The sequence below is a fragment of the Micromonospora sp. NPDC049359 genome, assembly GCF_044466585.1.
GTDB lineage: Bacteria > Actinomycetota > Actinomycetes > Mycobacteriales > Micromonosporaceae > Micromonospora.
Map to the genome: position 1 here is coordinate 111332 of NZ_JBITMW010000016.1, position 42451 is coordinate 153782.

Annotated in this window: 32 protein-coding genes, 1 tRNA gene and 1 pseudogene (1 of these 34 only partly in view); 29 read left to right on the plus strand and 5 right to left on the minus strand. The window is 71.8% G+C overall.

The window, feature by feature from the left end; genetic code table 11:
• Nucleotides 1-1040: the 5' portion of a beta-N-acetylhexosaminidase gene (locus ACIBTX_RS29705; protein WP_396833294.1), read on the minus strand. Its footprint begins 691 nt before the window's first position; the window shows 1040 of its 1731 coding nt (coding positions 1-1040); its start codon is at nucleotides 1038-1040; its stop codon lies off the left edge, out of view.
• A 259-nt stretch (nucleotides 1041-1299) separates the two neighbouring features.
• Between ACIBTX_RS29705 and ppdK the strand changes: the two genes are divergently transcribed.
• The 4 genes from ppdK to ACIBTX_RS29725 all read left to right on the plus strand — a co-directional run bounded on the left by ppdK (nucleotide 1300) and on the right by ACIBTX_RS29725 (nucleotide 6646).
• Nucleotides 1300-4008 carry a pyruvate, phosphate dikinase gene (gene ppdK, locus ACIBTX_RS29710; protein ID WP_396833295.1) on the plus strand — a complete coding sequence of 903 codons (2709 nt, stop codon included), beginning with the start codon at nucleotides 1300-1302 and terminating at the stop codon, nucleotides 4006-4008.
• A gap of 155 nt (nucleotides 4009-4163) precedes the next feature.
• On the plus strand, nucleotides 4164-4517 hold the full coding sequence (locus tag ACIBTX_RS29715; protein ID WP_357133311.1) for a VOC family protein: 354 nt from the start codon (nucleotides 4164-4166) through the stop codon (nucleotides 4515-4517).
• A gap of 42 nt (nucleotides 4518-4559) precedes the next feature.
• A complete protein-coding gene (locus ACIBTX_RS29720; protein WP_396833296.1) occupies nucleotides 4560-5801 on the plus strand; it encodes a deoxyguanosinetriphosphate triphosphohydrolase in 1242 nt (413 codons plus the stop codon).
• A 14-nt stretch (nucleotides 5802-5815) separates the two neighbouring features.
• Complete coding sequence (locus tag ACIBTX_RS29725; RefSeq protein WP_357133315.1) at nucleotides 5816-6646, plus strand: siderophore-interacting protein; 831 nt, start codon at nucleotides 5816-5818, stop codon at nucleotides 6644-6646.
• 12 nt (nucleotides 6647-6658) lie between these two features.
• Here the strand turns inward: ACIBTX_RS29725 and ACIBTX_RS29730 are convergent, their stop codons facing one another.
• Nucleotides 6659-7846 carry a low temperature requirement protein A gene (locus tag ACIBTX_RS29730; protein WP_357397166.1) on the minus strand — a complete coding sequence of 396 codons (1188 nt, stop codon included), beginning with the start codon at nucleotides 7844-7846 and terminating at the stop codon, nucleotides 6659-6661.
• A 114-nt stretch (nucleotides 7847-7960) separates the two neighbouring features.
• Between ACIBTX_RS29730 and dnaG the strand changes: the two are divergent.
• Nucleotides 7961-9863, plus strand: a pseudogene (gene dnaG / locus ACIBTX_RS29735) (DNA primase).
• Nucleotides 9864-10400, plus strand: coding sequence for a hypothetical protein (locus ACIBTX_RS29740; protein ID WP_357397168.1), 537 nt, complete (start codon nucleotides 9864-9866; stop codon nucleotides 10398-10400). It begins immediately after the preceding pseudogene.
• A 7-nt stretch (nucleotides 10401-10407) separates the two neighbouring features.
• Here ACIBTX_RS29740 and ACIBTX_RS29745 read toward each other — a convergent pair whose 3' ends face one another.
• Nucleotides 10408-11427, minus strand: coding sequence for a TAXI family TRAP transporter solute-binding subunit (locus ACIBTX_RS29745; protein WP_357133321.1), 1020 nt, complete (start codon nucleotides 11425-11427; stop codon nucleotides 10408-10410).
• On the minus strand, nucleotides 11424-13871 hold the full coding sequence (locus ACIBTX_RS29750) for a TRAP transporter permease (RefSeq protein WP_396833297.1): 2448 nt from the start codon (nucleotides 13869-13871) through the stop codon (nucleotides 11424-11426). The genes ACIBTX_RS29745 and ACIBTX_RS29750 overlap by 4 nt, the downstream gene beginning before the upstream one ends.
• Before the next feature lie 124 nt (nucleotides 13872-13995).
• Between ACIBTX_RS29750 and ACIBTX_RS29755 the strand changes: the two genes are divergently transcribed.
• The 22 genes from ACIBTX_RS29755 (at nucleotide 13996) to ACIBTX_RS29860 (ending at nucleotide 40843) form a co-directional block, all read left to right on the plus strand.
• Nucleotides 13996-14928 carry an ABC transporter ATP-binding protein gene (locus ACIBTX_RS29755; RefSeq protein WP_357133326.1) on the plus strand — a complete coding sequence of 311 codons (933 nt, stop codon included), beginning with the start codon at nucleotides 13996-13998 and terminating at the stop codon, nucleotides 14926-14928.
• A 128-nt stretch (nucleotides 14929-15056) separates the two neighbouring features.
• Nucleotides 15057-15161: a DUF397 domain-containing protein gene (locus tag ACIBTX_RS29760; RefSeq protein WP_357133381.1), complete on the plus strand. Its 105-nt coding sequence runs from the start codon at nucleotides 15057-15059 to the stop codon at nucleotides 15159-15161.
• A gap of 201 nt (nucleotides 15162-15362) precedes the next feature.
• Nucleotides 15363-16163: an ABC transporter permease gene (locus ACIBTX_RS29765; protein WP_357133328.1), complete on the plus strand. Its 801-nt coding sequence runs from the start codon at nucleotides 15363-15365 to the stop codon at nucleotides 16161-16163.
• A gap of 9 nt (nucleotides 16164-16172) precedes the next feature.
• On the plus strand, nucleotides 16173-16982 hold the full coding sequence (locus ACIBTX_RS29770; protein ID WP_396833298.1) for an ABC transporter permease: 810 nt from the start codon (nucleotides 16173-16175) through the stop codon (nucleotides 16980-16982).
• A gap of 65 nt (nucleotides 16983-17047) precedes the next feature.
• A complete protein-coding gene (locus tag ACIBTX_RS29775; RefSeq protein WP_396833299.1) occupies nucleotides 17048-18259 on the plus strand; it encodes a YihY/virulence factor BrkB family protein in 1212 nt (403 codons plus the stop codon).
• A 339-nt stretch (nucleotides 18260-18598) separates the two neighbouring features.
• Nucleotides 18599-19777 (plus strand): ROK family protein, encoded by a 1179-nt coding sequence (locus tag ACIBTX_RS29780; RefSeq protein WP_355051303.1) that lies wholly within the window; start codon nucleotides 18599-18601, stop codon nucleotides 19775-19777.
• Nucleotides 19774-21396 carry a sugar ABC transporter ATP-binding protein gene (locus tag ACIBTX_RS29785; RefSeq protein WP_357133335.1) on the plus strand — a complete coding sequence of 541 codons (1623 nt, stop codon included), beginning with the start codon at nucleotides 19774-19776 and terminating at the stop codon, nucleotides 21394-21396. The genes ACIBTX_RS29780 and ACIBTX_RS29785 overlap by 4 nt, the downstream gene beginning before the upstream one ends.
• Nucleotides 21393-22520, plus strand: coding sequence for an ABC transporter permease (locus ACIBTX_RS29790; protein ID WP_357175800.1), 1128 nt, complete (start codon nucleotides 21393-21395; stop codon nucleotides 22518-22520). The genes ACIBTX_RS29785 and ACIBTX_RS29790 overlap by 4 nt, the downstream gene beginning before the upstream one ends.
• A 98-nt stretch (nucleotides 22521-22618) precedes the next feature.
• Nucleotides 22619-23671, plus strand: a complete 1053-nt coding sequence (locus ACIBTX_RS29795) for a substrate-binding domain-containing protein (protein ID WP_357175797.1) — start codon at nucleotides 22619-22621, stop codon at nucleotides 23669-23671.
• Nucleotides 23672-23725: 54 nt separating this feature from the next.
• Nucleotides 23726-24916: a Gfo/Idh/MocA family oxidoreductase gene (locus ACIBTX_RS29800; RefSeq protein ID WP_357175794.1), complete on the plus strand. Its 1191-nt coding sequence runs from the start codon at nucleotides 23726-23728 to the stop codon at nucleotides 24914-24916.
• 646 nt (nucleotides 24917-25562) lie between these two features.
• On the plus strand, nucleotides 25563-26729 hold the full coding sequence (locus ACIBTX_RS29805) for an inositol-3-phosphate synthase (RefSeq protein ID WP_357133343.1): 1167 nt from the start codon (nucleotides 25563-25565) through the stop codon (nucleotides 26727-26729).
• The gene (locus ACIBTX_RS29810; protein WP_357175791.1) at nucleotides 26713-27576 is read left to right on the plus strand and encodes an SCO3242 family prenyltransferase; all 864 of its coding nucleotides are present in this window, start codon (nucleotides 26713-26715) and stop codon (nucleotides 27574-27576) included. The genes ACIBTX_RS29805 and ACIBTX_RS29810 overlap by 17 nt, the downstream gene beginning before the upstream one ends.
• Nucleotides 27573-28538: a sugar phosphate isomerase/epimerase family protein gene (locus ACIBTX_RS29815; protein ID WP_357175789.1), complete on the plus strand. Its 966-nt coding sequence runs from the start codon at nucleotides 27573-27575 to the stop codon at nucleotides 28536-28538. Before ACIBTX_RS29810 ends, ACIBTX_RS29815 begins: the two co-directional genes overlap by 4 nt.
• A gap of 20 nt (nucleotides 28539-28558) precedes the next feature.
• Nucleotides 28559-29167 carry an EboA domain-containing protein gene (locus ACIBTX_RS29820; protein ID WP_357133349.1) on the plus strand — a complete coding sequence of 203 codons (609 nt, stop codon included), beginning with the start codon at nucleotides 28559-28561 and terminating at the stop codon, nucleotides 29165-29167.
• Between the two features lies 1 nt (nucleotide 29168).
• Entirely contained in the window at nucleotides 29169-30026 is an 858-nt protein-coding gene (locus ACIBTX_RS29825) for a TatD family hydrolase (protein ID WP_357133351.1), read from the plus strand.
• Nucleotides 30026-31225, plus strand: a complete 1200-nt coding sequence (eboE, locus tag ACIBTX_RS29830; protein WP_357175787.1) for a metabolite traffic protein EboE — start codon at nucleotides 30026-30028, stop codon at nucleotides 31223-31225. The genes ACIBTX_RS29825 and eboE overlap by 1 nt, the downstream gene beginning before the upstream one ends.
• Nucleotides 31222-32637 (plus strand): nucleotide pyrophosphatase/phosphodiesterase family protein, encoded by a 1416-nt coding sequence (locus ACIBTX_RS29835; RefSeq protein ID WP_357133355.1) that lies wholly within the window; start codon nucleotides 31222-31224, stop codon nucleotides 32635-32637. The genes eboE and ACIBTX_RS29835 overlap by 4 nt, the downstream gene beginning before the upstream one ends.
• Nucleotides 32634-33701, plus strand: a complete 1068-nt coding sequence (locus ACIBTX_RS29840; protein WP_357133357.1) for a polyprenyl synthetase family protein — start codon at nucleotides 32634-32636, stop codon at nucleotides 33699-33701. The genes ACIBTX_RS29835 and ACIBTX_RS29840 overlap by 4 nt, the downstream gene beginning before the upstream one ends.
• Before the next feature lie 216 nt (nucleotides 33702-33917).
• On the plus strand, nucleotides 33918-36773 hold the full coding sequence (locus tag ACIBTX_RS29845) for a PQQ-dependent sugar dehydrogenase (protein ID WP_357175784.1): 2856 nt from the start codon (nucleotides 33918-33920) through the stop codon (nucleotides 36771-36773).
• A 75-nt stretch (nucleotides 36774-36848) separates the two neighbouring features.
• On the plus strand, nucleotides 36849-38963 hold the full coding sequence (locus ACIBTX_RS29850; RefSeq protein WP_357175781.1) for a ThuA domain-containing protein: 2115 nt from the start codon (nucleotides 36849-36851) through the stop codon (nucleotides 38961-38963).
• Nucleotides 38964-39128: 165 nt separating this feature from the next.
• Nucleotides 39129-39623: an ATP-binding protein gene (locus ACIBTX_RS29855; protein ID WP_357398852.1), complete on the plus strand. Its 495-nt coding sequence runs from the start codon at nucleotides 39129-39131 to the stop codon at nucleotides 39621-39623.
• A 212-nt stretch (nucleotides 39624-39835) separates the two neighbouring features.
• Entirely contained in the window at nucleotides 39836-40843 is a 1008-nt protein-coding gene (locus tag ACIBTX_RS29860) for a sugar phosphate isomerase/epimerase family protein (RefSeq protein WP_355051319.1), read from the plus strand.
• A gap of 257 nt (nucleotides 40844-41100) precedes the next feature.
• Here ACIBTX_RS29860 and ACIBTX_RS29865 read toward each other — a convergent pair whose 3' ends face one another.
• Entirely contained in the window at nucleotides 41101-41499 is a 399-nt protein-coding gene (locus ACIBTX_RS29865) for a hypothetical protein (protein ID WP_355051320.1), read from the minus strand.
• A gap of 329 nt (nucleotides 41500-41828) precedes the next feature.
• Here ACIBTX_RS29865 and ACIBTX_RS29870 point away from each other — a divergent pair.
• A tRNA-Asn gene (locus ACIBTX_RS29870) sits at nucleotides 41829-41901 on the plus strand.
• Nucleotides 41902-42451 lie beyond the last annotated feature (550 nt).

Below are 42451 nucleotides of genomic sequence, written 5' to 3' on the forward strand. Positions count from 1 at the left end.
ATGAAGTCGTACGTCTGCTCGTCGGCCGGGTCGACGTAGCTGAAACCGACCTCGGTGCCGGTGTACGGCGCGGGCGCGACCTTGTCCGGCGCGAGGCGCGGGTACGCGACGAGCGCCGCGTTGGTGTGGCCCGGAAGGTCGATCTCCGGGACGACGGTGACGTGCCGGGCGGACGCGTACGAGACGATCCGCCGGTAGTCGTCCTTGGTGTAGTGCCCGCCGGGGCCGCCGCCGACCTCGCTCGCCCCGCCGACGGTGGCGAGCCTCGGCCAGGAGTCGACGGCGATGCGCCAGCCCTGATCGTCGGTGAGGTGCAGGTGCAGGTGGTTGAGCTTGTAGCGGGCCAGGTGGTCGATCACCCGCAGGACGTCCTCGACGGCGAAGAAGTGTCGGGCTACGTCGAGCATCGCGCCCCGGTACGGGAAGCGGGGGCGGTCCAGGATCGTGCCGCCGGGCAACGCCCAGCGGGCAGCCACCGGCGTCGGGCTCTCCACGGCGGCCGGGAGGAGCTGCCGGAGCGTCTGGACGCCGTAGAAGAGACCGGTGGCGGTCGCGGCGATGACGCGTACCCCGGTGGTGGTCACGTCGAGCCGGTAGCCCTCCGCCCCGAGGTCGGCGCTCTCGCCGGGGGTGGGGGGCGTCGTCGGGGTCGTGCCGGCCAGGGTGAGCGTCAGCGTGCCGGCCGGGTCCGCCGCGAGGGTGTCGGCGACGGGCAGCGGGAAACCGGTCGCCGGGCGCAGCAGCTGGGCCAGGTGGTCGGCCACCTCCCGGGCGCCCGGGTGGGCGGTGACCCGGATGGCGGTGTCCCCGTCGAGCACGAACGTCACCCCCGGGTCCGCGTCGAGGAGTTCCGGTGCCGGCACGACGTTGTCGAGGCCGACCGGCGGGGCGAGCAGGTCGTCACCGGCCGCCCGAGCGGCGAGCGCCGCCAGGTCACCGGCCTCCGGCTGGTGCGCGGGCAGCGCGATCCCGTCGGCGGCGGCGAGGTGAGCGGCGGTGCTCGGGTCCGGGGTGGGGGAGGAGATCGGGAGGGAGGACACGACGACGGCTCCGGAAGGGGTTATTTCGCGTCGGATATGGCAAAAGCGAGCTTCGGCAGATCCAGTGGCGTCAACAATACGAGGACCGGGGATATTGCGTGATTGTGCGCGTGGAAGCGTTCCCAAAAACCGGTACGAACGCGGATAGTCGTGATAGCTGTGCCTATTGTCACCGAACGGTCCCAGGCCACCCGATCTTCGCTTAACCTTCGCCCTGAACCTTCGTTAAGTGTCAATCCGGCGCGCGTGGGAGGCTCTGGTGGCAGCGCAAGAGACCGACGAACACAAGTACGTCTACGACTTCTCCGAGGGCAACAAGGACCTGAAGGACCTGCTCGGAGGCAAGGGCGCCAACCTCGCCGAGATGACCAACCTCGGCCTGCCCGTGCCGCCCGGCTTCACCATCACCACCGAGGCGTGCCAGGCGTACCTCGCGACCGGCCGGGAGCCCGACGGCCTCGCCGGTCAGATCGAGGCGCACCTGCAGGCGCTGGAGCGCGAGATGGGCAAGCGTCTCGGCGACCCGGGCGACCCGCTGCTGGTGTCCGTCCGTTCCGGCGCGAAGTTCTCCATGCCCGGCATGATGGAGACCGTCCTCAACGTCGGCCTCAACGACCAGAGCGTGGTGGGACTCGCCGCGCAGGCGGGCCAGAACGACCGCTTCGCCTGGGACTCGTACCGCCGACTCATCCAGATGTTCGGCAAGACCGTCTGCGAGGTGCCGGGCGAGGAGTTCGAGCACGCCCTCGACGAGATCAAGAGCGCCAAGGGTACGCACAACGACCTGGACCTGGACGCGGACGATCTGCGAGGGCTCGTCGACGCGTACAAGAAGATCTTCGCAAAGCACACCGGCCGGGAGTTCCCACAGCAGCCGCGTGAGCAGCTCGACCTGGCCATCCGCGCCGTCTTCGAGTCGTGGAACGCCGAGCGCGCGGTGCTCTACCGCCGCCAGGAGCGCATCCCGGCCGACCTCGGCACCGCCGTCAACGTGGTGACCATGGTCTTCGGCAACCTCGGCCCGGACTCGGGCACCGGGGTCGCGTTCACCCGGGACCCGGGCAGCGGCGCGCAGGGCATCTACGGCGACTACCTGGCCAACGCCCAGGGCGAGGACGTGGTGGCCGGCATCCGCAACACGGTGCCGTTGCAGGAGTTGGAGCGACTCGACAAGTCCTCCTACGACGAGCTGTTGTCGATCATGGCCCGGTTGGAGGAGCACTACCGGGACCTGTGCGACATCGAGTTCACCATCGAGCGCGGCAAGCTGTGGATGTTGCAGACCCGGGTCGGCAAGCGGACGGCCGCCGCCGCGTTCGTCATCGCCGGGCAGCTCGTCGACGAGGGCCTGATCGACGAGGACGAGGCCCTGCACCGGGTCAACGGCGCGCAGCTCGCCCAGCTCATGTTCCCCCGCTTCCAGCTCGACCACGAGTTCGAGGCGGTCGCCACGGGCATCGGCGCGTCACCCGGCGCGGCGTCCGGCAAGGTGGTCTTCACCTCCGCGCGGGCCGTCGAGCTGGCCGCCGAGGGTGAGTCGGTGATCCTGGTCCGCCGGGAGACCAACCCCGACGACCTGAACGGCATGATCGCCGCGAAGGGCATCCTCACCTCGCGCGGCGGCAAGACCAGCCACGCCGCGGTGGTGGCCCGGGGCATGGGCAAGACCTGCGTCTCCGGCGCGGACGAGATCGACGTCAACGTGCCCGCGAAGCGGTTCACCGTGGCCGGGCAGACCGTCGACGAGGGCGACGTCGTCTCCATCGACGGCACCACCGGCAAGGTGTACCTGGGCGAGGTGCCGGTCATGCCGTCGGAGGTGGTGCAGTACTTCGAGGGCAGCCTCGACGACGAACACGTCGACAACCCGCTCGTCCGGGCCGTACACCGGATCATGACGCACGCCGACGGGAAGCGGCGGCTGGCGGTCCGCACGAACGCCGACACCGGCGCGGACGCGGCCCGCGCCCGGCGCTTCGGCGCCGAGGGCATCGGGCTGTGCCGCACCGAGCACATGTTCCTCGGTGACCGGCGCGAGCTGGTGGAGCGGCTGATCCTGGCCCGCGCCGAGGGTGAGCGCGACGAGGCGCTGGCCGCGCTGCTGCCGATGCAGCGGGCCGACTTCGAGGAGATCTTCCGCGAGATGGACGGCCTGCCGGTCACCGTCCGGCTGATCGACCCGCCGCTGCACGAGTTCCTACCGCCGCTGGAACAGCTCGCGGTCAACGTGGCGGTCGCCCAGGAGCGCGGCGAGGACGTGGCCAAGGAGGAGGCGCTGCTCGCGGCCGTCCGGCGGATGCACGAGGAGAACCCGATGCTCGGGCTGCGGGGCGTACGCCTCGGCCTGGTCATCCCCGGCCTGTTCGCGATGCAGGTCCGGGCCATCGCCGAGGCCGCCGTCGCGGTCGTCCGCGCCGGCGGCAAAGCCTGCCCCGAGATCATGGTGCCGCTGGTCGGGGCCGTGCAGGAGTTGGAGACGGTACGCGCCGAGGCCGAGAAGATCATCGCCGAGGTGGTCGGGGACAGCGGCGTCGAGGTGCTGATCGGCACCATGATCGAGGTGCCCCGGGCGGCGCTGACCGCCGGTCAGATCGCCGAGGCCGCCGAGTTCTTCTCGTTCGGCACCAACGACCTGACGCAGATGGGCTGGGGCTTCTCCCGGGACGACGTCGAGGGCGCGTTCTTCTGGCGGTACCTGGAGCTGGGCATCTTCGGCATCTCGCCGTTCGAGTCGATCGACCGTGACGGCGTCGGCCGGCTGGTGCGGATCGCCGCCGAGGAGGGGCGGGCCGCCCGCCCCGGGCTGAAGCTCGGCGTCTGTGGCGAGCACGGCGGCGACCCCGACTCGGTGCACTTCTTCCACGAGGTCGGCCTGGACTACGTGTCCTGCTCACCGTTCCGGGTGCCGGTCGCACGCCTGGAGGCTGGCCGCGCGGCCGTGCAGACCGACGGCTCGGACAGTCGCTGACGCGTGACGCCGTGGCGGACCCGGGCGACCGGGCCGCCACGGCGCCCCACCACCCGTCGCCGCGTCGGGGGCACGTCAAGGAGCCGTGACGGGCGTAACCTTGGCTCGCTCGCAACGGCCGATTGTCTACGCCGTCGAACGGGAAGGGTGACTGAATGACAAGCGTCTGGGAGAGCCTCACCGTCGATGCCCGTGATCCGGCACGGCTGGCCCGCTGGTGGGCCGAGGCGCTCGGCTATCAGATCATTTCCGACAAGCCGAGTGGCGTGGAGATCCGCCAGTCGCCGGATCGGTCCCCCGCGATCTTCTTCGGCCCGGTCGCCGAGGGCAAGGTACGAAAGAACCGGCTCCACCTGGACCTGCGTCCCGCCGACCGGGAGGCCGAGGTCGAGCGCCTGGTCGACATGGGCGCCCGGCACGTCGACATCGGCCAGGGCGACGTGGAGTGGACGGTGCTGGCCGACCCGGAGGGCAACGAGTTCTGCGTGCTGCCTGAGCGCGAGGAGTGAGCCGGTTTTGCGAGCCCCGCAGTCGCGAACAACAGCGGCTGAGTGAAAGTGAGCGTTGATCCGGCCGACCGGTTGGTGGCGGAGCCGCCCAAGGACACCGGCCACCGCCGGTCGCCGTACGAGCGTGATCGTGCCCGGGTGCTGCACTCCGCCGCGTTCCGCCGGTTGGCCACCAAGACGCAGGTGCACACCGCCGGCACCGACGACTTCCTGCGTACGCGGCTGACGCACTCGTTGGAGGTGGCCCAGATCGCCCGGGAGATGGGCGCCCGGCTGGGCTGTGACCCGGACGTCGTCGACGTCGCCGGGCTCGCCCACGACCTGGGGCACCCGCCGTTCGGGCACAACGGCGAGGCCGCGCTGGACCTGCTCGCGTCGCCCTGCGGCGGCTTCGAGGGCAACGCGCAGACGCTGCGGGTGCTGACCCGGTTGGAGGCGAAGGTGCTCGCCCCGGACGGGTCGTCCGCCGGACTGAACCTGACCCGGGCGTCGCTCGACGCGATCGGCAAGTACCCGTGGCCGCGCCGCCCGGGGCAGCGCAAATTCGGGGTGTACGCCGACGACACGGCGGTGTTCGAGTGGCTCCGGGCCGGTGCGCCGGGAGACCGGCGCTGCCTGGAGGCGCAGGTGATGGACTGGGCCGACGACGTCGCGTACTCGGTGCACGACGTCGAGGACGGCATCCACGGCGGGTACGTCACGCTGCGTCCGCTGCTCGCCGACGCCGACGAACGGGCCGCGCTCTGTGCCGACGTGGCCGCCACGTACTCGGGGGAGTCCTCGGCCGATCTGGCCGAGGTGCTGGTCGCGTTGCTGGCCGACCCGCTGCTCGCCCCCCTCGCCGCGTACGACGGCAGCCATCGTGCCCAGGTCGCGCTGAAGGCGACCACGAGCGGGCTGACCGGCCGGTTCGTGTCGGCGGCGGTGGAGGCCACCGAGCAGCGGTACGGCCCCGGCCCACACCGCCGGTACGCCGCCGACCTGGTGGTGCCGAGGCGGGTCCGGGCGCAGTGTGCGCTGCTCAAGGGCATCGCCCTGCGGTACGTGATGCGGCGCACCGGGTTCCGGGGTCGCTACGAGCGCCAGCGGACGATGTTGGCCGAACTGGTGGCCGCGCTGGTGCGGCGGGCGCCGGACGGGCTTGATCCGATCTTCGCCCCGCTGTGGCGGGCCGCGCCCGACGACGACGCCCGGCTGCGCGTCGTGATTGACCAGGTCGCCTCGCTCACCGATCCGGCGGCGGTGAGCTGGCACACCCGTCTGGTGGACAGCTCGACTACTTAGGTTAGCCTAACTGCATGACGGAACGCCCCAGGAACGTCACCTCGGTCCGGGTGCTGCGCACCGAACGACCCACCCCGCACCTGATCCGGCTCGTCCTCGGTGGGGACGAACTGGTCGGCCTGCCGGTGGGCGAGTTCACCGACCACTACATCAAGCTGGTCTTCCCGCAGCCCGGTGTCGCGTACCCCGAGCCGCTCGACCTCGTCGCGATCCGCCGGGACATGCCCCGCGAGCAGTGGCCCCGGCTGCGCGCGTACACCGTGCGCCGGTGGGACCCGCGCGCCGGCGAGCTGACCGTCGACGTGGTGCACCACGGCGACGAGGGCCTGGCCGGGCCGTGGGCCGCCGCGCTGCGCCCCGGTGACCCGGTGCACTTCGTCGGCCCCGGCGGGGCGTACGCGCCGGACCCGGACGCGGACTGGCACCTGCTGGTCGGCGACGAGAGCGCCCTGCCGGCGATCGCCGCCGCGCTGGAACGGCTGCCGGTGGGCGCCCCGGCACACGTCTTCGTGGAGATCGCCGACCCGGCGGACGAGCAGAAGTTGCTCAGCCCCGGAGCGGTCACGCTCAGCTGGCTGCACCGTGGCGAACGCCCGGTGGGCGAGGCGCTGGTCGACGCGGTGCGCTCACTGGAGTTCCCGGCCGGCCAGGTGCACGCCTTCGTGCACGGCGAGGCGGCCTTCGTCCGGGAGCTGCGCCGGCTGCTGCGCGGTGAGCGCGGTGTGCCGCTGGACCGGCTCTCCATCTCCGGCTACTGGCGGCGGGGCATGGACGACGAGGGCTGGCGCTCGTCGAAGCAGGAGTGGAACCGGCAGGTCGCCGCCGAGGAGCCGGCCACCGCCTGAGCGCCGGCCAGCTCAGTCCTCGGCCGTCGTGGTGAGTCGTCGGGTGAGCAGCACCGCGTACCCGACGACCGCCACCGAGAGCAGGGACAGCATCAGCTTCGGTCCGTGCACCGCCGCGGTGATCAGGATGGCCGAGCCCACGCCGTAGCCGGCGATGCCTAGCCGACCGATGCTCGGCCGGTTCCACACCCAGTGCAACGCCAGCCCGCAGAGCACCCAGACGGTGAGCGTGGCCGCCAGCAGGAGCCGCAGCTCCATCGGCAGCCGGACCACCTCGTCGTCGGCCAGCCGGACCATCTGCCCGAGTGCCCAGCCGAGCAGCAGTAGCGCGCCGCCGAGCGGAATATGCAGGTAGGCGTACGTCTGGCCGCCGCGCAGCCGGCGCTGTGACTCGCGGGTGGTGACGAAGGTGGTGTAGACCCACCAGACGGCCGCCGGCACCAGGAAGGCCAGTCCCGCCGTGACGATCATGTGTGGCCGCGGATGGTCGGGCACCGCGAAGAGGAGGCTGGCCAGCGCGCTGCCCAGCACGATGATGGTGAACTGCCCGATCCGTTCCGGCAGGTGCTGGTCGTCGACCGGAAACCGGTTCAGCCAGCGCTTGCCGACCCACGGGGTGGCCAGCTCGATGAGCATCGCGACGATCCACAACGTCGGGCGCGTGTCGGTGGGTACGGCCAGCGAGGCCAGCCAGATCAGCCAGCTCGACCCGAAGCCGCACAGGTAGATCGTGGTCACCGTACGGGCCATCGGGCTGGTCGGGCGGGCCCGCAGATACAGCAGGAGCAGCACACCCCGCACGATCAGGTAGCCGACCGGCAGGAGCACGCTCTCCGGCACCTCGTCCACCCCGAGCGTGATCGTTCCCGCGCCGACCAGCGCGACCAGCACCAGGATCCGGTGCGGTACGTCGTCCGGGTCGAAGCGGGTGTCGTAGAACACCTGGCCCAACCAGGCCCACTGGACCACGACGAAGAGCCCCAGCACGGCCAGCACGGCGCTCGGCGACGGTGTGGGGTCGTCGCCCAACCGGCGTGTCACCGCCGCCAGCGCGTACACGAAGATGAGGTCGAGGAACAGCTCCAGCCAGGTGGCGTGCCGTTCGCCGGTCTCACTCGCGCGCGGGCCGGACCCCCGTATCCGCAGCCGGCCGGCCACCCAATCCGGTGGCCGGGGCGTGTTGGCGCGTACCCTGCGCATCTGGTCATGGTCCCCGCGCGGACCCGCCGGCCGGGCCGGAACGGGCGAGTCCGATGGCGGCCCCCGCCACACCGGCGTCCCCCGGACGGCGTCTCGTCGGCCCGGCAGGGCAGGATGTACGGCGAGGGGGTGGCGCATGGCTGGGCGGATCCGGGACGAGGACATCGCGCTGGTCCGGGAACGCACCTCGATCGGGGATGTGATCTCCGAGACGGTCACCCTGAAGTCCGCCGGGGGCGGCAACCTCAAGGGCCTGTGCCCGTTCCACGACGAGAAGAGCCCGTCGTTCAACGTCTCGCCGGCCCGCAACGTCTGGTACTGCTTCGGCTGCGGGGCCGGCGGCGACGCGATCAAGTTCCTGATGGACGCGGAGCACCTGAGCTTCGTCGAGTCCGTCGAGCGGCTGGCCGGGCGCGCCGGCATCCAGCTCCGCTACGTCGAGGACGACCGGGGCGCCCCGCGTCCGCGCCCGCAGCAGGGCCAGCGCCAGCGACTGGTCGCCGCGCACGCCGCCGCCGTCGAGTTCTACCGGGCGCAGCTCAGCACCGCCGGGGCCCGGCCGGCGCGCGAGTTCCTGGCCCAACGTGGATTCGACCGGGCCGCCGCCGAGCGCTACGGGTGCGGGTTCGCGCCGGAGGGCTGGGACCTGCTCACCAAGCACCTGCGTCAGCAGGGCTTCACCCACCAGGAGCTGGTCACCGCCGGGCTGTCCCGGGAGTCCCGCTCGGGCACGCTGATCGACCGGTTCCGTCGTCGGCTGCTCTGGCCGATCCGCGACCTGGCCGGCGACGTGATCGGCTTCGGGGCGCGCAAGCTCTTCGACGACGACGACGGCCCGAAGTACCTGAACACCCCCGAGACGCCGATCTACAAGAAGTCGCACGTGCTCTACGGCCTCGACCAGGCCAAGCGGGAGATCGCCAAGCAGGGCCGGGTGGTCGTCGTCGAGGGCTACACCGACGTGATGGCCTGTCACCTGGCCGATGTGCCGACGGCGGTGGCGACCTGCGGCACGGCGTTCGGCGCGGACCACATCGGGGTGCTGCGCCGGCTCCTGCTGGACACCGACTCGGTGGCCGGCGAGATCATCTTCACCTTCGACGGGGACGCCGCCGGTCAGAAGGCGGCGCTGCGGGCGTTCGGCGACGACCAGCGCTTCGTCGGGCGGACGTTCATCGCGGTCAGCCCCGACAACATGGACCCGTGCGAGCTGCGCCTGGCCAAGGGTGACCTGGCCGTGCGGGACCTGGTCGCCCGCCGTGAACCGCTCGTCGACTTCGCGCTGCGGCACGAGATCAGCCGCTTCGACCTGGACACCGTCGATGGCCGGGTGGAGGCCATGCGCCGGGCCGCGCCGCTGGTCGCGCAACTCAAAGACCGGGAGAAACGCCCAGAGTACGTCCGCAAGCTCGCCATGGACCTCGGGATGGAGATCGAGCCGGTGCAGCGGGCCGTGCTGGCCGCCGCCAACACTCCGCCGTCCGGCGGCCGGGACGCCGCGCCCGCTGCACGGCCCGCCCCGGCCCACCCCGAGCCGGCGGTGGACAGCCCACAGTCGATGGTCGAGCGCGAGGCGTTGAAACTCGCCCTGCAACAGCCCGTGCTGGCCGGGCCCATGTTCGACGCGGTCGAGGCCAGCGAGTACCGCCACCCGTTGCACGTGGCCGTGCGCGCGGCCGTGGCGGCGGCCGGCGGGGCCGCGTCGGCGACCGGCGGCGCGGTCTGGATCGAGAAGGTCCGCGACGCCTGCGAGGATCTGGCCGCCGCGGCGCTGGTCGGCGAGCTGGCCGTGGAGCCGCTGCGGATCGACGGCGAGCCCGACCCGCGCTACGTGTCGATCACCATGGCCCGGGTGCAGTTCGGGTCGGTGACGGCCCGCATCCGGGACCTCAAGTCGCGGATCCAGCGGATCAACCCGGTCAACAACAAGGACGAGTACTTCGCCGCCTTCGGGGAGCTGCTGTCGCTGGAACAGCACGCCCGGGCGCTGCGCGAGCAGGCCGCGGGAGGGCTCTAGATGGGACTGTTCAGCCGCAAGCCGAAGCTGCCCCCGGCCGACCGGCCGCCGTTGGCCGCCGACGAGCGGGTACTCGCCTGGGCGGCGGTGGGCAACGGCGAGGGCGACGGCGTGATCGTGGCCAGCAACCTCGGGCTGTGGCTGCCCGGTCGGGGGCACCGCATCGGCTGGCACGACCTGATCAAGGCGGTCTGGTCCGGTCGGGAGCTGACCGTCACGCCCGCCGAGACCGTCGTCGAGCGTGACGGCTACCTCGTGGTCGCCGACGGGCCGGCGGAGACGTACCTGCTGCTCGACCCCGGTGAGCTGCCACACCAGGTGCGCGCCCGGGTGACCCGCTCCGTCGCGTACACCGAACACCACCCGGTGCCCGGCGGCGCGGCGCGCGTCGCGGCCCGTCGCGCGGCCGGGGCCGACGGTCTGACCTGGACGGTCCGACTCGACCCCGGCACACCGGCGGACGACGAGGCGCTGCTCGCCGAGACCGACCGCCTGGTCGGCGTGGCCCGAGCCGCCACCGCGCCGACCGACCTCTGACCGACGGTCACCTCGCTCCCAGGTCGTTCAGCGCCTTCTCGGCGCCCCGGTGCAGCGGCACCGGCAGGGTCCGGCGGGCCTTCTCCAGCGTGATCCCCTTGGCCGCCGGGTTGGCCTGGGCCAGGGCGTCGCGCTTGTCGAACACCGTCCGGGTGATCACGCAGGCGACGTTGGCGTCCAGGTCCTCGCGAACCAGCAGCACGTTCGGCACGACGATGGTCGGGGTGTCGCTCGCCGTCCGGTACACGTCCCGACCGATCGTGCCGGCCTGATAGCCGGGGCCAAGCGCGGTCAGCTTCGGCAGCAGCGTCGAGATGTCGACGAACGTCACCGTGTCACCGGCGGTGGTGAACAGGTCCGTCAGGCCACTGGTGGGCAGGCCACCGGACCAGAAGAAGCCGTCGATGCTGCCGTCCTTGACGCCGTCGACCGTCTTGGCGAGGTCGAGTCGCTGCGCCCGGACGTCCTTGGCCGGGTCGAGTCCGGCGGCCTCCAGCAGCCGGTTCGCGATCACCTCCGTGCCGGACTTCGGGGAGCCCGTGGAGATCCGCTTACCGCGCATGCCGGCGACCGAGGTGATCCCGGCGTCCTTGCGGACCACCACCTGCGTGTAGTTGTCGTAGAGACGGGCCAAGGCCCGCACCGGCTGTGGGGCGGTGAAGCTGCCCTTGCCCTCGACCGCGTTGACCGCCGTGTCGAACAGCGAGAACGCCACGTCGTACTGGCCGCCGACCAACTGCTCCACGTTCTGCACCGACGCGCCGGTCTCGGCGGCGGTGCCGGTGAGCTTGCCGCCGGTCGCCCCGGACAACTGCCCGGCCAGGGCGTTGCCGACCGAGTAGTAGACGCCCGTCGAGTTGCCGGTGGCGATGCCCACGCGGGTCTCCCGGGTCACCTCGCAGGTGACCGCACTGGCCGTGTCGTCCGTGGCCGCGCCGCCCTGCTGGCCTCCGCAGCCGGTGACGCCCGCCAGGACGAGGGCGAGCGCGCCCACGCCCGCCGCGAGCCGTACGTCGGTTCGTCTCACAGTCTCTCCTCTGTTGGTGTTCGCGGTCGGCCCGCTGTTGGTGTGCGCGGTCGGCTCGTGGATCCGCGTCGGACGAGCACTCCCGCTGCCGCGATGGCGGCCAGCGCCACGCCCACCGCGACCGGCACGGGTTCGAGCCAGAGCAGGGTGACTCCGGCGACGGCGCCGAGCACCCGTTCCGGTACGCCGGCGGGACCCACCCCGGGCAGCCAGCCACCGGCGGCGACAGCCAGCACGGACACGCTGAGCGCCGTCACCACGGCCGCGACGGCGATCCGCGGTACGCCGCCGATGCCGAGCAGGCCCAGCCCGGTCGGGGTGATGACGAAAGCGATCGGGGTGAGGTACGCCGGCAGCGCGTACCGCAGGGTCTGCCACATGGTCGGCACCAGCCGGCCCCCGGTGACAGCGGCCGCGGCCACGGCGGCGAGCGCGGTCGGCGGGGACACCTCGGACAGCACGGCGAAGTAGAAGACGAACATCGCCGCGGCGGGCGCGGTCACGCCCAGGTCGAGCAGGGCCGGGCCGACGATCACCCACCCGATCACGAACGAGGCGGTGACCGGCACGGCCAGGCCCAGCAGGCTGAGCGCGACGGCCGCGAGCAGCGCCGTGAGCACCAGGACCAGCGTCGGGTCGGCGGTGACCGCCTTCGCCCCGCCGATCAGCAGCGCCGCCGTCTGCGGCCCGAGCCCGGTCTTCGTGGTGGTCGCCGTGATGATGCCGGCGGCGGCACACACGGCGGTGACGGCGAGCACCCCGCGTACGCCGGTGACCAGGGCGGTCACCAGCCGGGCCGGGGTGAGCCGGTGGGCGCGGTCCAGCCACGACAGCACGGCGGTGAGGACGATGGCGAACACCACGGCCCTCGTCGCGGAGACGCCGACCGCGAGGAACACGATGATCGCGATCAGCGAGGCGAAGTGGTAGCCGAAGCGGCCCAGCAGCCGCCACGGTGAGCCGACATGGAGCGCGACCGGACGTACGCCGGAGCGGCGGGCGTCGATCTCCACGGAGAGCAGGATGCCCAGGTAGTAGAGCACCGTCGGCACCGTCGCCCAACCCAGCACCTGAAGGTACGAAACGCCCAGGTACTCGGCGATGATGAACGCCGCCGCCCCGAGGGTGGGCGGGGACAGGATCGCGCCCACCCCGGCCGCCGCCAGCATGCCGCCGGCCCGCTCCGGTGGATAGCCGGCGCGACGCAGCAGCGGCCAGGTGACCGCGCCGATGCTCACCGTCGTCGCCGCACCCGAGCCGGAGACGGTGCCGAGCAGGAAGCCCGAGGCCACCGCCGTCCGACCGGCGGCGGTCCGGGAGCGGCGGAACGCGGCGGTCGACAGGTCGACGAAGAACCGCCCGGCCCCGGACAGCTCCAGCACCGCGCCGTAGATGGTGAACAACACGATGTACGAGGCGGCCACGTCCAACGGGGTGCCGTAGAAACCGCTGTCGGAGTTGTAGAACGCGTCGATGAGTTGACGGAAGTCGAGCCCGGCGTGCGCGACCGGCCACGACTGCGGCAGCAACCCGCCGTAGTAGCCGTACCCGAGGAACAGCAGGCCGACCGCCGGCAGGATCCAACCGGTCGTACGCCGGCACGCCTCCAGCAGCAGGAGCAGCAGCACGGTGCCGAGCACCAGGTCCGTCGGCGCGAGCAGGCCCTGCCGGTCAAGGAACGCGTTGTAGCCGCCGCCACCCGTACCGATCCTGATCGGCAGGACGGGATAGAGGCAGGCCGCCACGGTCAGCGTGGCCAGCAGCCAGTCGACGAGGGTGGGCCGGGTGCTGGCGGTGTGGTCGGCGCGTGCCGTGCCGTCGGTGGGCCGGGTGCTGTCGGTGTGGTCGGGCCGTGCCGTGCTGTCTGCGGGCCGGGTGCTGGCGGTGGCTTGTCGCCGCCGGCGCGGGCGGGTCCAGCGCGGCAGGTCGGCCGGGTAGGCGAGGAAGACCAGCGGGAGCACACCGGCCAAGAAGATGATCAGGTAGTACTTGCTGCCCTGTGCGAGCGGGCGGAACACCTGCCAGAGAGCGAGCGTGCCGACCGCCAGCGCGACCGTGCCGAGCAGGAGGGCCGCCGGACCGGCCAACACCCGGCCGGGCCTCTCGTCCTCGAACTGGGCCGCCATGTCCCTTGTGGCCCGCTCGGCGGCGCCGCCCGGCCCGGTCGGTGCTGAGGTCTCGGTCGGTTTGGCGGTGTCGGTCGGTTCTGGGGTCTCGGCGGTCGGCTCTGCCGTGTCGGCTGGTTCCGCGGCCTCGGCCGCTGGGCGCGGTCGAGGCGGCCTGTCGGCCGCAGTCGTGACGGGCTCGTCGGCAGGGCGCGTGTCGGGCCGGTCGGCGGGGCGCGTGTCGGGCCGGTCGGCGGGGCTCGTGTCGGGCCCGTCGGCGGGCGAGTTGGCTGGTCGGGCGGGTGACGGCGGACCATCGGGCGAGCTGGCGGGCGACACAGGGGGACGATACCTGTCGATCGGCCGACGGCGTGGGGCATTGATCGGCGTTTCGCTTCCGGCGGGTCAGGGCGCGCGGGTATTTGCCTGCAGGGATGTCGGACCCGGCGGTTAGGGTCGGGCGGTGACTACCGGGCGACCACTGATTCAGGCTCGTGGGCTGGTGAAGCGGTTCGGTGACTTCACCGCCGTGGACGGCATCGACGTCGAGGTGCAGTCGGGTGAGGCGTTCGGCTTTCTGGGACCGAACGGCGCGGGCAAGTCCTCCACCATGCGCATGGTCGGTTGCACCTCGCCGCCGAGCGCCGGTGAGCTGCGCATCCTCGGCCTGGATCCGGTGGCCGACGGGCCGGCGATCCGCGCCCGCCTCGGGGTGTGCCCGCAGCTCGACAATCTCGATCCGGAGCTGACCGTCCGGGAGAACCTGACCGTCTACGCCCGCTACTTCGGCATCTCGCGCCGGGCGGCACGGGCGCGGGCCGCCGAGTTGCTCGACTTCGTCCAGCTCACCGAGCGGGCCGACAGCAAGGTCGATCCGCTCTCCGGCGGGATGAAACGACGCCTGACCATCGCCCGTGCTCTGGTCAACGACCCGGACATCGTGCTGCTCGACGAGCCGACCACCGGGCTCGACCCGCAGGCGCGGCACCTGGTGTGGGAGCGCCTGTTCCGGCTGAAGCAGCAGGGCGTCACGCTGGTGCTCACCACTCACTACATGGACGAGGCCGAGCAGCTCTGCGACCGGCTGGTGGTGATGGACGGCGGTCGGATCGTCGCCGAGGGTTCGCCCCGGGCGCTGATCGAGCGATACTCCACCCGCGAGGTGGTCGAGCTGCGCTTCGCGGCCGAGTCGCAGGCGCCGTTCGCCGACAAGCTGGCCGGGGTGGGGGAGCGGGTCGAGGTGCTGCCCGACCGCGTTCTGCTCTATGTGCCCGACGGCGACGCGGCGGTCGCCGAGGTGACCGCGTCGGGTTTGCAGCCGGCGAATGTGCTGGTGCGCCGCAGCAGCCTGGAGGACGTCTTCCTGCACCTGACCGGCCGCACCCTCGTCGACTGACCCTGGTGCCGGTTGCCGCCGCCGGCCGATCGGTGGCGGTGCGGGGTGGGCCCGGGGGCGATCGGTGGCTGCTCAGCAACAAACCTGCCGGCGTGTCGTGCTGCTGAGCAGCCAACGACCATCGGGCTCTGGCCCAGGTGCGTGACTCGAAGGACCCGGACGGCCCGGTGCTCGTCTTCGAGCCCGACAGGTGGCGCGCCTTCATCGCGTCCGCCGCTGCCCGTCGAGCATGATCCATCACGCGAGCGGCCCCCGCTGGGGGTGATCCCCTCGATTTCCCGGATGTCGGGGCTTTCCGTGGCCGCCGACACCGCGACTTCCAGGAAGTCGAGTCGATCACGCAATCGCGGCGACGGGCACGGCGTAAGCGGCTCGCGGTATGTCGTACCCCTTGGGTAGACAAGGTCGTGGTCGACGCGGGTGGAGGTGGCGCGGTGAGCGTGGCGGAACGGACGCGGGCGAGACCGGGACCGCCGTGGGCGCCGGCGTCCGCGGTGTTCGGCTACTACCTGGTCGGGCTGCGGCGCACCTGGCGGGCCGGGGTGTTCTCGTCGTTCCTGCTGCCGCTGCTGACCGTGCTCGGGTTCGGCGTGGGCGTCGGGGGCTACATCGACCAGGGTGTCGGCGGGGTGCCCTACCTGGAGTGGCTGGTTCCCGGGCTGATCGCCTCGACCGCGCTCCAGGTGACCGTGGGTGACTCGACGTGGCCGGTGTTCAGCAACTTCCAGTGGGTCAAGAGCTACCAGGCGCAGAGCGCGTCGCCGCTGCGCGTGGGCGACATCCTGGCCGGGCACCTGGCCTTCGTGCTGTTCCGGGTGGTCACCACGATCGCGGTGTTCCTGCTGGTCACCGGGTTGTTCGGGGCGCTGCGGTCGCCGTGGGCGGTGGTTACCCTGCCGGTGGTGGCGTTGCTCGGTCTGGCCGTGGCCGCGCCCACCTTCGCGTACGCCGCGGCGGTGTCCAGCGACAACTGGTTGGCCATGCTGTTTCGGTTCGCGGTCATCCCGATGAGCCTGTTCGCCGGGGTGTTCTTCCCGGTCGAGTCGCTGCCCGAGGCGCTGCGCTGGCTGGCGTACGCCACGCCGCTGTGGCACGCCGTCGATCTGTGCCGGGCCGCCACGCTCGGTGTCGCTCCACAGTGGTCGATCGTCGGGCACCTGCTCTACCTGGCCGCCTGGGCGGTCGCCGGGTGGCTGCTCGCGCTGCGCGCCTTCCGCCGCAAGCTCGTCGTCTAGGGGGAACCCGTGGTCACGCTGGTCCTGCCCCGGCTGGTCGACGTCTCCGGCGCGTCCCGCCGGTCGGCGTCGGTGATCGGGCGCAACGTCACGGCCCTGAAGGCGGTCTACTGGCTGCTGTTGCTCTCCGGCTTCGTGGAGCCGCTGCTCTACCTGCTCTCCATCGGCCTGGGGGTGGGGACGCTGGTCGGGGACCTGCCGTTGCCCGACGGACGGCTGGTGTCGTACCCCGAGTTCGTGGCCCCGGCGATGCTGGCCTCCTCCGCGATGACCGGGGCGATCTCGGAGACCACATTCAATCTCTTCGGCAAGATGAAGTACATGAAGCTGTACGACGGGATGATCGCCACCCCGATCCGCCCGTTCGAGATCGCCCTCGGTGAGCTGGGCTGGGCGATGCTGCGCGGCAGTGCGTACTCGGCGGCGTTCCTCGGGGTCATGGTCGCGCTCGACCTGACCACCGTGACCCGGGCCGTCACCGCGCTGCCGGCGGCGGTGCTGGTCGGATTCGCGTTCGGTGGGCTCGGCATGGCGGTCGCCACCGTCATGCGCAGTTGGCAGGATTTCGACCTGGTGGGGTCGGTCCAGTTCACCCTGTTCTTCTTCTCGGGCACGTTCGTGCCGGCGCAGGCCTACCCGACCCTGCTGCGCTGGCTGGTCGAGGTCACTCCGCTGTACCGGGCGGTGCACCTGCTCCGCGGGCTCACGGTGGGCACCGGTGGCTGGCTCTGGCTGCTCGACGTGCTCTACCTGCTGGGAATGATGGCGGTCGGTCTGCTGGTGGCCTCGCGCCGGATGGGCAGGATGCTCTACAAGTAGGGGGTTATCCAAGGCCGTCGACGGGGCATGTCCGCAGGTGACACCGCCGACGACGAGGAGGGGCGATGGCCTCGGACGAGTCTTCCGCCCAGCGTGAGCGCCAGCACAGCGCCCGTGACGACACCGCCCACGACAGCCCCGTCCACGACAGCCCCGCCCACGACAGCCCCGCCCACGACAGCCCCGCCCACGACAGCCCCGCCCACGACAGCACCCCGGGCGGCCGCACGGCGCGCGATCGCAAGCACGGCCGGAGCGAGCATGACCCCCGCACGCGCGCCCGCACCGAGCGGGACCGGGCCAGCGCGCCGGTCGGGGCGGTCGGGCCGGACGCGGGCCCGGACAGCCCCACCGACCTGCCCGGCAGCGGCTGGAAGGCGGCGCTGCGTCGTACGGTCCGCGAATTTCAGGACGACAGCCTGACCGACTGGGCGGCGGCGCTGACCTACTACGGCGTGCTGTCGATCTTCCCCGGGCTGCTGGTGCTGATCTCGATCCTCGGCCTGCTGGGCGCCAGCGCCACCGAGGGTGTCAAGGACACGGTCAACCAGGCGGTGCCGAACGACAGCATCCAGAAGATCATCGAGGAGGCCATCAAGCAGGCGCAGGGCAACGGCGGGCTGGCCAGCGTCGCGGCGATCATCGGTCTGCTGGCGGCCTTCTGGTCGGCGTCGGGCTACATCGCCGCGTTCATGCGCGCCTCGAACACCATCTACGACGTGCCGGAGGGCCGGCCGATCTGGAAGACCCTGCCGATCCGGGTCGGCGTGACGGCGGTGATCGGCGTACTCCTGCTGGTCAGCGCGGTGATCGTGGTCTTCACGGGCCGCCTCGCGGAGGTGGTCGGCGACGCCATCGGCGTGGGCTCCGAGGCGGTCGCGGTGTGGAACGTGGCCAAGTGGCCGGTGCTGCTGCTCCTGGTCAGCCTGATGTTCGCCATCCTCTACTGGGCCTCGCCGAACGCCCGCCACGGCGGGTTCCGCTGGATCAGCCCAGGTGGCGTGCTGGCCGTGGTGATCTGGCTGGTGATCTCGGGCCTGTTCGCCTTCTACGTGGGCAACTTCGGCTCGTACAACAAGACGTACGGGGCGTTGGCCGGCGTGATCATCTTCCTGGTCTGGCTGTGGCTGAGCAACATCGCGATCCTGCTGGGCGCCGAGTTCGACGCGGAGTTGGAGCGCGGTCGGGCGATCTCGGCCGGGCATCCCGTCGACGAAGAGCCGTACGTCGAGCTGCGCGACGACCGCAAGCTCCGCAAGAAGGACCGCACCGCCTGATCGGCACCACATCGCCGACCTGGCGGCATCCCCCGCACCGGATGGCACCACATCGCCGACCTGGAGTGGATCGAGCGCGCACCGACACGAACCCGCCCCGCCAGCACAGACCCGCTGGCGGGGCGGGTTCGTGTCGGTCGATGAAACTGCACGCGAGCGCCTGCGGGCACGCCGTTATCCTTTTCTTGATCCACTTTTAGCTTTTGTTCCTTCGGACAAAAGTTGGGAACGGAACGGCTGAAGCTCTGGACACGCGGCGCGGAGCGCTCCTACTGTGTCGGACACAACACATCGACATTGCGTCGATGTGAACGAGTCCGATGAAGAGGTGAACCGCGCGTGCGGACCGTCGACCCCCTGCACGTCCGGCTGTTGCGGTTACTCCGCGACGAGGGGGCCGTGTCCCGGGCCGAGCTGGGCGACCGGCTCCAGATGCCGCGCCCGCGACTGCTGGCCGAGCTGGACCGGCTGGTCGCGCTCGGGTACGTCGCCGAGGCCGGTTTCGCCGCCTCCCGGGGCGGGCGTCGCTCGACGCTCGTCGAGCTGAACCCGAAGCTGCGCTTCGCCGCCGTCGACCTGGGCGCCAGCTCGATGGACGTCGAGGTGGTCAACGGTCGCCTCGAACCGGTGGCCCACTACGCCGAGCCGGCCGACATCCGCAGCGGCCCGAAGGTCACCCTGCAACGGGTCAACGAGCTGCTGCACAAGGCCCGGGTCGACGGGGCGTACGAGCGGCTGGACGCGGTGGGCATCGGCGTACCCGGGCCGGTCAGCTTCCGCGACGGCGTGCCGGTGTCGCCGCCGATCATGCCGGGCTGGGACCGGTTCCCCGTCCGCGAGCTGCTCAGCCGGGAGCACGCCTGCCCGGCGGTGGTCGACAACGACGTCAACATCATGGCCATCGGGGAACGTCACGGCGGAGTCGCCCACTCGGTGGACGACTTCCTCTTCGTGAAGATCGGCACCGGTGTCGGCTGCGGCATCTACCTCTCCGGCGAGGTCTACCGGGGCACCGACGGCTGCGCCGGGGACATCGGCCACATCCAGGTCGACGCGCACGGTCCGATGTGCTCCTGCGGCAACGCGGGCTGCCTGGAGGCCCTGTTCAGCGGCGCGGCGCTGGCCAAGGACGCGTTCGTCGCGGCCCGCAGCGGAGCGTCGCCGGCCCTGGCCGAGCGGTTGAGCACGCGGGGCACGGTGACCGCGCTGGACGTCGCCGAGGGCGCCGTCGAGGGCGACGTGACCTGCATCCAGTTGATCCGCGACGGCGGACGCCGGGTCGGCGGCGTGCTCGCCGGCCTGGTCAGCTTCACCAACCCGTCGATGATCGTGATCGGCGGCGGGTTGGCCCAGCTCGGGCACATCCTGCTCGCCGAGATCCGCAGTGTGGTCTACCGCCGGTCACTGCCCCTGGCTACCGGCAACCTGCCCGTCGTGCTGTCCGAGTTGGGTGGCCGGGCCGGTGTCGCCGGCGCGGCCGTGCTCGCCAGCGACGTCGCCTTCGGGGAAGCATCATGAGCGAGGAGGAGACCGTGGCCCTGTCCGACGAGACCGCCACCACCGGGTCGGCCGACGCCGACGCCGCCGCGCCGCTGGTCGAAGCTCCGCCCGACACCGTCGCGGGCGAGGTGGTCCTGCGCCTCACCGACGTGGTCAAGACCTTCCCCGGCGTACGCGCCCTGGACGGGGTCCAGCTCGAGGTACGCGCCGGAGAGGTGCACTGCCTGCTGGGGCAGAACGGCGCTGGCAAGTCCACGCTCATCAAGGTGCTGGCCGGCGTGCACCAGCCGGATTCCGGGCTGGTGGAGTGGCGCGGCGAACCGGTCACCTTCGCCAACCCGCAGGCCGCCATGAAGTCCGGCATCGCCACCATCTACCAGGAACTCGACCTCGTCGAAGACCTCTCGGTCGCGGAGAACGCGTTCCTCGGGCACGAGTACCGCAGTTTCGGCTTCGTCCGGCGCGGCCGGATGGCCCGGCACACCCGGCAGATCCTCAGCCGGCTCGGGCACGGCGAGATCCCGCCCGGTCGGATGGTCCGCTCCCTGCCGGCGGCCGGCAAGCAGATCGTCAGCATGGCGCGGGCGCTGTCGCACGAGGCGCGACTGATCATCATGGACGAGCCGAGCGCGGTGCTGGCCCACGACGAGGTCGGCAACCTGTTCCGGATCATCCGCGAGCTGACCGCGCAGGGCATCGCCGTCATCTATATCTCCCACCGCATGGAGGAGATCCGCGAGATCGGCGACCGGGTCACCGTACTCAAGGACGGCCGGACCACGGCGGCGAACCTGCCGGCGCGCGACACCCCGACCCGCGACCTGGTCAGCCGGATGACCGGCCGGACCATCGAGTACGTCTTCCCGGACCGGCCGACCGACGACACCGCCGGCAACGAGCTGCTCCAGGTCGAGGGGTTGACCCGCACCGGCGAGTTCGCCGACGTGTCGCTGAACGTGCGGGCCGGAGAGATCGTCGGCATCGCCGGTCTGGTCGGCTCCGGCCGCTCCGAGCTGCTGGAGACGATCTACGGCGCCCGGCTGGCGGAGGCCGGCACGGTGCGGATGGACGGCAAGGCGCTGCGCCCCGGCGTCGGGGCGGCGGTACGGGCCGGCATGGGCATGGCCCCGGAGGAGCGCAAGAGTCAGGCGCTGCTGTTGGGCGAGCCGATCTACCGCAACGTCACGCTGGCCACCTTCGGCCGGTACGCGCGGCTCGGCTTCACCAACGCGGCGGCGGAACGCGCCGAGGCGGACCGGATCGCCGAGACCCTGGAGCTGCGTCCCCGGGACGTCGACCGGCCGGTACGCACCCTGTCCGGCGGCAACCAGCAGAAGGTCGTGGTCGGCCGGTGGTTGCTCGGCGGCACCAAGCTGCTGCTGCTCGACGAGCCCACCCGGGGTGTGGACGTGGGCGCTCGGGCCGAGCTGTACCAGGTCATCCGCTCACTGGCCGCGCAGGGCGTCGGCGTGCTGCTGGTCTCCAGCGAGGTACCCGAGGTGCTGGGCCTGGCCGACCGGGTGCTGGTGATGCGCGAAGGCCGGGTCGTCCGCGAGGCCGCGGCCGGCGAACTTGACGAGAACACTGTGCTTGACCTCGTGATGGCGGGGTCCTTGATGGAAGGCGCACCGGCATGAGCGACGCGACTCCCACACCCACCGCGACACCGGAGCGCCCGCAGCTTCCGGCCCAGTCGCCGCCGGTGGACCCGGCGGAGACGGCGGTGGCCAGCGAAAAGACGGCCTCCACCGGCAAGCTCTCCTGGTGGCGGGGCGACGGCGGCGACGGTGCGAAGCGCAACCTCGGCCTGATCGGCGTGCTGGCCGCGCTCGTCGTGGTCGGCGCGATCACCAAGCCGGACCTGTACGGCGACCCGACCTGGGTCTGGAACAACGTCCTGGCGATCCTCCAACTCGCCTCGGTCGTCGGCGTGGTCACGGTCGGCATGACCTTCGTGATCATCGGCGGTGGCATCGACCTGTCGGTGGGAGCGATCGTCGCGCTGGCCGGGGTCTGGTGCACCACGGTGGCCACCCAGAGCTATGGCGCCGGCGGCATGATCTTCACCGCCCTCGTGGTGGGCATCTGCGTCGGCCTGGTCAACGGCGTCCTCATCTCGTACGGCCGGTTGGTGCCCTTCATCGCGACCCTCGCGATGCTGGTGGCCGCGCGCGGCCTGGCGGCCTCGATCTCCAACAAGCAGACGCAGGTGTCGAGCAGCACGTTCATCAACGACATCGCCGCCCGCAAGATCATCGGTGTCCCGATCCTGGTCTACATCCTCGGCGCGGTCGTGCTGGCCGGATGGGTCCTGCTCAACCGGACGACCTTCGGCCGGCGGACCATCGCCGTCGGCGGTAACCCGGAGGCGGCCCGACTGGCCGGCATCAACGTCCGCCGGCACACGATGCTGCTCTACGCGCTCTCCGGTCTGTGCTGCGGCATCGCGGCCATCATGCTCACCTCGCAGGCCACCTCGGCGCAGGCGGCGATGGCCAACCTGTACGAGTTGGACGCGATCGCCGCCGCGATCATCGGCGGGACGCTGCTCAGCGGTGGTCGGGGCACGATCGTCGGCTCGCTGCTCGGCGTCATCATCTTCGCCACGATCACGAACCTCTTCGCCATCAACGGCCTCTCCATCGAGGCGCAGAACATGGTCAAGGGCGGCATTATCGTCGCCGCCGTCCTGATCCAGCAGTTCAAGTTCAAGTCAGTCACCCGGCTCCTCGCGCGGAACAGGGTCACCACCACAACCTGACGCACCGCACCGTTGTCCTGGCGACGTCGAGATCTTCGACGGTGGCCGGACCTCGCACACCCTCACCCAGATGAAAACCCGCTCCCAGGAGGTCGTTCATGACCCAGAACAGTCGCGACCTGTCGCGCCGCCGGTTGCTCTTCGGTGGTGCCGCGGTTGGCGCCGCCACCCTGCTGACCGCCTGCACCAGTAACGAGACCCCGGCCGCCAGCACGCAGACCAAGGCCGCCGGCAACGCCGAGGGCAACAACGCTCCGGGCAAGAAGGTCGTCATCGGCTTCTCGGCCCCGGCCGCCGACCACGGCTGGATGGGCGCGATCCACGCCAACGCCAAGGCGCAGGCCGCGGCGTACTCGGACGTGGAGTTCAAGGAGGTCGACGGCGGGTCGAACTCGGAGGCCCAGCGCTCCACGCTCGGCACCCTGATCGCCCAGAAGCCGGACATCATCGTCGTGCTGCCGCACGACGGCAAGGAGGTCAACGCCGTTGCCCTCCAGGCCATGCAGGCCGGCATCCCGATCGTCAACCTCGACCGGGCGTTCCCCGACGCGCTGGCCTCGCGGCTGGTGATCAAGGGTGACAACTACGGCATGGGCGTCTCCGCCGGCCACTTCATCGGCAAGATGCTCAAGGACAAGGGCGTCGCCAACCCGGTCATCGGTGAGATCGCCGGCCTGGAGATCCCGCTGACGGTCGAGCGCAGCGAGGGCTTCAAGGCCGCCCTGGCGACCTACGGGTTCAAGGTGAGCAACCGGCGTTCGGCCGAGTTCACCTCGGACAGCGGCCAGCGCGAGGCGGCCCAGCTCCTCCAGGCGCTGCCGAAGATCGACGCGATCTGGAACCACGACGACGACCAGGGCATCGGTGTGCTCGCGGCCGTCAAGCAGGCCAACCGGTCGGAGTTCTTCATGGTCGGCGGCGCGGGCTCCAAGCTCGCGATCGACGCGATCAAGGCCGACAACTCGGTGCTCAAGGCGACGGTCACCTACAACCCGTCGATGGCGTCCTCGGCGATCTCGCTCGCGCGGCTCATCGCGCAGGGCCGGGGCCTGGGCGACCTGACGGAGCTGCAGGTGCCCAAGGAAGTGACCCTCGCCTCCGAGACGATCACCAAGGAGAACGCGAGCAGCTACGACAAGCTCGGGTTCTGACATACCGGGGGGAGACCCACCTTGTCCACGACAGACAGAGAACTGCGGATCGGCATGGTCGGTTACGCGTTCATGGGCGCCGCGCACTCACAGGCGTGGCGCACCGTGAACCGCGTGTACGACCTGCCGGCGCGGGCCCGGATGGCGCTGGTCTGCGGCCGGGACACCACAGCGGTGTCCGAGGCCGCCGACCGGCTCGGCTGGGACGCGTACACGACCGACTGGCGTGACCTCGTCAACCGGGACGACATCGACGTTGTCGATGTCTGCACCCCGGGCGACAGTCACGCCGAGATCGCCCTCGCCGCGTTGGCCGCCGGCAAGCACGTGCTGTGCGAGAAGCCGCTGGCCAACACGGTGGCCGAGGCACGGGCGATGACCGCCGCGGCGGACACCGCACGCGCCGCCGGAGTGCGGTCGATGTGCGGGTTCAACTACCGCCGGGTCCCCGCGGTCACGATGATGCGCCAGATGGTCGCCGAGGGACGACTCGGGGTGATCCGTCACGTCCGAGCGTCGTACCTGCAGGACTGGATCGTGGATCCGCAGTTCCCGCTGGTCTGGCGGTTGCAGAAGGACAGGGCGGGCTCCGGCGCGCTCGGTGACATCGGTGCGCACATCATCGACCTGACGCAGTTCGTCGTCGGCCAGCAGATCACCGGCGTCAGCGCGATCACCGAGACGTTCGTCAAGGAGCGGCCGTTGCCGGCCGAGTCGAGCGGGCTGGCGGCCACCGTCGACGGCGAGTCGGTCGACGGCAGCGGTCCGGCCACCGGTCCGGTCACCGTCGACGACGCCGCGGTCTTCGTGGCCCGGCTCGACGGCGGCGCCCTGGCCACGTACGAGGCGAGCCGGTTCGCCACGGGCCGCAAGAACGCCCTGCGTGTCGAGATCAACGGCTCGCTGGGCAGCGTGGTCTTCGACCTGGAGCGGCTCAACGAGTTGGAGTTCTACGACGCCACCCGGCCGACGCTGGAGCAGGGCTTCAGCCGGATCCTGGTGACCGAGGGCGACCACCCGTACATGTCGGCGTGGTGGCCTCCGGGTCACATCATCGGCTACGAGCACTCCTTCACCCACCAGATGCGCGATCTCATCGAGGCGATCGCCACCGGCACCGACCCGGCGCCCTCGTTCGCCGACGCGTTGCAGGTCCAGCTCGTGCTGGACGCGGTGACCCGTTCGGCGGAGACCGGTTCCTCGTGGACCGACGTGGAACCGGCGCTGACCGTGGTCGCCGTCTGACCCCTGACCATCCGCGACGGCGGTGCTCGCGCCGCCGTCGCCCGACCGGCTTTCCGGAGCCGACCGGCGAGGGACCGGCCGCGGTTTGCGCCCCGCGGCCGGGACGAGGTCGGCTCCGGAGAGTGTGCAGCCGGGCCCTAACGGCCCGGTGGCGCACGGATAGGACGGTCGTCCGGTGCGACCGGACCGGGATTCCCCGGCCGCACCGGAGGACCGCCACCACCACCCCCGGCGATCCGGAGGACCCGATGACATCGCCCGCCGCTGCCCCCACCCGTACCACTTCCGCCTGCCACCGCACGGCGGACCGCACCCCGGTCGAGGATCCGGTGGGCGCGGCAACCTGAGACGTCCGGTCGGGGCATGCCAACGCCCCGGCCGGCGGATGCGGGGGAGGCAGGGTCGAGACGCCGACCGACCCTGCCTGCCAGCCCCGTCTGCCCGTACCCGTGCCGAGATCCGGTCCGTCGTCGTCGCCGCCGACGCCGACGCCGGGCCGGCGTCGTACCGGTACGGGTCGGGCGGGCGGGGCCCATCCATCCGGCCCGAAACTTTTCCGAAACCGGGCCGTATCTTTCCGAAACATATTCTGATATTCCTATATTTAGCGGTACCGACGGTTCCTCGGAAATGGGGAAGGAGCACCATGCGAACAGGTGTCTGGCTGGTAGGGGCGCGCGGTTCCGTCGCGACCACCAGCATCGTCGGGGGGCTCGCGCTGCGAGCCGGCCTGGCCGGGCCCACCGGCTGTGTGACCGAGCTGCCCGACCTGCGCGGTCCCGCCCTGCCGTCCTTCGCGGACCTGGTCTTCGGCGGGCACGACGTGGCCACCACCCCGCTGTGCAAGCGCGCCGAAGCGCTCGCCGACGCCGGTGTCATTCCCGGGCGGCTGGTCGCCGCGCTCCGCGACGAGTTGGGCGTGGTCGAGCAGGAGTTGCGCCCCGCGCCGGTCGGCGACACCCAGGCCGACCGGGCCGCGGCCGTGGTCCGCGACCTGACCAGCTTCCGGGAGCGCCACGAGCTGGACCGGGTGGTCGTGGTCAACGTCTCCGCCACCGAGGCCGTGCCCCGACCGCACCCCGGGCACGCCGACCCGGCCGCGTTGCGCGCCGCCCTCGACGGTCCCGACGAGGTGCTCCCGCCCAGCTCGCTGTACGCGTACGCGGCGCTGCTGGCCGGCTGCCCCTACGTCGACTTCACGCCGTCCACCGGCCTGCGGCTGCCGGCGCTGGCCGCGCTGGCGCAGGAGCGCCGGCTGCCGTACGCCGGGCACGACGGCAAGACCGGCGAGACCCTGGTCAAGTCGGTACTCGCGCCGATGTTCGCGATGCGCAACCTCGCCGTCCGCTCCTGGTCGGGGATGAACCTGCTCGGCGGCGGCGACGGCGCCACCCTCGCCGACCCGGCCGCCAACGCGGCCAAGGTGCAGAGCAAGCAACGCGTGCTCGGCGAGACGCTCGGCTACGTGCCGCAGGGCAACACCCGCATCGAGTACGTCGAGGAGCTGGGCGACTTCAAGACCGCCTGGGATCTGATCACGTTCGCCGGCTTCCTCGGCACCGGCATGCGGATGGAGTTCACCTGGCACGGCTGCGACTCGGCGCTGGCCGCGCCGCTGGTGCTCGACCTGGCCCGCCTCACCGCCGCCGCGCACGCCGCCGGGCACGTCGGGCCGCTGGCCGACCTCGGCTTCTTCTTCAAGGACCCGCTCGGCACGCCGACCCACTCGCTGGCCGAGCAGTGGGCCCGGCTGACCGGCTTCGCCCAGCGACTGCACGCCGGCCCGGACGGTGGCCATGACCACGCTGGCTGACCTGGCCGAGCTGGTCCGCGCGCCGGCCGCGCTCTCGGTCCCCGGGGACGTCGTGGCCGGCGCGGCGGCGGCCGGTGCGCTGAGCCCACGTACTCCCGCCCTGGCGGGCGCGTCGGTGCTGCTCTACTGGGCCGGCATGGCCGCCAACGACTGGTCCGACCGGCGGCTCGACGCCGTCGAACGCCCCGAGCGGCCGATCCCCAGCGGCCGGGTCACCCCGAACGCCGCGCTGGGTCTCGCCGCCGGCCTCACCGCCGCCGGCGTGGGCCTGGCCGCCGCCGTGGGCGGTCGCCGCGCCGCCGCGCTCGCGGTGCCGCTGGCCGCCAGCATCTGGGGGTACGACCTGCTGGCCAAGAACACCGCCGCCGGCCCCGCCGTGATGGCCGCCTGCCGAGGGCTGGACGTGCTGCTGGGCGCATCCGGCGGCCGGCTGGCGCGGGCGCTGCCCTCGGCGGCCACCGTGGCGGCGCACACCTGGACGGTCACCGCGCTGTCCCGTCGCGAGGTCAGCGGCGCGGACGCCGCCCTGCCGATGCGTACCCTGGCCGGCACCGCCGTGGTCGCCGCGAGCGCCGCCGTCGCCGTACCCCGGCGCGCTGGGATCGCCGCCGCGCTGCCCGCCGTGCTGGCCGGGTGGTACGCCGCCCGCTACGGCGCGGCCCAGGTGCAGGTGGTCCGGGATCCGTCGGCCGGGAAGGTCCGCGCGGCGGTGGGCGCCGGGATCACCGGCCTGCCCGCCCTCCAGGGAGCGCTCACCGCCCGTGGCGGCGCGGGCCTGCTCGGGCTGGCCGTCGCGGCGGCCGCGCCACTGGGCCGCCGGCTGGCCCGGAAGGTCTCCCCGACATGACCGTGCCCCAGTCGCGCCGGGCCCGGCTCGACACCGCCCAGCCGGACATCGCGCAGGCCGATGCGGTCCGGGCCGACGCGACGACGGTGCGCCTCGGGTACGGCACGAACGGCTTCGCCAACCACCGGCTCGACGACGCGCTCGCCGTCATCGCCGATCTCGGCTACGAGGGGGTGGCGCTCACCCTGGACCACGATCATCTGGACCCGTTCGCGCCCGGCCTCACCCGCCGGATCGCCGCGGTGGGCCGCCGGCTGTCCGAGCTGGGTCTCGCAGTGGTGATCGAGACCGGGGCCCGCTACCTGTTGGACCCGTGGCACAAGCACGCCCCGACGCTGCTGCACGACGACCCCACCCGGCGGATCGAGTTCCTGCGCCGGGCGGTACGGATCGGCGCCGACCTGGGCGCGGAGGCCGTCTCGTTCTGGGCCGGCGTACGGCCGGAGGCGGTGTCGCCGCAGTGCGCCTGGGACCGGCTCGTGTCCGGCTGCGCCACCGTGGTCGACGCCGCCGACAGCGCGGGCGTGACCCTCGGCTTCGAACCGGAACCGGGGATGCTGGTGCAGGACATCGCCGACTGGCGTCGTCTGCACGCGGCGCTCGGCGCCCCGGCCCGCCTCGGCATCACCCTCGACATCGGCCACTGCCGCTGCCTGGAGCCTCAGCCGGTGCCGCAGTGCGTCGCCGAGGTCGCCGAGCACCTGGTCAACGTGCAGATCGACGACATGCGCCGGGGCGTGCACGAGCACCTGGAGTTCGGCGCCGGCGAGATCGACTTCCCGCCGGTGCTGGCCGCCCTGGCCGCTGCCGGCTACCGCGGCCTGGTCGCGGTGGAGCTACCCCGCGACTCGCACGCCGCACCCGCCGTGGCCGCCCGGTCGATCGAGTTCCTACGCGCCGCCGCACCGGCCGGCCGTACGGGAGACGAGGTGCCCACAGGCACACCTGGGGTGCCGGCGTAGCAGCAAGGGGAGGAGACGGAATGACACCGGATTCACTGCGGGCCGCGCTGCGGGGCGTACCCGATCCCGACTGGCTGGACACGGCGCTGCGCCGGGTCGCGGCCGAGCCCACCGCGATCGCCCGGCTGTTTCCGGCCGCCGGCCGGCGCTGCGGTCGGGCCGCGCTGCCGGACGCACCCGGCTGGACCGCCGACGACGCGGCCCGGGTGCTGCTGCTCACCAGCCTGCCCGGCGAGCACGCCGCGTACGCCGAGAGCCTCTACCGGCACGGCGACGCCGCCGAACGGCGGGCCGTGCTGCGGGCTCTGCCGCTGCTGCCGATCGGCGCCGAGGCGGTGCCGCTGCTGCACGACGCGATCCGGACCAACGACACCCGGCTGGTCGCCGCCGCGCTCGGCCCGTACGCCCGGCACCTCGACGCGGCCGCCTGGCGGCAGGCGGTGCTCAAGTGCGTGTTCAGCGGAGTGCCCCTCGTCGCGGTGGCCGACCTGGACGGCCGGGCCGACGGCGAGCTGGCCGCAATGCTCGCCGCGCTCGCCGCCGAACGGCACGCCGCCGGCCGGGACCTGCCCGCCGACGCCACCGACCTGCTCCACCGGCTCACCGCCGCACTGCCCCGGGAGGCGTGACATGCGCATCTTCGACCCGCACATCCACATGACCTCGCGCACCACCGACGACTACGAACGGATGGCCGGCGCTGGCGTCCTCGCGGTGGTCGAGCCGGCGTTCTGGCTGGGCCAGCCGCGCACCAGCGCCGCGTCGTTCGTCGACTACTTCGACTCGCTGATCGGCTGGGAGCCGTTCCGGGCCGGGCAGTTCGGGGTGCGCCACTTCGCCACCATCGCGCTCAACCCGAAGGAGGCCAACGACCCGCGCTGCCGCCCGGTGCTCGACCTGTTGCCCCGCTACCTGGACAAGGACGCGGTCGTGGCGGTCGGCGAGATCGGGTACGACTCGATGACCCCCGAGGAGGACGAGGCGTTCGCCGCGCAACTCGCCCTCGCCGTGGCGTACGACCTGCCGGCGCTGGTGCACACCCCGCACCGGGACAAGGCCCGGGGCTGCGAACGCACCCTCGCCGTGGTCGCCGAGTCCGGCATCGACGCGGGTCGCGTGGTGGTCGACCACCTCAACGAGGTGACCGTCAAGCTCGTCAAGGACAGCGGCTGCTGGCTGGGCTTCTCCATCTACCCGGACACCAAGATGACCCCGTCGCGGATGGTCGAGTTGCTGCGTGAGTACGGCACCGAGCGGATGCTGGTCAACTCGGCCGCCGACTGGGGACGATCCGATCCGCTGCTGACCCGGGCCACCGGCGAGGCGATGCGTGCGGCCGGCTTCAGCGACGACGACGTCGACAAGGTGCTGTGGCGCAACCCGGTGGAGTTCTACGGGCAGTCGGGTCGGCTCGACCTCGGCGACGTGGAGGCGCCCGCCGCCGTGGACCCGCAGACCGGCAACTCGATCCTGCGCGGTGGTAGCTGATGCGGCTGCGACATTCCGGCGGCGAGACGGTCCACCTCGGCTACTGCACCAACGTGCACCCCGCCGAGGACCTGGCCGGCATCCTCGCCCAACTGGACACCTACGCCGTGCCGGTGCGTCAGGCGCTCGGCAGCGACCTGCTCGGGCTCGGCCTGTGGCTGGCCGCCCCGGTCGCCGCCGAACTGGCCGCCGACCCGGCGCCGCGCCGCCGGCTCCGCGCCGAACTGGACGCGCGCGGTCTGGAGGTGGTCACCCTCAACGGCTTCCCGTACGCGGCCTTCCAGGCCCCCGTCGTGAAGCAGGACGTGTACCACCCGGACTGGACCACCGAGCAACGACTGACGTACACCCTGGATCTGGCCCGGGTGCTCGCCGACCTGCTGCCCGACGACGCGGCCCGGGGCTCGATCTCCACCCTGCCGTTGGCCTGGCGGCGGCCGTGGAGCACCGACCTGGCCGACGCCGCCCGGCGGCGGCTCGATGCGCTCGCGGCCGGCCTGGCCGACGTGCAGCGGGACACCGGCCGTGAGGTGCGGGTGGCGTTCGAGCCGGAGCCCGGTTGCGTGGTGGAGAGCACCGGGCAGGCCGCCGCGCTGCTGTCCGGCATGGACACCGACCGGATGGGGGTCTGCCTCGATCTCGCGCACCTGGCCTGCGCGTGGGAGGAGCCGGCGGCGGCGCTGGACCGGCTGCGGGCGGCCGGACTGCCCGTGGTGAAGGTGCAGGTCTCCGCCGCCGTCGAGGCGGCTGACCCGGCCGGTGGGGCCGACGCGCTGCGCCGCTGGGTGGAGCCGCGCTTCCTGCACCAGACCCGCAGCGCCGGCTGCGCGGGCGTGGCCGACCCGGCCGACGAGGCGTACGCCGCCGACGATCTCGACGAGGCCCTGGACCGGGAGCTTCCCGGCCCGTGGCGGGTGCACTACCACGTGCCCCTGCACGCCCCGCCCGAGGAACCGCTCGGCTCGACCCTGCCGGTTCTCCGCGCGGCCCTGAGAGCGCTCTTCGAGGGGCCGGTCGCCGGCTGCGACCACCTCGACGTCGAGACGTACACCTGGGGTGTCCTGCCGGCCGCACGGCGGCCCGGCACCGACGCGGAGCTGGCCGCCGGCATCGCCGCCGAGTTGGCCTTCGCCCGCGACGAACTGGTCGGCCTCGGGCTGACCGCAGACCGAACCGTGAGCATGGAGGTGACGCGATGAGCCGGCGACTGGTGGTCCTCGACGTGGTGGGGTTGACCCCGCGACTGCTGAAGCACATGCCCCGACTGCGCGGCGTCGCCGACGGTGGCTTCCGGGCCGAGCTGGGCACGGTACTGCCGGCGGTGACCTGCTCGGTGCAGTCCACGTTCCTCACCGGCGAGCAGCCCAGCGGGCACGGCATCGTCGGCAACGGGTGGTACTTCCGGGAGCTGGGCGAGGTGCTGCTGTGGCGGCAGCACAACGCGCTGGTCGGTGGGGACAAGCTCTGGCACGCGGCCCGCCGGGCCGAGCCGGGCTACACCGTCGCAAACGTCTGCTGGTGGTACGCCATGGGCGCCGACGTGAACTGGACCGTCACGCCCCGCCCGGTCTACTACGCCGACGGCCGCAAGGAGCCGGACTGCTACACCGACCCGCCGGAGCTGCACGACGCGCTGACCGGGCGGCTCGGCACCTTCCCGCTGTTCACCTACTGGGGGCCGACGGCCGCGCTGCCGTCGTCGAAGTGGATCTGCCAGGCGGCCGAGCAGATCCTGGCCGACGTGTCACCCGATCTGACCCTGGTCTACGTGCCCCACCTGGACTACGACCTGCAACGGTACGGCCCCTCGTCGCCGCAGGCCGCCACGGCGGCGGCCGAGCTGGACGCCGTTCTCGGGCCGCTGCTGGACGCCGCCCGCGCCCGGGACGCCACCGTCGTGGTGCTGTCGGAGTACGGCATCACCGACGTGTCCCGGCCGGTCGACGTCAACCGGCTGCTGCGCAGTGAGGGTTTGCTGCGGGTGCACACCCAGGCCGGTATGGAGTACCTCGACCCCTGGACGTCGAAGGCGTTCGCCGTCGCCGACCACCAGATCGCGCACGTCTACGTCAAGGACCCGGCCGACGTGCCGGCGGTGGCGAAGCTCTGCGCCGGACTGCCCGGGGTGGCCGAGGTGCTCGACGCCGACGGCAAGGCCGCGCACGGGCTGGACCACCCGCGCGCCGGGGAACTGGTGCTGGTGGCCGAGCCGGACTCCTGGTTCACCTACTACTACTGGCTCGACGACGCCAACGCGCCCGATTTCGCCCGGCTGGTCGAGATCCACCGCAAGCCCGGGTACGACCCCGCCGAGCTGTTCTTCGACCCGGCCAATCCCGGTGCCGCCAAGGCCCGCGCCGGCGTGGCGCTGGCCCGCAAGAAGCTCGGCATGCGCTACCTGATGAGCGCCGTCGGCCTGGACGCCGGCGCGCGGGCGATCCGCGGCTCGCACGGGCGGCTTCCCACCGACCCGGCGGACGCCCCGGTGCTGCTCTGCTCCGACGCGTCCGCGGCCCGGGACCGGATCGCCGCCACCGAGGTCAAGGGCTTGTTACTGGAGCTGGCCGGGTTAAGCGCCGCTGGTGCGCAGGGTCCGGGAGATCGGACGTGACCGTCACCGTCGCGCCCACCGACACCAGCGGTCTGCGGGCGCGCTTCGACGCGGAGCTGGCCGCCTTCCTCGACCGGCAGGGGCCGGACTGGCCCGACGGCGCGCCCCGGGGGGTGTTCACCGCGCTGCAACGGTTCGTGCTGGCCGGGGGGAAGCGGCTGCGCCCCCTGTTCTGCTACTGGGGCTGGCGCGGCGCCGGGGCGGCCGACGCCACCCCGATCGTGGTGGCCGCGGCGGCGTTGGAGCTGTTCCACGCGTTCGCGCTGATCCACGACGACATCCTGGACGGCAGCGACCGCCGCCGGGGTGAGCCGTCGGTGCACCGGCTCTTCGCCGACCTGCACGCCCGGTCGTCGTGGCGCGGCGACCCGGAGGCGTACGGGCGCAACACCGCCCTGCTCTGCGGCGACCTCTGCGCGGCCTGGTCGGATCAGATGTTCCACGAGTGTGGGCTCGGGACCGAGCAGGTGCACCGGGGGTACGCGGTGTTCGCGCTGATGCGTACCGAGGTGATCGCGGGGGAGTACCTGGACCTGGTGTCCGGCGTGGGCGACGGCTCGGTCGCCAGCGCGCTCACCGTGATACGGATGAAGGCGGCCCGGTACACGGTCACCCGGCCGTTGCAGATCGGCGCGGCGCTCGCCGGTGGGGGACCGGAGCTGATCGCCGCTCTCGGCGAGTTCGGCGACCCGTTGGGGGACGCGTTCCAGCTCCGCGACGACGTGTTGGGCGTCTTCGGTGATCCGGCGGTCACCGGCAAGTCGATCCTGGACGACCTGCGCGAGGGCAAGCCGACGGTGATGATGGCGCTGGCCCGCAGCTCTGCGGACCGGTCGCAGACCGCGCGGCTGAAGGAGCTGTTCGGCAACCCCACGCTGGACGCCGACGGCGCGGCGGAGCTGCGCGAGATCATCCAGGCCACCGGCGCGCGGGACCGGATCGAGCAGATGATCCGCGTCCGCACCGAGGCCGCGCTGACCGCGTTGCGGAGCGCGGCGGTGAACGAGGAGGCCCGGGCCGCGCTTGTCGCGTTGGCCGCGCAGGCCATCGACCGCCGCGCCTGACCGGCCGACTTTCGATCAAATCGACGAAAGTTCATGCCGGTTCACCGGAAGGTATGGACACATCGACACTTGCGACTTAGTGTCGGGGCCAACACGACAATGTTTCGTCGAGGTGAACCGGCGGCGCGGTAACCCATCGACCCCACCACCCGCTACGGCATCCGGCGCGACGGCGCGCGCCCCGCCCTGGCCTCTCGTCAGGAAGGGACAGCACAGATGTCCATGAAGGACAGACCCAACCAACGGTCCCGACGATGGTTCTCCGCCGGATCGGCCCTGCTCCTCGTGGCCGCGGCCGGCACGGTCACCCTCACGGCCAGCGCGACACCGGCCCAGGCGCACACCATCAACGCCAGCGACTTCCAGCAGGTCGAACTCGCCCGCGGCGTAACCGACATGGGCGAGCCGATGTCGCTGGCCGTCCTGCCGGACCGTTCGGTCCTGCACACCGCCCGCAACGGCACCCTGCGCCGCACCGACGCGAACGGCACCACCTCGGTGATCGGCACCCTGTCGGTCTACAACCACGACGAGGAGGGCCTACAGGGCGTCGGCGTCGACCCGAACTTCGCCAGCAACCGGCAGATCTTCCTCTACTACGCGCCGCCGCTGTCCACCCCCGCCGGCGACGCCCCGGCGACCGGCACCGACTTCTCGGCCTGGCAGGGAGTGAACCGCCTCTCCCGGTTCACCCTCAACAGCGACTTCACCGTCAACCAGGCCAGCAAGGTCGACGTCCTCGACGTACCGGCCGATCGCGGCCTGTGCTGCCACGTCGGTGGTGACATCGACTTCGACGCCGCCGGCAACCTCTACCTGTCCACCGGCGACGACACCAACCCGTTCGAGTCCGCCGGCTACTCGCCGCTGGACGAGCGGACCAACCGCAACCCGGCGTACGACGCGCAGCGCAGCGCCGGCAACACCAACGACCTGCGGGGCAAGATCCTGCGGATCAAGGTGAACACCAACGGGACCTACTCCATCCCGTCGGGCAACCTGTTCGCGCCCGGCACCGCCAAGACGCGGCCGGAGATCTACGCGATGGGGTTCCGCAACCCGTTCCGGATCAGCGTCGACAAGGGAACCGGGGTCGTCTACGTCGGCGACTACGGGCCGGACGCGGGCTCCACCAGCTCCACCCGTGGCCCGTCCGGCCAGGTGGAGTTCAACCGGGTCGCGGCTCCGGGCAACTACGGCTGGCCGTACTGCACCGGCACCAACACCAGCACCGAGACGTACAACGAGTGGGACTTCGCCACCAACGCCAGCGGCGCGAAGTACAACTGCACCGGCGGGCCGACCAACAACTCGTTCCGCAACACCGGCCTGACCACCCTGCCGCCGGCCCAGCCGGCCTGGATCCGGTACGCCGGTGACGCCGGCACCCCGACCGAGTTCGGCGGCGGCTCCGAGTCGCCGATGGGCGGCCCGGTCTACCGGTACAACGCCTCGTCGACCTCCACCACGAAGTTCCCGCAGTCCTTCGACGGGCAGTTCTTCGCCACCGAGTTCGGCCGCGGCTGGATCAAGCCCATCCACGTCAACTCCGACGGCTCCCGGGGCACCATCGACACGTTCCCGTGGGTCGGCAAGCAGGTGATGGACTCGGCCTTCGGCCCGGATGGCTCGTACTACGTGCTCGACTACGGCACCGGCTACTTCAACGGTGACGCCAACTCGGCGCTGTACCGCTTCGACTACGTCGCCGGTGGCAACCGCGCGCCCAGCGCCGCGGCGAGCGCCAACAAGACGTCCGGCGCTGCCCCGCTGGCCGTGACGTTCTCCTCGGCCGGCTCGTCCGACCCCGAGGGCGGGACGCTCACCTACTCGTGGAGCTTCGGCGACGGCACCACCTCCACGGCGGCGAACCCGACGAAGACCTACAGCACCAACGGCACGTACACGGCGACGCTGACCGTACGGGACCCGCAGGGCGCCACCGGCAGCGCCAGCGTGCAGATCAACGTCGGCAACACCGCGCCCACGGTGACCATCAACAACCCCGGCAACGGGCAGCTTTTCAGCTTCGGTGACACCGTGCCGTACAGCATCACGGTGACCGACCCCGAGGACGGCACGATCGACTGCACCAAGGTCAAGATGACCTATGTGCTCGGTCACGACCAGCACGGGCACCAGATCACCTCGAAGAACGGCTGCTCCGGCTCGATCACCATCCCGGTCGACGGCGAGCACGACGACGCGGCGAACATCTTCGCCATCTTCGACGCCGAGTACACCGACGCCGGTGGCCTGACCACGCACACCCAGCACACCCTGCCGCCGCGGCACCGCCAGGCCGAGTTCTTCGGCAGCTCCTCCGGGATCAACGTGTTCAGCAAGACCCCGGCCGAGGGCGGCAAGACCGTCGGTGACATCAACAACGGCGACTGGATCGCGTTCCAGCCGTACCGGCTCGGCAACGTCACCTCGTTCACCGCCCGGGTCTCCTCGGCGGGCAGCGGCGGCACCCTCCAGGTGCGGGCCGGCTCGGCCACCGGCACGGTCCTCGGCTCCGCGACCGTACCGGTGACCGGCGGCTGGGAGACGTTCACCACCGTCACGGGGGCGATCACCAACCCGCCGACCGGCACCACCACGCTCTACCTGACCTTCGCGGGTACGGGCACCGGCGCGCTCTACGACCTGGACGCGTTCACCTTCGTCACCGGCTCGGCCCCGACCGGTGGGACCGGCCCGATCACGGGCCTGGGCGGCAAGTGCCTGGACGTACGCAGCGCCGCCACCGCCGACGGCACGCAGATCCAGATCTACACCTGCAACGGCAGCGCGGCCCAGACCTGGGCGGTCACGCCGAACTCCACCATCAAGTCGTTGGGCAAGTGTCTCGACGTCTCCGGTGCCGGAACCGCCGACGGCACCAAGATCCAGCTCTACACCTGCAACGGCACCGGGGCGCAGAACTGGGCCGCGCAGGCCGACGGCACGCTGCGCAACGTGGCGTCCGGCAAGTGCCTGAACGTCTCCGGAAGCAGCTCCGCGGACAGCACCGTGGTGAACCTCTGGACCTGCACCGCCGCCGCGAACCAAAAGTGGACCCTGCCCTGAGTTGAAAGGAAGGGCCCCTTGTTACCGCCTAGTGTTGTACAAGGGGCCCCTCCTAACAGGTTTTAGGAGAGCGACATGCGCAGACTCCTGCGATCCGCGGTCGGCCTGAGCGCCGCCGTCCTCGCCGTCATCGCCTGCACCACCCCGGCCACCCCGGCCAGCGCCGCCGACGCCCCGTACGACGTGCTGGTCTTCTCCAAGACCGCCGGCTTCCGGCACGACGCGATCCCGGTCGGCATCCAGACCATCCGTGACCTGGGCGCGGCCAACAACTTCACGGTCACCGCCACCGAGGACGCCGCCGCGTTCACCACCAGCAACCTCGCCCAGTACGAGGCGGTCGTCTTTCTCAACACCACCGGCGACGTGCTCAACGCCACCCAGCAGACCGCCTTCGAGTCGTACATCGGCTCGGGCCGCGGGTACGTGGGTGTGCACGCCGCCGCCGACACCGAGTACGACTGGCCGTTCTACGGCAACCTGGTCGGCGCGTGGTTCGCCTCGCACCCGGCCATCCAACAGGCCAACGTCAAGGTGGAGGACCGGGGGCACGCCGCGACCGGGCACCTGCCGCAGACCTGGACCCGCACCGACGAGTGGTACAACTACCGCACCAACGCCCGGTCCACCGCGCACGTGCTCGCCACGCTGGACGAGTCGTCGTACTCCGGCGGCGGGATGGGCGCCGATCACCCGCACTCCTGGTGCAAGAGCTACAGCGGGGGCCGCTCCTTCTACACCGGAAGCGGGCACACCCAGGCGTCGTACGCCGAGCCGGCGTTCCGCAACCACCTGCTCGGCGGCATCCGGTACGCGGCCGGCCGGAGCAAGGCCGACTGCCGGCCCGAGACCGGCTACACCCCGCTCTACAACGGCTCCACCACCGGCTGGTCGCAGGCCGGGCCGGGCAACTTCACCAACTCCGACGCCACCCTCACCTCGGTCGGCGGCATGGGCCTGTACTGGTACAGCGCGAAGCAGTTCACCAACTACTCGCTGAAGCTGGACTGGAAGCTGGCCGGCGACGACAACTCCGGCATCTTCATCGGCTTCCCGCCGTCGAGTAGCCCGCAGTCGGCGATCGACAACGGCTACGAGGTCCAGATCGACGCCACCGACGCGGTCGACCGCACCACCGGCGCGGTCTACACGTACAAGGCCGCCGACATCGCCGCCCGGGACGCGGCGCTGAACGCGCCGGGGGAGTGGAACACCTACGAGCTGCTGGTCGAGGGGGAGCGGTTGCAGGTCTTCCTCAACGGAGTGAAGATCAACGACTTCACCAACACCGATCCGGTACGGTCGCTGGCCGGCCACATCGGCATCCAGAACCACGGTACGGGCGACGACGCCTACTTCCGCAACATCCGGATCAAGGAGCTGGGCGGCAGCAACCCGCCGACCGGCAACACCACGGTCCAGGCGGAGGCGTTCAGCTCGGCCAACGGCGTCAGCGCGTTCACCAAGGCCGGCGCCAACGGCGGGCAGACGCTCGGCTACATCGAACCGGGCGACTGGGCCGCGTACAACGGCGTGGACCTGACCGGCGTCACCTCGTTCACCTCCCGGGTCGTCTCGGGTGGCACGGGCGGCACCATCGGAGTCCGTACCGGCTCGGCCACCGGGCCGCTGCTGGGCACGGTCACGGTGCCGAACACCGGTAGCTGGAGCACGTACGCCAACGTCACCACGACGCTGTCGAACGTCCCGTCCGGCGCCCAGAACCTGTACCTCACGTTCAACGGCAGCGGCACCGGCCTCTTCGACGTGGACGACTTCACCCTCGTCAAGGGCACCGGCGGCGGTTCCGGCGTCGGGCCGGTCAAGGGGCTCGCCGGCAAGTGCCTGGACGTCCGCAGCGGCGCCACCGCCGACGGTACCCAGATCCAGATCTACACCTGCAACGGCAGTACGGCGCAGACCTGGACCGTGACGCCGAACTCGACCATCAAGGCGCTCGGCAAGTGCCTCGACGTCTCCGGCGGCGGCACCGCCGACGGCACCAAGATCCAGCTCTGGACCTGCAACGGCAGCGGCGCGCAGAACTGGGCGGCCCAGTCCGACGGCAGCCTGCGCAACACGTCCTCGAGCAAGTGCCTCGACGTGTCCGGCAACAACTCCGCCGACAGCACCGTCGTCCACCTCTGGACCTGCAACGGCGCGGCCAACCAGAAGTGGACCCTGCCCTGACCCACCGAGCCCGCTGGGGCCGTCGGACATGACCGGCGGCCCCGGCGTACCACCCGATGACGCCGTCGGCGCGGCGGTACCTCACCGCCGCCGCGCCGACGGCGTCCCGCGCGTCGGACCGATGCCGCGGATCGACTGCCAGTCGGCTGCCGTACCTTGACCGGCATGGGGCGTTACGCGCGATGGCGCCGGATGGTCCAGGCGCAGGGACGCCGGCTGCACAACGCGCTGCGCCCGGCCGACGAGCCCGACCCGCTGACCGGGCCGGCGCCCAGCCTGAACCGCCTCGATGCCCTGGTCGAGGGCTTCGCCGCAGGCCAGCCCGTGCGCTGGAGCCTGGCCGGGGCGCCCCGGCCACTGCCCGAGGCGGTGGACGTGGCGGCGTACCGGGTCATCGAAGAGGCCCTGACCAACGCGTGCCGGCACGCGCCGGGCGCGGCCGTCGCGGTCCGCCTGCGCTACGACGACGAGGGCATCACCATCGAGGTACGCGACGACGGCGCGCCAGCGGTGCGCAGCCCGGCGCGGGTCGGTGGCGGCCTGGTCGCGGTACGCCGCCGGGTCGAGCGGGTCGGCGGCACCCTGAGCGCCGGCCCGAACCCGGGCGGTGGCTTCACCGTCCGGGCGGTCCTGCCGGCCCCCGAAGAAATGGCCGGGTGACGATCCGGGGCTTTCGCGATGCGCCCGGCGGAAATAGGGTGGGGGCGGCGACCGTGACGGTTGCCGGTGGCCCGGTGGGAGGCGCAACCCGCCGGGTTCAGGTGCGCTCGGCACCCACCGGCGTTCCGCCCCGATGCCACGTACCGATCTGACCGGTCACCCTCGCCCCGGTCCGCACAACGGAATCCCCATCACATCAGGGGAGAAGGACAATGGCGCGACCCATCACGCTCTTCACCGGCCAGTGGGCCGACCTGCCGTTCGAAGAGGTCTGCCGGCTCGCCTCCGAGTGGGGCTACGACGGTCTGGAGATCGCCTGCTGGGGCGACCACTTCGAGGTCGACAAGGCGCTCGCCGACGACTCGTACATCGAGCGCAAGAAGGAGACCCTGGCCAAGCACAACCTCCAGGTCTTCACGATCTCCAACCACCTGGTCGGTCAGGCGGTCTGCGACCACCCGATCGACGAGCGGCACCAGGACATCCTGCCCGGCCGCATCTGGGGTGACGGGGAGCCCGAGGGCGTACGCCAGCGGGCCGCCGAGGAGATCAAGGACACCGCGCGGGCGGCGGCGAAGCTCGGTGTGAACACCGTCGTCGGCTTCACCGGCTCGTCCATCTGGCACACCCTCGCGATGTTCCCGCCGGTGCCGCCGGCGATGATCGAGCGCGGCTACCAGGACTTCGCCGACCGGTGGAACCCGATCCTCGACGTCTTCGACGAGGTGGGCGTGCGGTTCGCGCACGAGGTGCACCCCAGCGAGATCGCGTACGACTACTGGACGACGAAGCGGACGCTTGAGGCGATCGGCAACCGGCCCGCGTTCGGGCTCAACTGGGACCCGTCGCACTTCGTCTGGCAGGAGCTGGACCCGGTGAACTTCATCTTCGACTTCGCCGACCGCATCTACCACGTCGACTGCAAGGACGCGAAGGTGCGTACCGGCGACGGCCGTCGCGGCCGGCTCGCCTCGCACCTGCCCTGGGCCGACCTGCGCCGCGGCTGGGACTTCGTCTCCACCGGCCACGGCGACGTGCCCTGGGAGGACTGCTTCCGGGCGTTGAACGCGATCGGCTACGACGGCCCGATCTCGGTCGAGTGGGAGGACGCCGGCATGGACCGCCTGGTCGGTGCCCCCGAGGCGCTGCAGTTCGTCCGCCGGCTCGCCTTCGACGCGCCGAGCGCCGCCTTCGACGCCGCGTTCAGCAGCAAGGACTGACGAGCCACCGCCCGGCCCGACGACCACCGCCGGGCCGGGCCGGGTTCGTCTGGCCTGGTGGCCTGGTGGCCTGGTGCCCCGGTGCCGGCGGCTAGGTGGCCTGGTGGCGGGGCAGCTAGGTGGCTCGGTTAGCGGGTGGCTAGGTTGTCCGGCGGCCGGATGGCTCAGTCGCCCGGTGGCTGGTCGGCCGGAGCACGGTCTGGACAGACCACGGGCCGGTCGCCTCGCGGCGGCCGGCCCGTCGACGTGCGGGTGGGTCAGAGCGTGCTTGCGTTGGTGCCCGAGCCGGACGGCTTGGTGCGGGGGGTGGTGGCCGACGGCGACCCGGAGGTCGTGCCGACCGGGCTGCTGCCCGCCTTGGCGCCCACGGTGGCGGGCGTGCCAGCGAACGCGTCGTCGGCGGCGGTCAGCTCCTGCTTGCCGGTGCTGCCGTTGCCCAGCTTCTCGCCCAGCTTGGTCTGGCCGAGCTTGTCCTTGCCCTCGCTGTAGAGCCGGTTGGCCTGGGCCTGCGCGACCCCGGCCGCCTCCTGGACGGTCGGGTGGTCGAGCACCTTGCGGCCCCGGACCACGAGCTCTTCGTACTTCTCCCGGCCGGCACGGGCGCCCAGGACGAATCCCGCAGCCAGCCCGCCAAGAAACATGATCTTTCCGCGCATGGCGGCTCCTTCCGTACCTGACGCGCCGTCGCCCCGTCGGGTCGCCCCGCCGGACGCGACCAATTCGCGCCTGCGTCCTCTGTCCGCAGCTAACTACCCATCCTGCTCTCCGCTCAAGCCTGCTTGTGCCCGGATGGCGATTTGCCCTGATTGTGAACGCCCTCCCAGCCCTGACCTGCGAATCTGGATCATGGTGGGTTACGGGCGGGCTGCGGGTGTGCTGCGGGTGTGCTGCGGGTGGAACCCACTGGACCACCACCCGGGGATGTCCTGTACTCTTGTCCCCGTCGCACGGTGCCGGCGAGATCCGGTTACCAAGCGGTGCACGATCCCCTGTAGCTCAATTGGCAGAGCAGCCGGCTGTTAACCGGCAGGTTATTGGTTCGAGTCCAATCGGGGGAGCTTCTCCACCCAAACGCCCGTCGGCCCACGCCGACGGGCGTTCCCGTATCCAGATCCTCCCAGCCCCTCGGCCGTCCCTGCCCCCGGGCCGTCCCCGGCCCCGGCTCTCCCGGCCCCGGCTCTCCCGGCCCTGGTCCCTGAAGGCGCTCCCGCCCCGGGGCCCCTCCCCACCCTCGGCCCTGCTCCGACCCCACCCTGGGCACTGCCTCGGCCTCGCCTTGCCCCGGCCCAACCTCTGCCTCGGCCTCGCGGCCCACCCCTGCGCGCCGATCTTGCACTTGGTGCGGTGGCATATCGGGATGTAGCGCGCCTTTCGACAACCGACAGCGCAAGATCGACGTGATCATGCCGGCAAGCGCGGAGGCGCGCGGGTGTGTGGGGCAGGAGGTCGGCGTTCGGGGCAGCAACTTCACCGATGTTGCTGTTTCCCGCGTGGCGGAGGCAGCAGCATCGGGGAAGTTGTGAGGATCTTGGGCGCGGGGCGCGGGGCGCGGGGCGCGGGGCGCGGGGCGCGGGGCGCGGGGCGCGGGGCGCGGGGCGCGGGGCGCGG

What these genes read in the sequence shown, in the direction of transcription:
- ACIBTX_RS29715 (WP_357133311.1), top strand. Translation starts at nt 4,164, where the DNA reads ATGACAAGCGTCTGGGAGAGCCTCACCGTCGATGCCCGTGATCCGGCA.
- ACIBTX_RS29725 (WP_357133315.1), top strand. Translation starts at nt 5,816, where the DNA reads ATGACGGAACGCCCCAGGAACGTCACCTCGGTCCGGGTGCTGCGCACC.
- ACIBTX_RS29730 (WP_357397166.1), bottom strand. Translation starts at nt 7,846, where the DNA reads ATGCGCAGGGTACGCGCCAACACGCCCCGGCCACCGGATTGGGTGGCC.
- ACIBTX_RS29740 (WP_357397168.1), top strand. Translation starts at nt 9,864, where the DNA reads ATGGGACTGTTCAGCCGCAAGCCGAAGCTGCCCCCGGCCGACCGGCCG.
- ACIBTX_RS29775 (WP_396833299.1), top strand. Translation starts at nt 17,048, where the DNA reads ATGGCCTCGGACGAGTCTTCCGCCCAGCGTGAGCGCCAGCACAGCGCC.
- ACIBTX_RS29785 (WP_357133335.1), top strand. Translation starts at nt 19,774, where the DNA reads ATGAGCGAGGAGGAGACCGTGGCCCTGTCCGACGAGACCGCCACCACC.
- ACIBTX_RS29790 (WP_357175800.1), top strand. Translation starts at nt 21,393, where the DNA reads ATGAGCGACGCGACTCCCACACCCACCGCGACACCGGAGCGCCCGCAG.
- ACIBTX_RS29795 (WP_357175797.1), top strand. Translation starts at nt 22,619, where the DNA reads ATGACCCAGAACAGTCGCGACCTGTCGCGCCGCCGGTTGCTCTTCGGT.
- ACIBTX_RS29800 (WP_357175794.1), top strand. Translation starts at nt 23,726, where the DNA reads ATGGTCGGTTACGCGTTCATGGGCGCCGCGCACTCACAGGCGTGGCGC.
- ACIBTX_RS29805 (WP_357133343.1), top strand. Translation starts at nt 25,563, where the DNA reads ATGCGAACAGGTGTCTGGCTGGTAGGGGCGCGCGGTTCCGTCGCGACC.
- ACIBTX_RS29810 (WP_357175791.1), top strand. Translation starts at nt 26,713, where the DNA reads ATGACCACGCTGGCTGACCTGGCCGAGCTGGTCCGCGCGCCGGCCGCG.
- ACIBTX_RS29815 (WP_357175789.1), top strand. Translation starts at nt 27,573, where the DNA reads ATGACCGTGCCCCAGTCGCGCCGGGCCCGGCTCGACACCGCCCAGCCG.
- ACIBTX_RS29820 (WP_357133349.1), top strand. Translation starts at nt 28,559, where the DNA reads ATGACACCGGATTCACTGCGGGCCGCGCTGCGGGGCGTACCCGATCCC.
- ACIBTX_RS29825 (WP_357133351.1), top strand. Translation starts at nt 29,169, where the DNA reads ATGCGCATCTTCGACCCGCACATCCACATGACCTCGCGCACCACCGAC.
- eboE (WP_357175787.1), top strand. Translation starts at nt 30,026, where the DNA reads ATGCGGCTGCGACATTCCGGCGGCGAGACGGTCCACCTCGGCTACTGC.
- ACIBTX_RS29835 (WP_357133355.1), top strand. Translation starts at nt 31,222, where the DNA reads ATGAGCCGGCGACTGGTGGTCCTCGACGTGGTGGGGTTGACCCCGCGA.
- ACIBTX_RS29845 (WP_357175784.1), top strand. Translation starts at nt 33,918, where the DNA reads ATGTCCATGAAGGACAGACCCAACCAACGGTCCCGACGATGGTTCTCC.
- ACIBTX_RS29850 (WP_357175781.1), top strand. Translation starts at nt 36,849, where the DNA reads ATGCGCAGACTCCTGCGATCCGCGGTCGGCCTGAGCGCCGCCGTCCTC.
- ACIBTX_RS29855 (WP_357398852.1), top strand. Translation starts at nt 39,129, where the DNA reads ATGGGGCGTTACGCGCGATGGCGCCGGATGGTCCAGGCGCAGGGACGC.
- ACIBTX_RS29860 (WP_355051319.1), top strand. Translation starts at nt 39,836, where the DNA reads ATGGCGCGACCCATCACGCTCTTCACCGGCCAGTGGGCCGACCTGCCG.
- ACIBTX_RS29865 (WP_355051320.1), bottom strand. Translation starts at nt 41,499, where the DNA reads ATGCGCGGAAAGATCATGTTTCTTGGCGGGCTGGCTGCGGGATTCGTC.